Genomic DNA, 57,671 nt, shown 5'->3' with positions numbered 1-57,671 from the left:
AAAGCATTTTCAGGCATCGACAAGCCTTCTGACCAGAATAATAAGAAACAAAAATCGGAGCGGGATGCCATTGCGGAGCGCAACCAGCCCGCGCCGCCGGAGCCGAAACCGGAGACGCGGGAAGTGGCCGAAGATGTGCAGAAAGAGGAGCTGCTGCGAAGTTTGCGGGAAATGAATATGTCTGAGGAGCAGGCCCGTGCGATATTGGATGCCATGAAATCAAACGAATCGCAATATATTTACCAGCTCAGAAGGAAGCAATACAAGTCTAAAACAGCAAAACAAGACGAAATAGAGTGGTAATTTTTACTATAAAAAGATGAATAGCATTCCAGAAACCAACTTTCAATTTCCTGGCCAGACAGCGTTTTACAAAGGAAAAGTGCGCGACGTTTATTCCTTCGAGAAAAAACTTGTGATGGTTGCCAGCGACCGCATTTCGGCTTTCGACGTGATCCTGCCTCGGGCAATTCCATATAAAGGACAGGTTTTGAACCAAATAGCGGCACATTTCCTCAATGCTACGTCGGGCATTGTCCCTAACTGGCTCCAAGAAGTGCCAGATCCGAATGTGAGCATTGGCTTGAAATGCCAGGCTTATCCTGTGGAAATGGTGGTGCGCGGCTATCTGGCGGGACATGCGTGGCGGGAATATTCGCTTGGAAAGCGCTCGGTATGCGGCGTTTCTTTGCCGGATGGATTGAAAGAAAATGATAAACTTCCCCAGCCCATTATTACGCCAACCACGAAAGCGCACGAAGGACACGACGAGGACATTTCGCGCGAAGAAATCCTTGCGCAGGGCCTGGTAAGCGAAGATGATTACGAGCATTTGGAAAAATATACGCTTGCGCTTTTTGCCAAAGGAACCGAAATGGCTGCCGATCAGGGGCTGATCCTGGTGGATACAAAATATGAGTTTGGCCAACTGGATGGCATAATTTACCTCATTGACGAAATCCACACGCCGGATTCATCGCGCTATTTCTATGCAGACGTATATGCGGAAAACCAGCGGGCGGGACTTCCCCAGAAACAGCTTAGCAAGGAATTTGTAAGAGAGTGGCTCATTCAGAATGGCTTTCAAGGAAAAGAGGGTCAGACTGTTCCGGTGATGGACGATGAGCGCATTCAGCTAATCTCGGACCGTTACATTGAGTTATTTGAAAAAGTAACAGGCAATAAATTCCAGAAAAACAATCTGGACGATCCATTGAAAAGAATAGAAAACGCCATTTTGAGAGCGTTGTAATCACATTCTGTTGATATTTTATTAAAAATCTTGTTTGAACAAAACAAAAAATTGAAATGAACTATAAACTGGAAAAGAAAGAACAATTCGTATATATAGAGCTGGAAGAGCCCGCATTTGCTGGTGACGTCCCGGCGGCATTTGAGGAAACGGCGCGCGAAATTTTCCGTGAAGGTTACCACAATCTGATCGTCAATATGCAGCCTGTGAAATCGGTGGATGCGGCAGGAACTGCAATTTTGAAAAAGATAAACTGGCTCTGTGCCAATGACCTTGGCCTGCTCGTGATCGTGACGCGGGATGATGATTTTATGGACTTGCTGGAAGATCTGAAAATTCCGGATATGGAAGTTTTACCATCCAAAGAGGAAGCCATTGACGCCGTTTTCATGCATAGTCTGGAGAACGAATTCGGTACGGGTGACGATGGGTATGATGATGAGGATTACGACAATGTAAGCGAATCCAAAGAGCCATAACCAGCACAAAAAATTCATAAACACAATTGCCCAGCCTTGAAAGGCTGGGCTTTTTTTTGGTCATAATAGAAAGATTTATTATTTTAACAAGACGGTATTTGGATTTAGGTAAGACAGCTTAATAGTGGTTTTTGATTATGAATTTGACAACTAATCACTAAAAGCACTGATCGTTTTATCAATATTTCTATATTAATTGTGATAAAAAAATCAAAATCTCATACAGATAGAAAATTTTGCCATTTCCGTATTCGGCCAAATATCTTTTATGGTTATCTTGCGTGGCTTTACCCAATTCATAACGGGATGGCGGTTTCTTAAAAATTTTTAATTGCTTATTTAAACAAATTCTATTTACGAATTTGTCAACTCTAGAATCTTCGATTAATGTCGCAAATGTCTGAACCAATGGTAGAAAATCAGGGACTGTACCGTCCGGAATTTGAGCATGATGCATGTGGTATAGGTTTCCGGGCTAACATTAAGGGCCGCAAGTCACACCAGATCGTGGCTGACGCCATTCACATGCTCGAACGCATGGAGCATAGGGGTGCTACCGGTTTCGATCCGAACACGGGTGATGGCGCAGGCATTTTGATTCAGATTCCACACGAGTTCTTTGTTGAAGAATGTTCAAAGCTTGGTTTTCAATTGCCGCCAGCGGGTGAGTATGGCGTGGGGATGATCTTTTTTCCGGGCAACGAAATCATGCGCGAGGAATGCCGCGACATTCTGAGCCGTAAAGCCAAAAAGCTTGGATTGCATATATTAGGTTACAGAAAAGTGCCAACATTAAACAACACATTGGGCGAGGGTTCATTGTCTGTTGAACCGCATGTTGAGCAATTGTTTATCAAACGTCCGGACGAAGTAACGGACGATCTTGGGTTTGAAAGAAAGCTTTACATCCTGCGCCAGGTTTCTGCGCGGATTATCAGAGATACGGTTAAGGGCGTGGAAAGAAGCTTTTACTATTCTTCCCTATCCTGCCGCACGATCTCATACAAAGGTCAGCTTACGACTGCCCAGCTAAAATATTACTTCCCGGATCTGGAAAACGAATCGGTGGTTTCGGCCCTTGCGGTTGTTCACTCGCGTTTTTCTACCAATACATTCCCTTCGTGGGAGCTTGCTCAGCCGTTCCGCTACATTGCGCATAATGGTGAGATCAACACCGTAAAAGGAAATGTGAACTGGATCCGTGCCGGGGAAAAATCATTCGCTTCTGAGTTTTTTACAAAAGAAGAAATGGACATGATCGTCCCGATTTGCGACAGAAACCAATCTGACTCTGCAAACCTGGACAATGCCATTGAATTGCTGCACCTTTCGGGCCGCTCATTACCGCACGTAATGATGATGCTGATTCCTGAGGCTTGGGACGGAAATGAGCAGATGGATCCGGAACGCAAAGCATTTTACGAATACAATGCTGCGATGATGGAGCCTTGGGATGGTCCGGCTTCGATCTCGTTCACAGATGGTAAAATGGTGGGCGCAACGCTTGACCGTAACGGTCTTCGCCCTTCACGTTACTGGGTTTTGGACGATGATACGATCATTATGGCGTCTGAGGCTGGCGTTTTGGATGTGGATCAGTCAAGGGTTGTTACCAAAGGTCGTTTGCAGCCAGGACGCATGTTCGTCGTGGATATGGAGCAAGGCCGCATTATTCCGGATGAAGAAATTAAAGCAGCAGTTTGTTCAGGTCAGCCTTATCAGAAATGGCTGGATGATAACAAGTTGCACGTAGATCAGCTGGATCACCCGATCCGGACTTACCGCGCTTATGACGACAATGCATTGCTGAAACGTCAGGTTGCATTTGGTTACACTTCAGAAGATTTACGCATGATCCTGGCTCCTATGGGACAAACAGGTCAGGAAGCGATCGGTTCGATGGGAACGGATGTGCCTTTGGCCGTGCTTTCGGAGCAAAGCCAGCATTTGTCTAATTATTTCAAACAGCTTTTTGCACAAGTTACCAACCCACCGATTGACTCGATCCGCGAACGTTCGATTATGTCGCTGATTTCGTTTGTGGGTGGAACAGAAAATATATTAACCGAGACGCCGAAACATTGTCGCCAGATCGCGCTGCCGCATCCGATTTTGTCGGTGCAGGAGTTTGATAAACTGCGTTTTGTAGATAAAGACGGCTTCCAGGCGAAAACTATTAACACCTATTTCCGCGCTGACGAAGGCGGAAAAGCGCTGGAAAGGGCATTGGAGCGCATATGCCGCTATGCAACGGACGCAATCGATGACGGATTTGAAATCCTGATCCTTTCCGACCGTGCGATTGACTCGGATCACGCGCCAATTCCTTCGCTACTAGCCACTGCAACCATTCACCACCATCTGATCCGTGAAGGATTGAGAGGAAAAGTAGGGTTATTGGTTGAAGCGGGAGACGTTTGGGAAACACATCACGTTGCCGCCTTGATCGGTTATGGTGCAGCGGGAATTTGCCCTTATATGGCATTTGAAACACTTTCTTTCATGAATCGCAAGAAGATGATTGAAGGTGAGTTTACGGATGAAAAACTGCATTACAACTACATTAAGGCCGTTAATAAGGAGCTTTTGAAGATTTTCTCCAAAATGGGAATTTCAACATTGCAGTCTTACCAAGGCGCTCAGATCTTCGAATGCGTTGGTTTGAATAAAGATGTGGTTGATAAATATTTCACAGGAACCATTTCCCGCATCAGTGGAATGGGCATTTCTGAGATTGCGCGTGAAATCCTGGTGCGTCACAAAGTGGCTTACCACGAAACACCGGATTCGAAACCGAAGCTGGAAGTCGGTGGATTTTACCAATGGAAACAACGCGGAGAAGCGCACATTTTCAACCCGGCTTCCGTCCATTTGTTGCAGCATTCTACGAAAACAAACAGTTACGAAACATTTAAGAAATACTCAAAACTGATTGATGATCAGAGCCATAAGGCGTTAACGCTTCGCGGTTTGCTTCGTTTCAAAAAAGGAACGAGCATTCCAATTGAAGAAGTGGAACCGGTGGAAAGCATTTTCAAACGGTTTGCTACGGGAGCCATGTCATTTGGTTCTATTTCGTGGGAAGCGCATACGACATTGGCCATTGCCATGAACAGGATCGGTGGAAAATCGAACTCTGGCGAAGGCGGCGAGGACGAATTGCGTTACACGCCTTTGGCAAATGGCGACAGCATGAATTCGCAGATTAAGCAGGTTGCTTCGGGACGTTTCGGGGTTACCAGCCACTATCTGAGCAATGCTGGCGAGTTACAGATCAAAACAGCACAGGGTGCAAAACCAGGTGAAGGTGGACAGCTTCCAGGCTTTAAAGTGGATGACTGGATCGGCCGCACGCGTCACTCGACGCCGGGCGTAGGCTTGATCTCTCCCCCGCCCCACCACGATATTTACTCGATTGAGGATTTGGCTCAGTTGATCTTTGACCTTAAAAATGCAAACCGTCAGGCGCGTATCAGTGTAAAACTGGTTTCGGAAGCCGGTGTCGGAACGGTTGCTTCGGGTGTTGCGAAAGCGCATGCGGACCACATTCTGATCTCAGGTTACGACGGCGGAACGGGTGCTTCCCCATTGAGCTCGATCCGTCACGCAGGTTTGCCTTGGGAGCTTGGTCTTGCGGAAACGCACCAGACTTTGGTTAAAAACAAATTGCGCGGACGGGTTACCGTTCAGGCTGATGGTCAGCTTCGTACAGGTCGCGACCTTGCGATTGCGGCGATGTTGGGCGCGGAAGAATGGGGCGTGGCGACGGCTGCATTGGTTGCGGCAGGTTGCATTATGATGCGCAAATGCCATTTGAACACTTGCCCTGTCGGCGTAGCAACACAAAATAAAGAATTGCGCGCATTGTTCTCGGGTAAGCCTGAGCACGTGGTGAACATGTTCCATTTCATGGCCGAAGAGTTGCGCGAAATCATGGCACAACTTGGTTTCCGGACTGTAAATGAGATGGTTGGCCAGGCTCAATATCTCGAACTGCGTAACGATATCAAACATTGGAAATACAAAAACCTAAATTTCGACGCCATATTATATAAAGAAGGCGATCTTTCAGTGGCTCAGTTCAAACAGGAAGAACAGGATCACGGCATCGACAGCATTATCGACTGGGATCTGATCAAGGCGGCGCAACCTGCGCTGGACAGCCAGGAGGAAATTTATGCCGAGTTTGCATTGAACAACCTGAACCGTTCGGTTGGAACAATGTTATCGAACGAGATTTCAAAAAAATACGGCGGTGCTGGTCTTGCAAAAGGCAACATTCATTTCAAATTCCGTGGAACGGCCGGACAAAGTTTTGGTGCATTTAACACAGCCGGGCTTCGTCTGGAACTGGAAGGCGACGCCAATGACTATTTCGGAAAAGGACTTTGCGGCGCTGAACTGATTGTTTATCCAGACCGCGACTCGAAATTCAAGCCGGAAGAGAACATTATCATTGGTAACGTTGCTTTCTACGGCGCAACGTCGGGCGATGCTTATATCAGAGGAACAGCCGGAGAACGTTTCTGTGTGCGTAACTCAGGTGCGAAAGTGGTTGTTGAAGGCGTTGGTGACCACGGTCTGGAATACATGACGGGCGGTTTGGCTGTGATTCTTGGTGAAACAGGAAGAAACTTCGCGGCCGGGATGTCGGGCGGTGTGGCTTATGTTTTGGATAAAAACGGCACATTCAAAGAGAAAGTGAACATGGAAATGGTTTCACTGGATCCACTTAACGAAGAAGATCAGGGCATTTTGCGCGAATATCTGGACAAACATTTCCAGTATACAACCAGCAACATTGCATTCCAGCTGATCCAGAACTGGGAACAATCTGTGAAGCAATTTGTGAAAGTGTTGCCTGCCGATTTCAAGAAAGCTTTGGAAGGACGCAACATTACATTGGCGCAGCAGATTGCCGATAAGAATGTGGTTTACAAAGATATCGTTGTGGATGTAGTTCATCAATAAGCGGTTACCACGTTTTGTTGAAGTTGTTTTAATTAGAATAACGATTTAATAAGAAATATAAGAATGGGAAAACCAACCGGATTTTTAGAGTTTGAAAGGGAGTTGCCAAAGAAAAGAAGTGTTGACGAACGTCTTTCGGATTACCGCGAGATTGAAACTGCCCCAACTGACTCTCATTCCAAACAGCAGGCAGCCCGTTGCATGGACTGCGGAATCCCTTTTTGCCACAATGGCTGCCCGCTAGGCAACATTATCCCCGAGTTCAACGACGCGGTGTATGATGAAAACTGGGCGCTGGCTTACGAAATTTTGTCATCGACCAACAACTTCCCTGAATTTACGGGAAGGATATGCCCTGCCCCATGCGAATCTTCTTGCGTTCTTGGCATTAACAAGCCACCAGTGGCGATTGAATACATTGAAAAAGCGATCATTGAGAAAGCTTTTGAACTAGGCCTTGTAAAACCAAGAATCCCAAAATTCCGCACCGGCAGAAAAGTGGCTGTTATCGGTTCCGGACCTGCAGGAATGGCGGCTGCTTACCAGCTTAACCAAGCCGGACATTCGGTTGTTTTGATGGAACGCGCTGATAAAATCGGTGGACTGGTTCGTTACGGAATTCCTGATTTCAAGCTGGATAAAGGCGTTATTGACCGTCGTTTGGCAGTTATGGAAGCCGAAGGCGTTGAATTCCGCACGAATGTGAATGTGGGTGTTACTGTGAAAGCAAATGAATTGCTGGATGAGTTCGATGCAGTTTTATTGACAATGGGATCGACGGTTCCAAGAGATGTAAAAATCGAAGGACGTCATTTGAAAGGCGTACACTTTGCGATGGAATTCCTGAGCCAGCAAAACAAACGCGTTGCCGGAATCGATCCAGCAGTGGATCACCGCGGAGCGCCTTACACAAACGGACAGATCATTGCGAAAGACAAACACGTGGTGGTAATCGGTGGCGGTGACACGGGTTCTGACTGCGTAGGAACGTCCGGCCGTCATGGTGCAGCTTCCATTACACAAATTGAATTGATGCCGATTCCTCCAAAAGATCGTGATGCGAGCACGCCTTGGCCAAACTGGCCGATGATGTTGCGGACTTCAACTTCGCACGAGGAAGGCTGCGACAGACATTGGTCTATCAATACAAAAGAATTTGTTGGCGACGAAAACGGCAATTTAAAAGAATTGAAAATCGTTGACCTCGATTGGCAAAAAGATCCAGAAACGGGCCGGATGCAAATGAAAGAAGTAGCAGGAAGCGAAAGAAACATTCCTTGCGACCTGGCATTTTTGGCAGCCGGATTCTTGCACCCGCAACAAGAAGGCCTTCTGAATGACCTGGAAGTGGAATTTGACGAGCGCGGCAATATTAAAACAAACGGTTATCAATCAACTTCCAACGAAAAAGTGTTCGCAGCCGGTGACTGCCGCCGTGGACAATCTTTGGTTGTGTGGGCGATCAGCGAAGGACGCGAAGCTGCAAGATCGGTTGATGAATATCTGATGGGACAATCGTTCCTGGAAGCAAAAGCGGTTTCCATGTTCAACCCTGCATTTGCGCATGCCTGATCGGTGATTTTATAAAAGCTACATATTATATTAAGCGAGAAGCTGCTCCAGATGGGCAGCTTCTTATTTTATATCCCTTTATATTTGACCACAAATATTGGCCGACACCATTTAAAATAATGTTTTTACACCATTCGCCTTTCTGGCTGAAAGCGTTTTTCCCAGGCTTTATCTGGCGCGTTCCGACGCAGGAAAAAAAGATTTACCTAACCTTTGACGACGGCCCTATTCCCGACATTACCGAGTCTGTTCTGGAAACATTGGCACGTTATAAGGCGAAAGCGACCTTTTTTTGCATTGGAAATAATGTGGAGAAACATCCGGAGATCTACAAACAACTACTTGATAATCAACATGCGATAGGCAATCACACATTCAATCACATGAATGGCTGGAAGACTGAGGATGCAGTGTATCTCGACAACATTAAGCAATGTGAGAAGCAGCTGAATGTGCCGACGAATCTATTCAGGCCACCTTATGGACGGATCAAAAAAAGCCAGTCGCGTGTTGTTAAAAGTGAGCGCGCCATTATCATGTGGGATGTTTTAAGCGGGGATTTTTCCAAAGAAATTACACAGGAAATTTGTCTGCGAAAATCGATTCAATATACCCGGCCTGGCTCAATTGTTTTGTTCCACGACAGCGTCAAAGCCGCACCTAACATGCAATACGCGCTTCCGAGGTTTTTGGAGCATTTCAGTAATGAGGGATTTACATTCGAAGCAATGGCGATGAAGTGACGCTATGACATTATTAATGAACACTTTATGATCGCAAAATTTATACTATTACATGCTTCAAACCGGCAATCGCATTAAAGTGAGCGTGCTCGTCGCGGCACGTAACGAAGAAAATAATATTGAAAGATGTCTCAAATCGCTGCATGAACTCGATTTTCCGAAAGAAAATATTGAAATCATTATCGGCGACGACGATTCCGAAGACCTTACCGAAGAGCTTATAGCCGGATTTATTTGGGACAAACACCAGTTTAAATGCCTTAAAATCACGAAGCAAGTTGCGGGATTAAAGGGAAAAGCCAATGTGCTGGCGCAGCTTGCGCACGAAGCCAAAGGTGATTATCTGTTCTATTGTGACGCCGACATTACCGTTGCGCCAACTTGGGTAAAGGGCATGCTAAGGCATTTTAAAGAGAAAACCGGCGTCGTAGTCGGCCTTACGCGCATGAAAAAAAGCCATTTACGAGCAGATCTTTTGTCAACCGAATGGCTGTTTGCGCTGAGTGTCGCTCGCTTTTTTTCTTTGTTCAAAATTCCAATGACCGGCATGGGTAACAACATGGCCGTGGCTCGGGAAGCGTATTTCGCCGTTGGCGGTTATGAAAAGCTTGGGTTTTCCATTGTGGAGGATTACACGCTATTTATGGGCATCGCAAAAGGCGGCTATGATTTCAAAATGGCGTATCACAGGGACATTCTGAATGTTTCCGAACCCGTTACCAGCTTTGCAGAGTTGCTGAAACAGCGGAAACGTTGGATGCAGGGCGTTATGCAGTCGTTTTGGGTGACCAAATGGAGCCTGATCCTGTCATCCTTGATCGTTCCCATATTTCTGATTCTCTCCGTATGGTTTCCTATCGAGCCGTGGATCGGGATAGGGCGCTATTACGTGCTGATCACGACTATTTCGCTGATTTCCATTGTGTTGTTGCGGCAATTTGACCTTTGGAAAGCCGCGCTGCTGTTCTGGTTTCACATGACGCTGATCGGGTGGATTATGCTGGCCAATTACTTTTTACCTGGAAAAACCGTCTGGAAAGGACGTGAATATTAATACAAATGATTGAGACCCACGCACATATATACAGTGACGATTATGCTCAGGACCGCGATGCCATGCTTGATCGCGCCTGGAATGCAGGCATAGAGCAGATTTGGATGCCCAATTGCGACCACGCCACCATTCCCGGCATGATGGAACTGGCCGAACGCTTCCCCGGCAAATGCCTGCCGATGATCGGCTTGCATCCGACGTATGTAAAAGATGATTTTGAGACAGAACTTACCATCATCGAAGAATGGCTCGAAAAAGCCAGCTTTATAGCCATCGGTGAAATCGGGATGGATTTATTTTGGGATAAAACATTCCGGGAACAGCAGGAAAAGGCATTTTTATATCAATGCAAACTGGCAAGAAAACACAAACTCTGGATCGACATTCATAGCAGAAGCGCATTTTGGGAAACTGTAAAACTCATTGAAGAATTTGGAGATCCCAACCTGAAAGGCATTTTCCACTGCTTTACCGGAACATTGGATGAAGCCAACAAAGCCATTGAACTCGGTTTCAAACTCGGCATCGGCGGCGTCGCGACATTCAAAAACGGCGGCTTGGATAAAGTCATTCCTTTTGTTGACATTGAACATTTAGTTTTGGAAACGGATGCGCCCTACCTGGCGCCCGTTCCTTACCGCGGCAAAAGAAATGAGGTTGCTTACATCGATCTCGTTGCCCAGCGCGTGGCCGATTTGAAACAGATTACCAAGCAGGAAGCCATTATTGCCACCAGTGAAAACGCCAGAAAAATGCTTGTAAAAGCATCCTAGCCTTCTCACTCGTACAAGCATCCCAGCATTTCGAAAAGCAAATTTGCATGTCATATAGCAAAATCCACATTAATCCCATTTCTCCCGAGCCAACCGTAGGCTCCGTGCTAGTCATTTACACCGGCGGAACATTGGGAATGGTCTACGAAACCAAAGGAAAGCAACTCGTCCCATTCAATTTCGACCAGATCATCGACCGCGTTCCTGAGATCAGCAGGCTCAATTTTGACATAACATTCCTCTCCCTGTCCGAGCCCATCGACTCATCAAACATGAACCCCGAAATCTGGATCGAGCTGGCGACGATCATTGAACAGGAATATGCGCAATACGACAGCTTCGTTATCCTGCACGGCACGGACACAATGGCCTATACAGCCTCCGCACTTAGTTTTTTACTCGACAATCTCAACAAACCCGTCATTCTCACCGGCGCACAACTGCCCATCGGCGTCGCTCGTTCGGACGCCCGGGAGAATGTAATCACCGCATTGGAACTCGCCGCAGCCAAAAATGAAAACGGCCAGCCGATGATTTCGGAAGTTTGTATTTATTTCAATTCAATGTTGCTCCGCGGCAATCGCAGCAAAAAGCGCGAAAGCTCCGATTTCAATGCGTTCCACTCCGAAAACTATCCCGCACTCGCTAACGCCGGCGTGAGGATTGAATATAATTTACCCTACATTAAGTCTTACGAACCCAACCAGCAACTGACGGTCCACAAACACATGGACAATCATGTCGCATTCCTGAAAATGTTCCCGGGAATCAGTCAGTTAGTGGTCGATTCCATCCTCAATATCAAAGGCTTAAAAGGCATCGTTCTGGAAACATACGGAGCTGGCAACGCCAACACCGCGCCATGGTTCCTCGATGCCATCAGCAGCGCCATTGCCAGAAACATCCTCATTTTCAACGTCTCCCAATGCGACGGCGGCCGCGTAGCCCAAGGCCACTACGAAACCAGCCGCTTCCTCAAACAAGCCGGCGTAGTAAGCGGCTCCGACATCACCCCCGAAGCCGCCATCACCAAAATGATGTATGTGTTTGGAAAAGAACAAGACGTAGAAAAATGCAAGGAAATGCTGGCAATGCCGTTAAGAGGCGAAATGAGTATCTAACATATTTCGCAACTGATCTTCATTAAAAGCACCATTGCATTTGCATTTAAAGTCATAAAAGCTATCTTTGCACCCCTTACCACAACACAGAGAGGTGTCCGAGTGGTTGAAGGAGCTACCCTGGAAAGGTAGTATATGGGTAACTGTATCGAGAGTTCGAATCTCTTCCTCTCTGCAACTGCCAGTTTTCATCGCGAAAACTGGCTTTTTTTGTACCCTCTCTGGTTGAAGAGCGACCCTGGAAAGGTAGTATATGGGTAACTGTATCGAGAGCGGACGCCGCGCGGTTCGAATCTCTTCCTCTCTGCAACTGCCAGTTTTCATCACGAAAACTGGCTTTTTTGTGTCCTCTCTGGTCGCAGGAGCTGCCCTAAAAAGGTAGTATATGGGTAACTGTATCGAGAGCGGACGCCGCGCGGTTCGAATCTCTTCCTCTCTGCAAGTAAGAGTTCACCGCAGAAATAAAATGATTTCTGTTAATGGCACCATTAGAAAAGCCCTTAACAAAGTTGTCGAAGAATTATCGAAATGGGATCTACATCCTTTTATACTCAGCAGATCGCAACTTCTCCTCATCCACTTGACTTGAAAACTGCTTCAATAGAATCTTCAATTTCGGGTCAATGAACGTTTTGCAAAACGGCATCTCGGGGTTTTTATAGTAGTAATCCAGATATTGCTGATCGTTCAACTTGAAGGTCTTGAACGGAATCACTTTTGTAATGATTGGATCTTCAAACTCCTTTTGCAATATCTCAATAGCCTGCTTTGCTGGGATTACCTGATAGTCATTGAAAGTATAAACCGCGGATCTGTATTTAGATCGCATCGCATGTTCGGAAGTGCTGCTGTGCGTGTAAAGGTGGATTGCAATTAGGTTTTCAAGGGAAATCGCATCGGGGTCAAATTCGACAATCACTGCTTCCGAGAATCCAGAAAAATTGCCGTCCGGCTTGATCCAGCCCTGACTTACGTTGACCACGCCCTTTAAGGATTGGAATATTGCTTCGGTACACCAATGGCAGCTCCCTCCTAAACCAATTTTGTCTGTCTTTAACATATACACTTCACAATGCCTGATTATTTACCCGACTATTGAACACAACAAACCGACTTTTGATTACAAGTGGTTGAGCGGCAGCAAGCGTCCTTTGTATTATCATTTAATGGATAGCAAAAAATGGAATATACATTAATAACAGGAGCTTCGGGTGGAATCGGTGAAGCTCTGGCAATAAAGCTGGCTGAAAAAAAGCATAATCTGATTCTTGTGGCACGCAACGCAGAGAAACTCTCCAGGCTTAGTAAACATTTACAGGAAACATATGGAGTGCAGGCAACTTACATTGCGGCGGACCTGACTAAACAGGATGCTCCATTTCAAATTTTTCAAGAAACCCAAAAACAAAACTGGGAAGTCGATATGCTTGTCAACAATGCGGGAATCGGCTCTGGCGGTGAGTTTGCAGCGTTGAATTTGCAATCTGAACTGGATTTGATACAACTTAATAATGCATCCCTGGTAGCGATGACGCATCTTTTCATGCAACCTATGCGTGAGCGAAAAAGCGGCACGATCATCAATGTCGCCTCGATGGCAGCCTTCGCTCCTGTACCTTACATGGCGACTTATGCGGCAAGCAAAGTTTTTGTCCGCTCCTTTACCGAGGCGATAACCGAGGAATGTAAACCATACAATATTCTGGTTATGCTGTTTGCGCCGGGACTGACAAAAACCAATTTCAATGAAGCTGCGGGCATTAACAATGAAAAAGGTGTCGGATTAAGCTCAGATTATCAAACAGCTGTCACGCAAACGCCGGAAGAAGTGGCAGATGAATTATTGAAAGCTTTGGAGACAAAAAAACATTTCCAGGTATCCGGAAGCAGAAACCGGATCGGCGCACGGCTGACTAGCTTATTGCCAAATGCGATGATCGCCCGATTTATGGCCAATTCCTACCGGAAAAAATCAGGTTTGATTTAGCTAACTTGTACGATGGAAACGACAACAACGCTTCACATTCAGTCGATCAGCCAGCTGCACCAACTCTTGCAGCTGCCGAAGCCCAGGCATCCGCTGGTGAGCCTGACGAGGTTTGAGGATTTCCCTGAGATAAAAATTGAACAGCGGACAAGGCTTATTACGGACTTTTACCAGGTTACTCTGAAAACGGAATGTCCTTGCAAAATACAATACGGCCAAAGTATTTTCGATTTTGACGAGGGAGTAATGTCGTGCTTTGCGCCCAGGCAGGTGAGTTTTATTGATAAGGATTTCGTCCCTGCAAAAGCTGGCTGGCAGCTGTCCATCCATCCGGATTTTCTTCGTAACGCTGCTCTGGCCGGTAAGATTAAGTCTTACGGATATTTCGATTATGCAGTCAATGAAGCGCTCATTCTTTCAGACGACGAGCAAAAGACGGTGGAAAACATCTTCCTCCAACTGCAAAAAGAGTTGTCGCTGCCAATTGACAATTTCAGTCAGGAAGTATGGATTGCCAACATTGAGCTCATGCTGACTTACTGCGACCGATATTACAACAGACAATTTATCACCCGTAAGACGGTCAGCAACGAGCTTTTAAATAAAGTTGAGAGAATCTTGAACAGTTACTTTGATTCCGACCAGCTTCACAATGGTTTACCCACAGCACAATTTTTGGCCGAGGAATTACATTTGTCTTCCAAGTATCTGAGCGATTGCCTGAAACAGCTCACCGGGAACACTACCCAACATTTGATCCACGAAAAGCTGATCGAACGTGCTAAAGAGCGACTATCGACAACGCATCTATCTGTTAGTGAAATTGCCTATGAATTAGGTTTCGACTATCCGCAATCGTTTAGCAAGCTTTTCAAAACGAAGACACGGCAAACACCGCTGCAATTCCGGGCGGGCTATAATTAGGAAGTTTACCGGATATTTCGTCTGATCATGCTCAGGGAGGATTGTGTGAATAGGGCCACTTATTTAGCGAATCCTTTCCTCTCTACCAGTCTGCAAACTTTTACAATTTCTCAGATAAGTTTAGGACCACCTAGAAGTCCACAGATAATCCGATGCTGTATCCCTTGCTAACGGGATAATTCCCGACATCGATGCCAAAAACGGCGTCCGAATTCCCTCCTACTGCCGGATCCAGGCCGCTGTATGAGGTGATCGTAAAAAGGTTGGAAGTGAGAAAAACGAGCCTTACTTTATCCAAATGCGCCTTTTTTGTCAGCTGTCCGGGAATGGTGTAGCCCAGGCTCACATACTGCATCCGTGCATAGGAACCGTTTTCGATGTAATAAGAATTGGCTTGGGTGTTGGTGCTGAAATTGGCAGCGCTTTCAAAGATCGGCACATTGGTTGCCGTTCGCGCAGGCAACCAGGATTCGCGGACACGTGTGCTGATCGCCGCGCCGGTGAATGAGGGATAAAAGTCACTGAACCAGCGCTGGTTGTTGAAAATCTGACTTCCGAGCGAAGCATACAAATTGGCATTCAGATCAAACCCTTTGAAACGAAGCGTGAGGGCAATGCTTCCGGTAAATTTTGGAATGGGATTGCCCAGATAGGTGCGGTCGTTATCATTGATCCTGCCGTCGCCATTCACGTCCGCAAACCGGAACCGCCCGGGCGCTGCTCCCGGCTGGGGGGCTGCATTGGCTACTTCTTCTGCATTCTGGAACAAACCCGACACGCGGTAACCATAAAATGACGACAAGGCATGTCCCGGCTCATTGCGGACCACGGGCGTCCCTAATCGGGTGCCGCCGCCTGTGAAATACGGCACCAGCGGCGCTATCCGTGTTATTTTATTAGCAAGAAAACTGCCCGACGCGGAGATTTCATACCGAAGTTCCCGGGCCAGACGTCCGCGATTGGTCACCAGCAGATCGATGCCCTGATTGCGCATACCCGCGACATTTACGAAAGGTGCGCTTGCCCGGGTGCCCACCACGCCCGGTATAGGGAGCTGATAGAGCAAGTCTGTGGTTTCCTTTCGCCAGACATCTATCGCAGTTTCCAGCTTATTATTGAAAAAAGAGCCGTCCAGACCTGCATTGTAGGTAATGCTGGTTTCCCACTTGGCTTTCGGATTACCGATCTGGCTGTTATAATATCCGGCAGAGATTGAATTGTTACTTGCGCCCAGATCATACCCATTGGCCGCATTGGATACAAAAAGACTATATTGATTGGTCGAACTCAGAAAATTGGAATTACCCATCCGGCCGTAACCAACCCGGAATTTCAGGTCAGAAACCCAGCGCGCCGATTGCATAAAGCGCTCGGACGACATCAGCCATGCAGCCGAAAATGCAGGGAATACACCAAAACGGTTTTCCGGACCGAATTGCGAAGAGCCGTCCCTCCGCACAACCGCCGCAAGAATATACCGGTCGTTGAAAATATATCTGGCCTGGCCAAAGAGCGAATAAAAGTTATTTCCCATCGACCTCCCACTCCCGATCTGCCTTGTGGAGCCTGGAATGGTTGTGCTTAACGTAACATATTCAGGGTCAATTGAAAATGGGTTGATGCCTGAGCCGTTGATGTTCCTGCCAGCACCAGTATTGAGGGCTTCCATACCGGCCAGCGCGCTTATTTCGTGCCGTTTCCATGTCTTTTTAAACTGCAATGTATTTGTAAAAGTCCATGCTAACCCAAATCCGGACCCCTCAGTATAGCTGGTGTTGGCGATATTTTCAGAATTCTCGTAAGTCGCCCGCGTTAATGTGCCGTTATAGTTGTTGAAATACGTCCCGCCTATGCTGCTTTTGAATGTCAGGAAGGAAGTAATGTCGTATTCCAAATAAGCGTTGCCGAATGCAAAGATCGTGTGATTGAAGTTGTTGGCGGCTGCTTGTCTGCTCGCTACCGGGTTGCGCGGATTGCTGAATCCCGGGGCGGCCGTGCCGGCGTAGCCTCCGAATGCGTCATAAACCGGAATAATCGGTGCCATACGGTAGGCTGCGAGTATGTCATTTTCATCGGCAGACACGCTGGGGTTATTGTTCATATTGTTACCCAAAAATCCGCCCATACTCCCCTGCTGGCCTGTTGCAGACAGATATGCGAGCTGCAAATTTTCACCAAATCTTAGCCGCTTCTTAAGATCATATTCCGTATTGACACGAAACGTATAGCGATCAAAGTTGTTGTTGATGATCGTCCCGTCTTGCTTCTGATAGCTCATGCCCATGTAATAACGGCTGAATGCATTTCCGCCCGAAAGCCCAAGCGTGTGGCGCATCAGTGCCGCATTCCTGCTGATGGCTTTGAACCAGTCCGTGCCGTTGTGATTGGCCGGAACGACAAGATAATACTCGCCCAGTGCGGGATTGGTGTTGTATTTACTCCTTTCCAGGTTCAAATCCACAGCCGACCCGGAAAGGCCGGTGCGGTTACCAACCAACAAGAAATCCGGTAAAACTGGCTTTTCACCTGCACCGTACTGGCCGTTGGCAATGCCTGCAAAGCCGTTCGGGCCAATGGTCCCGCCGGTTTGGAAAATATCATTTTTCCGGGCCTGCCAGGTCCAGTCGGCCTGCTCCTGCGGACTCAGCACCGAAAGTCCCTTCCCCGGCATTGTCACACCAAATAATCCGTTGTAACTGAGCTGCATCCGCTGCGCTTTGCGTTGCCCCTTCTTCGTGGCAATCACAATCACGCCCGCGGCAGCCCTTGCGCCGTAAATGGACGCCGAGGCTGCGTCCTTTAGAATGGACGTGGATTCAATGTCACCCGGATTGATGAACGAAATGCTTTGCGTAGGAACGCCGTCCACAATGTAAAGCGGCTGATTCCCGCCGAAGGACCCAAAACCACGAATGCGGACCTGGCTGGATGTGCCTGGCTGCCCGTTCGTAATAACAGTTAATCCCGCAACACGCCCTTGCAATTGCTGCTCCACATTTGCCGAAGGCACAATCGTCAGGTCGTGCGCATTTACTGTGGAAACAGCGCCCGTAAAATCACGCCTGATCTCCGCTGAATATCCGGTCACGATCATTTCACTGAGCAGATTGGTGTCTTCTGCCAGCCTTATCACAATGTTTATTTCCTTTGAAAACCCAATTTGCTGCGTTTCAAAACCAACCGAAGAAACCGAAAGCCTGCCTTCAAGAGCTGGAACCACCAGTTCAAATGTGCCATTCAGTGCTGCGGCAGCACCATAAGAAGTATTTTCGAGCTTGATTGTAGCGCCTGGAACCGGCTCGCCGTTTTCGGATAAAACGGTTCCCCGTAATAGCCATTCCGCTTTATTCTCCGATCCTTTTGAAAGAAAGCGCTCCTCTTTCATTTCGCTGGTAACGGCCTGACTTTTCGCCTTTTCCGAATAAAGAATGTACGTTTTCCCACTCCGTCGAAAGTTGATCTGATAAGGTTTCAGCAGTTTTGTTACCACCTTATCAAGATTCCTGATCGAATCAGGATCAAATGCTTCGACTGATTTGCCAGCCAAAAGATCTGTGTCGTAGTTAAAGGTAACCTGATATGTTGCAGCAATGCGGCGCAGCGCTTCGGTAAGACTGATTTGTTGGGCAAAAGCAGCATTGGTTTGAAGCGTCAGCAGCAAAATCGCCACTAACCAAGCCGGAGCCCATTGCATTACCATTCGCCACGTTGCCTTCATGCGCTTGCAATTATCCTTATATTATTTGACCAGATAACCGCCTGCCTCCGGCTCAACCTGCAAATGGTAGATCGTTTCAAGCTGATTGTAAAAATTTTGGATTGAATCTGTTGAAACGGAACCCGTAAAACGCTTTTTCAATATTTCAGGACGGGTTACCCTGGTTTTTATTCCAAAACCATCTTCCAGATTTTGAAACACGGTTCGCAAATCTTCACCATTGTAAATGAGCTCATTATGCAACCAGGCGATATGTTTTTCAGGATCCGCACTGGATTTTACGAGTGCATGCGCAGTGTTCGAAATCGTCGCTTTCTGGCCGGGATCGAGCATAACCTCCCCGGATCCCTGTCCTTCCAGATCCAGCCGCACCTTGCCTTCCACAAGCATTACTTCCACATTTTCGCGGCGGTTGCTCACATTGAAAGTTGTCCCGAGCACATTTACCAGTACCCTGTCGGCCTGCACTTTAAATGCCACTTGCTGACTCAGTGTCCGGACTTTTTTTACTTTAAACAATGCTTCGCCCGTCAGGCTGACTTTTCTGTTAAAGAAGCCATTCACAAATGAAATCCTGGAATTCCCGTTCAATGTCACTTCGGAACCATCCGCCAGGGTCACCGTTTTCACCTCGCCGTAACCCGTCGCATATTGAACAGATTTGCTGTTTTGCCACACGCCGATCCCCGCCAGAATTAAGATCGTTACACTTGCCGCAATCGCAAGCCAGCGGCGTGGAAATGCAACTACTTTGCCTGTTTCCTGAGCGGCAATCGTTTTGTATCTGATCCGTTCCCAGTTCGCCTGCAACGCTTCTTCATCGAAAACATTGGTCTGGACGCTGAGCTCCCGCACGATCCGGGCGGCCGCTTCCACATCTTTCCGCTTGTGCGGATGCTGCAAAAGCCACTGCTGCCAGAAGGCATCAGTGGTTTCGGATGGATTGGTAACCCAATTTATAAAGGCATCGTCGGCCACAAAATCCTGGCTGGCAAAATGCTCGTAAGATGGCATATCAGTGTTGTTCCAATTGAATTTATAAATATAGAAAGATATTTTTTTTTGATTTCTTTATGGCTATTTTTGAACCTGCTTTAAATCATAATTAATTGGACAAAACGCAGGTTTTGGCTGCGGGGGTGAATCATATGGAATCAGATCAGAACTTGCAAAATCCGCCTTACGAGCACAATGCGGGTTCTGATGAAAATGCGGCCCTGACCCAGTGGGCGCTTCTCCAAAAACAGGATGCTACCGCATTCGAATGCATTTACAAAACTTACGCTCGACTGCTTCACAACTATGGTTACCGCCTCGTTGCCGACAAAGAACTCGTCAAAGATACCGTGCAGGATCTGTTTGTCCAGCTTTGGAATAATGCGCCTACACTGCCTGCGGTTGCTTCCGTAAAAGCATATCTGATCGTTGCCTTGCGCCGGGAACTGCTGCGGCGGATCACCCGTCAGCGCAAGTTTGTGAACCAGGAAGCCGAACTTGCCGAAGCGTCGGCGGAAGATCAGCTGATCGAGGCACAAGCAGGCGAAATGATTTCCGATGGATTATCTAAGTTTATCGAAAAACTGCCCACACGCCAGCGGGAAATCATTTTCCTGAAATATTACAGCGGCCTTTCCACCGAGGAGATCGCCGCGGCCATGGACCTTACTTCCGGCTCGGTTTATAAGCTGGTTTACAAAGCATTAGACAGTCTCAAAGCACTTACTTCCGACTGGAAAACGCTCTGGATTTTCCTGCTTATTGCCCTTCAATTTTTATTGCTCGAATCGGATATTGGTCAGTTTTAAGATTTCATCATTCGGCTTATCAGGCTTGATGGCGAAAAAATAAATGTCGTGCCTTCCGCTAATGGCCTTCTCTAATGTTCCCGTCACTTTTTGCATGGTATCCCACGAGCCCGTCGGCCCGAATGTAACCGAGCTGATCACCGGCCCCGCCTGCGAATCCATCCGAACCTGAATGCTTCCTTGCTGCCCCGACGACGCATATTCATAAACAAACTGCTTAATGCCCGTCATATCAATGTTTTTTAACAAAATAAATGACTTGTGTCCGCCTTGTGAAAGATTGTCTCGGAAGCGGGAAAAACCCGTGAAAGCATCTGCAAAAGCAGGTTTTACATTGGCATTCCTGAGTTTTACAACGTCGATTCCGGTTAGTGGCCCCACCGTTTTTCCACCTTTGTCCTGATAAGAAGCAACAATGGTGTATTGCCCTTTCTGATCATTCTTCGTGTGCTCAGTCAGACTGGCTTGTCCTTGCAGCGGCAATGCGACGCGGCTCTTTTTCTCATCGGTCACAGAAAAAATGTAACGCACCATTTCCTGCGCATCCTGCGTAGAAAGCTGCGGATGTGCGCTCATAATGTGCTCCTTACCCCAGTTTCCGCCGCCGCCATTGATAATCTTGGCCGCAAGTGCTTCGGTCGAACCGGCTTTTGTCTTATATCTTTTGGCAATGTCCGTAAATGTCGGGCCGACCGACGGCTGATCGATCGTATGACAAGCGCGGCAATCGCTGCCGGCCATTAATGTTTTTCCCAATGGCGTGGGTTCCTGTAACAATGCATCCGCGCTTTCCGGGATCAGATTTTGTTGTGATTCAGGTTGCGGATTGTAGCTCATCAGCACTTTGACCAGTTTTGGATCAATTTTCACATCTTCCTTATCCTTCACATTAACCGCATAGGGAAAAGGTTTATCATCCCAAAAGAATGACTTGTTGGCAGCGCCCGCAATCTTCACCGCAGGTTTGCTATTCCCAACCCGCACCACGAGCGTATCTGCACTCACAAGCCCGGATTTATCTGTTACCCGTAAAATAGCATTGAAAACACCCAGTTTTTTGTAAGTATAACTTGCATTAGCCTTGGTGCTTCCCACGGTTTTGCCATCAAAAAGCCATTGGTAAGTAATGTCATCGTCGTCATCCAGGTCCTTGCTTCCACGGCTGCTGAACGAAACGCGCAACGGCGGCTGGCCACTGGTTTGTCTGGCCATTGGGAAATTTCTTCGCTCGGAAGTCAGGAAGACGGTTTTGTCGACATAAGCCTCCCGCGCCGAATCCACGATGTAGGCTTGTGCGAGCGGTGGGCGGTTTCCTGTGTTGTACTCGATTTTGACCAGTCTTGCATCATCATTATCAGCGCCATAAACAGAACCATATTCCAGCATATACATTCCGCCATCCGCACCGAATGATAGATCAATAGGACGACGAAAATCACCGTTTGCAGCCATAAAAGGCTCACTTCTCACGTAATTTTCATTTTCATCAAACCGTAATGCCATCACCCAGTTACGCATCCAGTCGAAGACGAAAAGTGCGCCGTCGTAGTAATCGGGAAATTTGCCGGGGTTGGTTGTCTTTGAATTAAATGTATAAAAATCACCCGCCATTGCGCTTCGTCCGCCCACGCCGAGTTCGGGAAATTCTTCCGAGGCTGCGTAAGGATACCAGATCATCGCAGAAACTGCTGGCGGTAATTGGTTCAGACCGGTGTTATTGGGCGAATTGTTAACGGGCGCAGCTGGATCGAATTTGGGCCCGGCCGTTTTGGTTGCGAAATCCCATTTTACATAAGCTGCATTGTTGCCTGAAAAATAAGGCCAGCCGTAATTCCCGGCTTTTTTGGCCTGGTTAAATTCATCATAACCCCGCGGGCCCTGCACGCCATCCTTTCCCGCATCCGGCCCGATCTCTCCCCAATACAAAACCGAAGTCTTCGGGTTAATGGCAATGCGGTAAGGGTTTCGGCAGCCCATCACGAAAATTTCAGGCAGCGTCTTTGCCGTTCCTTTGGCGAACAAATTGCCTCTAGGAATGCTGTAAGAGCCATCCGGCTCGGGATGAATGCGCAGGATTTTCCCTTTGAAATCATTGGTATTACCCGCCGAACGCTGCGAATCCTGACTATAAAATTCCTTTTCCGGCCGCTCATCCATAGGCGAATAACCGCCCGACGGAAATGGCGTGGAGCTATCGCCCGTGGAAATGTACAGATTTCCTTCCTTGTCCCAAGCCAGCGAACCGCCATGATGCGAACCGCTGTTTTTCTGGACGGGGACTTTTAAAAGTATTTTTTCAGAAGCCAGATCAAGCTGATTATACTGACTTAATGTAAACCTTGAAAGCTGGAACGCCAGGTTTTCTTCGGTCAAACCTTCCGGGGCATAGTACAGAAAAAGCTGGCGATTTTTGTCAAAAGCAGGGTCCAGTGCAATGCCGATCAGTCCCGTGCCACCCATATTGGTGATCGGGAATTTGTGGATTAGCGTGGATTTTCCAGTTTTGGGATCAAAAACGGAAAGATTTCCGAAAAGCTCGGTAAAATAGACCTTGCCATCCGGCGCCACAGCGAGCTCCATCGGGGAATTCAGGTCATTAGTTAGGATTGTTTTTACGAATCGGTTTTGCTCGGGCGTCACTTTGGCATAAGCCTTTTTGTAATCCAAAGGCGCATTTTTACCGATCGCATATTGAATCCCTCCGAGCAAATGGCCCAGAAATGCAGGATCGCCGTAACTCTCATCCGTATGCCCGTTGCCGGTGTAAAAAGCGCGGCCACCATCGAAAGTGTGATACCAGGAAATCGGATGCTTTGCGCCATTGGTGCCGCCGTCGTAGGAGTTTTCGTCCAGCTCAGCCAGCACTTTGATCCCCGAATAAAACGACCGGTAATTGTACCATTCATCTTCCCGCTCCCAGCGTTCGGGCAGTTTGGAAGTGGCAGGATGTGTTTTATCCAAAACCTGAACCGTTGCTTTTCTTACATTGGGATTGTGCGGATGGCTTGTGAAATGTGCGCCCATAAGTTTGCCATACCACGGCCAGTCGTATTCCGTATCCGCCGCCGCATGCACACCCACGTAACCCCCACCCGCCTGAATGTAACGCTCAAATGCAGCCTGTTGCTCACCATTCAGCACATTGCCCGTGATGTTCAGCCAGATCACGGCGGCATAATTTTTCAAGTTTTCATCCGTGAATGCATTGGAATTGGTGGTTGTATCTGCCACAAACTGATTTTCCGCACTTAGTTTTTGAATGGCTTTAATCCCAAACGGAATCGAGGAGTGATGCCATCCTTTGGTTTTTGAAAAAACAAGTACTTTTGCCGGAGCCGGCTGCGTTCTGACTGTCATGCCTGAGTAAAACAGCCAGATCAGCGCCAGTGAGCAGGCAGCAGCCAATTTTATTTTAAGAGACTTCATAAATACAAAAGGTTACTTCTGACCAATGGCATATTGAATGCCACCCAGAATGTGTTTCTGAAAAAGCGGATCATCGTAGGCAGTTGCCAAATGTCCGAGCGCGGTGTAAAATGCCCTTCCACCATCAAATGCATGTTTCCAGGCCAGCGGATGATATTCGCCTTCCGTGCCGCCTTCAAAGGATTTTTCATCCGCCAAAAACAGCACTTCTACATTAGAGACGCGTTTGTTGAAATTATACCATTCATCCTTCCACGCCCACCGCTCGGGCAAATGGGCGGTGGAAGGATCTTTCCGGTTGGTAACCTGCACTACACCCGGAACGGGATCGGGCGGGTGGTTTACGAAAACAGCGCCGGTTAACTGGCCAAACCACGGCCATTCTTTCTCCGAAGCCGATGCGGAATGAATGCCTACATAACCGCCTCCTGCACGAATGTAGCGTTCAAAAGCCTCTTGCTGCGTTGCATTAAGGACATCGCCTGTCGTGGAAAGCCAGATTACAGCAGCGTATTTCTTCAATGTTTTATCGGTAAAAAAACCGGCATCTTTCGTCGTGTCCACATCAAAACCATTTGCTTTCCCCAGTTTCATAATAGCCTGAATGCCATTAGGGATCGACTCGTGGTAATAGCGAAGGGTTTTACTAAAAATAAGGACTTTTGGCCTGCTTTTAGCAACGCAGGCCATTGAAAATCCAAGGGTTAGGAATAGTAAAAGGGTGAATATTTTGCTCATGTTCTAAAAATCTCTTTTGTAAAAAATCCGCTCTAACATTTGTCTGGCAGCCCCGTCCGGGTTCACGCGGACTTCACTTTTATCATCAAAAACCATCATAGCACCCGGCTTTTTGACGAAGTCCGGCCAGGCTGGTAAGCCGCTGTGTGACGGATTTTCGGTTTTCATGAAATTTATCCAGGCTTTGGTCATTCGGTCGGCTAGTGCACGCGCTTCTTCTCCCCCTCCCGTCATGGTTTCGCAGCGATCGGTGTTGGCAAAAACGAATGGGATTTCGCTGCAATGAAATGCGCGCGGCCGCTTGTCGAACACGGGCGTTTGCCACGCAAAAAGATAGAGGAAAACCGGTGCTGCTTTTTGCAATGCTTTTCGCTCGGCTTGCACATAAGCCATTGGATTATAAGGTGATATATAGGATAAAATCTCAACAGGCTTTGCCTTTGGATGCACCTTGCGCATGGTGTCGTAAACCGTTTGTGATTTATCCCCAAACCGCTCGGCCAGCTTCTTTTTCAAACCATCCTCGTCCAGCAATTCCATGGCCGCATTGCCAATGCTCGCAGAAGCTTCGTTGCGATTGGTGCCAATGATCATCGGAATTTGCGCGGAATAATCTGGAACCGTTGGATCAAACGGATGTGCAGGAATGACTTTGCCATCCACCACAGGCTGCCAGCCAGCGCGTCCGACGTCCAGCGGAAACTTGCTTCCTAACTTTTGCTCGGCCGCAATGCTTGCCTGAATAATATGCGAAAAAGGAATCTGCTGAATGTCTGCAATGTTGGATTTGTCAATTTTGAGTTCTGCCAAAACCAGCTTGGCCAGTTCCGAGGAATAAGCATGCGTGGCAACCTGCACCGTGGAACTGCTTTGAGAAATGGCTTTATGAAAGAGCCGTTTCGCAGATGGCATCGCCATTAATGTAGTCACTTTTGCTGCTCCCCCGGATTGGCCGGAGATCGTAGCATTGTTCGCATCACCGCCAAATCCAGCAATATTTTCTTTCACCCATTCCAGCGCGGCCACCAGGTCCAGCATGCCCACATTCCCCGATGTTGCAAATTGGTCACTATAATCGGCCAGGTTCAGAAAGCCGAATGCATTCAAACGATGGTTCACAGAAACGACAACGACATCGCCCGTTCGCGCCAGATTTTCACCGTCATAAGAAGGATGTTCCTGCGCCGAGCCGGAAAAAAAAGCTCCGCCATGCATCCAGAACAGCACCGGCCGCTTTTTACTATCATTGATCGCAGGCGTCCATACATTCAGCCGCAGGCAATCTTCTCCCTGAAAACCATCATTCCATTGGTATAAAAAAGCATATTCTTCCATGCCCCACCCTTTATTTGGCTTTTGCGGACATACGGGTCCGTAAGTCAATGTATCGCGAATGCCAGTCCAGGGTTCTGGTTTGGCTGGCGGCATAAATCGGCCTTTTCCGGCTGTGGAAGCGCCGTAGGGAATGCCTTTAAAATTGACAATATCCTTATGCATATAGCCGCGCACTTTGCCGGAAGCCGTATCCACAATGCAGCTGTTTGCCGAAGCTTTCACAGTATCCTCCGCAGGCGCGGGCACATGGCCGGCCGACGTGGCCGACGACGTGCCCAGCCCCAATGCAGAGACGCTGAGTGTAAATTTTTGCAGAAAATCCCTTCTGTTATTTTGCATTCCTGATTGGATCAATAATTAGGATTTTGTTTCAATATGTCGCTTCCCTGGTAGTCGATCTGGGTTTGTGGGATGGGCTGGTATTCGTCCCGGCCAGCTGTGAAATTGCCTCCGCTGTATGCCACGGGCAATTTGGTTTTTTCGTAGGTCAAAAAATTATTAAGCACTGTTTGCGCCGTTCCCCAGCGAACGAGGTCGAAGAAGCGGTGACCTTCACCTGATAGTTCCAGCTTGCGCTCAAATTGGACTGCAAGTCTGGCAGCAGTTTTGTCTGACCAGGCTGCATTGTAAATGGACACATTATAATTCGCAGCATTTTGACCATTCGCAGTTTTCACCCAAGCTTCTTTATTGGCAGCTCTTTGGCGGACCATGTTCACATAGCTTTGTGCTTTTGAAAGGCTTCCCACTTCGATTTCAGCTTCCGCAGCCATTAAGAGCACATCGGCGTAGCGGATAATGTTGTAATTAATCGCCGAGTAAGTATCTGTGCTGGCTGTGGCGTCCGAAAGGTTTTTAACCTGGGATTTGTAATGAATAAATTTTTTAGGGGAATAAGGCCCGCCGAAGCTCTGGTCGCGGATCCAGGAATAACCCGGATGCACGCCCCAATCCAGAAAAGGAATGCCCCGGCGTCCCACCGACCAGTCGAGACGTGGATCGACCGGCCCGGCGTCGGGCGTAAAAGGCTGATCCGAAATAATGCCCTGATCGGTTTTCAACTGATTTGCAGCCATATTATAAGATCCGTCCACAAGCGGCAATCCCTGCGCATTCACGCGGAAGGAATTGGCAAGCTCGAAACTAGGCTGAAAATAACCGCAGCAGCCGCCCGGTGCGCTGGAACCGTAAGGATAATTTAAGCCGAGATCGGTGTTGGCATTATCGGTGCTTCCGGTATTTGCAGCGGCCTGAATGGCGAAAATGGATTCGGAATTTGTCTCTTTAGCTGCATTAAATATGTCGGTATAATTTGCTACCAATGCATATTTAAGCCCTCCGCTCGTTACGCCATTGGCAATCACCTCGTCGAAAAGGGTTTTGGCATCCTGGTATTTCTTCTGATAGAGATACGTTTTTGCCAGATAAGATGCCGCTGCCCATTTGTTGGCACGACCTACCAGCGGTTGTGTTGCGGGTAAGTTTTGATAAGCATAGGCGAGATCTTCTTCGATTTTGGGCCAGATATCGGTGTTATTCGGCACTTTTTCAATGCCATTTCCATAGGTCATTGTTTCGTCAATGAAAGGGACCATATTAAAGATCCTTTTCAAATCGAAGTAATAATGGGCGCGCAGAAAACGGGCTTCTGCGGAAATGCGTTGTTTGTCAGCGTCCGTTACATCCGCACTGGCAGAGGGCAAAATGCGCAAAACAGCATTGGTACGGCTGATGCCCTCATACATGGCATTCCATTTCTGACCAATATCAAAAAGGCTTGGATAAAGCTGGTAAGTCATGAACGGGATCAGATCGCCGTAATCACCCGAATTGGAACCCTTGTTGGCATCACCACCGGAAATGCTTCCACGCAGCCAGTTGGAAGTGCCCGTTACCCGGCGGAAGCCGCGGCCGTTCGTTTCTGCATAAGCAGCAACCAGCAATCCTTCAATGCCTGCTTTTGAATTTAACTGGGTTACAGAAAGCTGCCCGGTGGCCGGGATTTCGAGGAATTTGTCGGAACATGCGCTATTGACGAATGTCAGCAGCAACATGATGATCCAGGTTTTATTGATATATTTTGTCATTGTATTTGATGTTTTGATCTGAACATTAAGAAGCATTACAAGCCGAAATTCAGGCCCAGGTTGTAGCCGCGCGTCACCGGGTAATTGCCCACGTCAATCCCGAAGGCCGAGTCAGACGAGCCACCCACGGCCGGGTCAAGTCCTGAGTATTTAGTCACCGTAAAGAGATTTGTTGCGGACAGCGAAACGCGCAAGCGGCTCATGCCGATCTTTTTCAAGGCAGTGGCCGGCAATGTGTAACCCAGGTTCAGATACTGCATTCTGGCGTAAGATCCGTCTTCCACATAGTAGGAGTTGGCTTGCGTGTTGGTGCTGAAATTCCCGGCACTTTCGAAGATCGGCACAGTGGCATCGGTGCGGTCGGGCAGCCAGGAATCTTTCACGCGTGTGCTGAGCGCGCCGCCTGTAAATGAGGGATAAAAGTCTGTAAACCAGCGCTGGTTGTTAAATATTTTGTTACCCAAAGAAGCGTAGATATTGGTGTTGATATCAAAGCCTTTATAAGACAATCCGAGTGAAATACTACCGGTAAATTTCGGGACCGGACTGCCCAGGTAAGCGCGGTCAGCGTCGTTGATCTTACCATCATTATTAAGGTCCGCAAAGCGGAAACGTCCAGGCGCAGCACCGGCCTGCGTAGGTGCGGTTGCAACTTCTTCTTTGCTGCTGAAAAGCCCTGCCACCTGATATCCGAAGAACTCGGAAAGCGTATGACCCACCTCATTACGCACAACGGGCGTACCCAAGCGGGTTCCGCCGCCTGTGAAATAGGGAACCAGTGGCGCAATGGCCGTGATTTTATTCTGCAAAAAGCTCCCGATCGCCGTCACTTCATAGTTCAGATCGCCGATCAATGCGCCGCGGTTCGAAAGCAGAAGATCAATTCCCTGGTTACGCATGCTGGCTACATTCACAAATGGCGCGCTGGCCCTTACACCCACAACGCCCGGCAATGCCAGCTGATAAAGCAAATCACGCGTGTCCTTGCGCCAGAAATCCACCACGATTTCGAGTTTGTTATTGAAAAGCGCACCGTCGATCCCAATGTTGGAAGTGACGCTGGTTTCCCATTTGGCATCCTGGTTGCCGATTTGGCTGGTGTAGTAACCCGGCGAAATGGTGTTGTTTGTCGCTCCAAGATCATATCCGTTTGCCGCGTTGGAAGCGAAAAGATTGAACTGGTTGGTTGAGCTCAGGTAATTGGAATTCCCCATTAAGCCATAACCGCCCCTTATTTTCAGGTCTGAGATCCAGTTGATGTTCTTCATGAAATCTTCGGAAGAAACACGCCATGCAGCCGAGAATGCGGGAAAAACGCCGAAACGGTTATTGGGTGAGAATTGCGATGAACCATCTCTGCGAACGACTGCGGTTACAATGTAGCGGTCATTGTAAATGTATTTGGCCTGACCAAAAAGTGAATAAAAGTTATTTCCCTTGGAGTTTCCGCTATTAACCTGACGCGTCGTGCCGGGCGTGGTTGTACTAAGCGTCACGTAGTCCGGATCGGTCGAGAACGGGTTAAGGCCGGATCCGCTGATGTTCCTTCCGGCGCCTGTGTTCAATGATTCGACGCCGGCGAGCGCATTGATCTCGTGCTTGCCGAATGTCTTTTTGAATGTGGCCGTGTTGGTAAATGTCCATGCTAATGCAAAACCAGATCCTTCGTTATAGCTGAAATTGGCAATGTTCTCCGCATTTTCATAGGTGGAACGTGAAGAGCTCGTGCTGTAATTGTTGAAATAAGTGCCGCCAATGCTGCTGCGTAATGTCAATGATGGAATGACATCATATTCCAGATAGGCGTTACCAAAACCGTAAATGGTCCGGTTCAGGTTATTAGCAGCGGCTTCTCTGCTGGCCAGTGGGTTCCTTGGATTACCTAAACCCGGAGCTGCCGTTCCGCCATATCCGCCGAATGCGTCGTAAACCGGCACGATCGGCGCCATTCTGAATGCCGAGAGGATGTCGTTCTCGTCGGATGCAATACTCGAATTATTATTGGTGCTGTTCCCCAGCGAGCTGCCGGAATTGCCCTGTAAACCTTTTGCCCCAACATAGGCCAACTGAATGTTCTCGCCAAACCGCAGCTTCTTGCTCAAATCAAACTCAGTATTCGTCCGCAATGTGTAACGGGAAAATTTATTATTGATCACAATCCCGTTCTGCTCCTGCATGCCCAGACTCACATAATAACGACTAAAATCCGAGCCGCCTGAAAATCCGAGCGTGTGGCGCGTCATAGGTGCTGTTCTGGTGATGGCTTTGTACCAATCCGTACCTTGCTTGTTGGCTTCCATAACCAGATAATACGGGCCGTTTGCCGGATTAGTATTGTATTTTGCGCGTTCTGTTTCCAGGTTAACGGCTGATGCCGGCTGCCCAACTTTCCCTCCAACCAGCAGATAGTCAGGCAAAACAGGTGTACTCCCGGAGCCATACTGACCATTGGCAATGCCTGCAAAGCTGTTAGGCCCGATCGCTCCCCCACTTTGAAAAATGTCATTTTTCCTGGCCTGCCAAGTCCAGTCTGCCTGTTCCTGCGGATTGAGTATGTCCTGGCCTTTGCCAGGATTGGTAACGCCATACAATCCGTCATAGCTAACTGACAGCTTCTGCGCCTTCTTCTGCCCTTTTTTAGTTGTAAGCACAATGACACCAGCCGCAGCACGTGCTCCATAAATAGAAGCAGATGCTGCATCCTTTAATACAGTCGTTGATTCAATGTCATTAGGATTGATAAACTGAATGCTCTGCGTAGGAACGCCATCCACAACATACAGCGGCTGATTCCCGCCAAAAGATCCGAATCCCCGGATCCGCACCTGGCTGGACGTTCCCGGCTGACCATTTGAAATAACGGTAAGACCTGAAACGCGCCCCTGCAACTGCTGCTCCACATTGGAAGAAGGCACAACCTGCAATTGCTGCGGCTTTACGGTCGAAACAGCACCCGTAACCTGGCTGCGGTTTTCCGTCGAGTAACCTGTAACGACGACTTCGGTTAATGTTGCAATGTCATCTTCCAGTAAAATGGTAATGTCAGAGCTGTTACCGACATTCACTTCCTGCGATTTGTAGCCGATAGAAGAGGCTACGATCACGGGATCAGGCCCTTCAATGTTGATGCTGAAATTACCATTAGCATCCGTGGTAGTGCCGGTTTGTGAACCTTTAAGCAAGATATTAACACCCGGAACAGCCCCCGCGGCGCTGTTAACCTTGCCAGTCAGAACACGGGCGTTCTGTGCAAAGACATTGAGTGCCAAAAGCATCAATGCACCCAGAAGCACATTCGCTTTCAGTGCTTTGTAAAAAATTTCTTTCATGAAGAAAAGGCTTTGGATCGCGAAACGTGATTGCGCAGTTTCGCATCGTGCGCAAAACCTCGTGTCAGAAGGCACCTTGTCTAGAATAGCTGCCATGCTAAAACTGGTTTCAAAGCCTAAGTGCAGCAAGCCGGGCCGATTATCCCTTTAGGAAGAAAATATTTTATTTAAACTATACAATCCCGCGCCATAAAATAAGATTAGCATGTTCCTTCCAGCCAATTGATTTGATGGTAATTATAGCGGCCGCATAAATTGTAGTTTTAGCATGCCTCCCATTAATTTCCGAAGCGCCAATCGGTCAAATCGTTCCACTTTTTAACTATACCGCTATGTCAAATCTAGTTCAGCTTGTACAAAATTTTAAAAATCCGGTAGCACTCCGGGTAACTTCCGGCAGCGACAAAGTGATCATTGCCCAAAGAAACGGGAGGTTTTTTTCCCTGGATATTGCGGCGAGTACTTCGTCCCCCATTTTTAGCGTCAGGGCCAAAATAAATTCCTTTGACCTTGCGGACGACGATGATACATTATATATGGTGGGGCCCGCTTGCGGGCTATTAAAAGGAAAGATCAGCGGAGGTAATGTGAGAAGGCTTCTGCGAAATCCCGTTAACCCGACGAATGTGCTCACACTGAGCGACCATTCCCTCTTGGTAACGGAGGATAGCGCAAGTGGCCGCCTGTTTGCATTGACGGAACTGCCCAGCGTGCTGAACGTGCTCTCCGCAGATCTGAATAAAGCTGTGGTTGTATTGAAACAGGAAACTTCGGGAAGAATTTTCGTGGCAGAAAATTCGAACGGAGGCCGCATTCTGGAAATAATCATCGGCGATGTGCCGGTTGTGATTTTCGATAACCTCGGAGAAATTGCCGACGCCTGCTGGACAAACAATCAGCAGAACCAAGTATTTATCGCTGAAAAATCCGGAGACCGCATCTTATATGCTGATTTGTCGCAACCTGGCATTGCCCCCATGGAAATCTTCACAGGCATAGCACATCTCTGGGCAGTTCAGGCTATAGATGACGAACGCATTGTGATCGGGATGAAGGAGGAAGTCCTGATTGGCAAACTGAATTCTGATCCGGTTACCCTCAGAGTCCCCGACGGCGAGCTTTTCATTTCGGGATGGGTACGCGTTCCGGTGAAAATCAACAATCCTGCCATCAGCTTCGATGATCTGGAATTTATTGTTCACCCCAAAGAATCCGGCGCCATGGTCTCTATTTCAAGAGATAACAGCTTCAACCCTGCTGAGCCCGATATCATGCTGGCTGCGGGCTGGATGACGGGAAAGCATAAACTTGAAGTAATCCATCAGGGCAATTCCATCGCAACCGCAATATTTAATGTGCTCGAAAACTGGACGAACGAGGAATACGGGCCATCGGTTACAACATTTGGCAGCATTGAATCGGGGCCATCGGGCGGGACCTGGGGCGGGCCCGACAGCGGCGACTTTCAGGTCCCGCAGAATGTAAATGTTATACCGGCCCTTGGTACACGTAATATCGGCCTCGTTCTGGTAGATACTTCCAGCAACCGTTATCCCGGCGGCGCGGCTTTGAATACGATCATAAATGGTTTTCAGGATGAGATGGTCAATGGCGTAGGCGTGCTGAACCAGTCTGTTGTGCGGTATTATAATGAGGCTTCCGGAGGACTTTTCAATGTGAACCTTGTTGGGATAACGCAGCCTGTTATGCTGCCCAATGCCTGGGAATCTTACTTTACTTTTGACGATACGTGGATAGCCAATCAAGATCTTGACTCGACCATCATATCTCTTATTGTACAGCAAAACATCATTGCCCAGCAAGCAGGTAATGCTCCTTTTTTGGACCTTTCGCAGATTGATTCACTGATTTATGCCGTGAGAAGTGTGCCCCGCACCGCACCGGACGACGATCTATTTGTTTGGCCAAGAGCTTCTCTCACAAACATTCAGCAGCTCGTAGGGGTTGACCTTACGGCTCCTATTCCTATTCCGCAATATCGTGGCGTGGGAAAAGTTTTCATGCCGGACGATTGGGCAACGCGGGATGGTGCCCGCCAGTTTCATGAAACCGTAATTCATGAGCTTGGGCATAATCTCGGCCTCAATGATCAGTACGATCAAAATTCTTTCAGCGCGGATGCGAGCAGTCGCATTACAGGATTTAACCCCAATGAAAGCTGGGAACTGATGACCTGGGAGCGTGACCTGCCGCTGCCTTCTGCCGCACACCGGCTGATGCTCGGCTGGCTTAACCCGAACCAGATCCGGATGTATAACTTTGGCGTTTTTGGTGCGATAGACGAAAGTATCACCTTGCATGCAACCATGGCAGGGCCGGTCCCGGCGGGTCGTTTTGCCGCCGCCGAAGTACGCCTCGAAGATGGTAAAAATTATTATTTTGAATACCGTCCCGCTGTCTCCGGGGTTACGGCCGACCATAATCCGCCAAAATCCAGGGCCGTGCTGGGAACTGAGGCGCTGTTCCGTTCAACGAATCCGAGCGACCGGCCTAATATTCTTCGTGTGGAGGAAGACGCCGACGCGGTGACCGATGAGGGCTCGTTTTCACTCTCACAGGATTTCAAGGACAGGGATACCACAACACCAGGATTTGAACAGGATTTTATTGTGGATGTTTCCAATACCACCGCCGACTCTGCAACCATACGCGTCCGTTACGCGGCCGACCTGAAACCCGACCCTGCATTAACCCCGTGGTCGCCGGGATCAAACTGGCAAAGTCCTGACATTGAGGTCCTCAATGGGCGTAATGCATCGGACCCTGCATTCAGGAACATTCCCTGGGAAGGGCACAATAACACAGTTATCGCCCGGGTTACCAACCGCGGTTCCAGTGATGCCCACAGTGTTACGGTGAAATTTTTTGCCAAAGATTTTACATTTGGCGGAGGTACGGAGTCGCCGCTGGGTGAGCAGACACTGGATGTGCCGGCAGGTTCGACGGTGACCTTTACGGCATCGGATATATGGAGTCCTGCCACAGTCTCGTTCCCCTTTGGCTCCGTTCAGTATAACCAGCACGCATGTTTGGTTGCGCGAATGGACCCGTTTCTCGATTCGGTCAGTAATATATGGGAGGTTACTCCCGAGAACAACGAGGCTCAATCCAATTACACATGGATGGCCTCTACCACGAGCTCGCCGGCATCAAGGGAAGCGACGGTACTTGTAGCAGAAAACACATTAAAACACCCCGCCTTCGTTTATTTCACAATCCACCAGCCGCACCCGTTATTCCGCGTATACCTCGATCACCGCTGGGTTTTCCTGCAACCAGGTGAGAAAAAGCAGATCCTCGTAATGACGGAATCCCTGCTTGGCGACGCCCGTTTCAGCTATATGACCAAAAACCTCATCCGGAGGGAACGCAGGATTACCACTAATCTGCGCCTTTCTGCACTCGGCGATACGGGAAATACGTGCGCTGCCGAAATCATCGGCGGCGCAACCTTACTCGTGCTCACCGGCTTAGGCACTCATTTCAAACGGTTTGAAGCAGAGCATGGCCTGGCATTTGGAGAGATTGTACGAAATGACAACGGGGAAGGCGTGAATGGGAAAGTGATCGTTTCCATCAAGGGAAAGGACCGAAGCGGACGAAAAGGCGAAACGTTCAAAGAAACAACGGTCACAAACGGAATATTCCGTGTAGAGATCGGCGACCAGCGCGATGTCACGGTCCAGGGACATTACCTCGGGCAAACGATACTGACACCCTGCGATAGTAAAGAAATAGATTTGTGAAAACGCCCGGTAAAGCCCTTCCCCCAATGGAGAAGGGCTTTGTATATGATCTCGTTGGCGAAAAATTTCATCAGCGTTTTCATTTTGCGGGACAAATGTTGCTAGCCCCGCGATTCAAAAAGTAACGCTGGATTGACCTAACCGCCCGGTAACTTACATTTTGGTTCGCGTAAATTATCCGGAAACTTCCCAGGAGATTTACATAAATTGCCTTTTTAACCAAACACCCGTTCCAGATGACACATACTACCTCCAATCCCAAGATCCACGAAGGCCGCAACCTTAAAAGATTTCGGGAAATGCTCGCGATCAAACAAGACGCCCTCGCATTCGAACTAGGCGAAGATTGGAACCAGCAAAAAGTCTCCCTACTCGAACAAAGGGAGAAGATCGATTCCGATATTTTGGAGCAGGTGGCGGCGATTTTGAAAATCCCGGCTGAGGCGATTCGGAATTTTGATGAGAATCAAGCGATCACCGTTATTTCAAGTACATTCAATAACAATTCGGCTGTCGTAAATAATAATCCCGTTTTCCATCCAATTGACAAGATCATTCAACTTCATGAGGAGAAGATTGCTTTGTATGAGCGGATGTTGAGGGAGAAGGATGAGATGATGGAAAGGTTGGAGAAACTATTAACACGATGATCGACTCCAAGTCTCCGGAAATGTCCTTAATACAGGATGTTGTTCGCATTTTACAATCTGCAAGACAAAATGCTTACAGGGCCGTCAATACAGCAATGCTTGAAGCTTATTGGCAGATAGGAAAAAGAATCGTGGAAGAAGAACAGTTTGGAGAGATCCGAGCTGCCTATGGAGAAGGCATTATCAAACAACTTTCCAAGGACCTAAGTCGCGAAATCGGTAAAGGGTTTTCAGTAGCGAACCTTGAAAATTTCCGAAAATTCTACCTAACTTTTTCTGATAACCAAAAATCTTACGCAGTGCGTAGGGAATTGAGCTGGACACATTACCGGCTCATAATGAGGGTCGAAGATCCTGCGGCACGAACATATTATGAGAATGAATGCGCCGATCAAATGTGGAGTACTCGGACGTTGGAGCGTAATATCAATTCCCATTATTATCAGCGTTTGCTCTCTTCTCAAACCAGGCCAGAAACATCGATTCTCAATCAAAATTCTGACAAAATTCTCTCTAACGATTTTATCAAAGACCCCTACGTTTTTGAATTCTTAAATATCTCTGAACCAATAAATGCATTAGAGCAAGACATTGAAAAAGCCTTAATCGGAAACTTGCAGCATTTTTTACTCGAATTAGGAAAAGGTTTTTCCTTTGTCGGACGACAGTTCAGAATAAGCACAGAAACAAGTCATTTTTATATTGACCTCGTTTTCTACAACTATCTTCTTAAATGCTTTGTACTTTTTGATTTAAAAACAGGCAAGCTAACACACCAGGATACCGGGCAAATGGATATGTATATTCGAATGTTTGACGACCTGAAAAAACAAGATGATGACAATCCCACGATCGGAATTATTCTTTGTACTGAAAAAGATGAAACTGTTGTAAAGTATAGTATTTTGAATGATAGCAAGCAGTTGTTCGCTACGAAGTACATGCTTTATTTGCCAACAGAGGAAGAATTGATTGCAGAAATTGAGCGGGAGAAGCGGGCTATTGAAAATACACTGGAAAAGGAACGCAAAATACTTTAAATCAAACGATAAGCAAAATAATTAGTCACATAAACTCCTGACCGCGAATTTGTGCAAGTGGCACTTGCACAAATTATCTGGTACCATCATCAATCCGCACAATCTTTGCGGCTGCGCCCTCTTTCCAACTTATTTAAAGGTAGCGCTCCACACCTCCCCCATCCTTACATTAGTTGCGCTTCTCCTCTAAAATATCAGCTTAAATAAAAAACGCAAACGCTGCGCATCCATTTAGCGGAATGCGCACATTTGCCCCTTTTTTGAATGCCTTTTAACCCGAACAAATTAACTTTCAACATTCATCATCCTATGAAAAGAAACGCATTCATTGGCAGTATGGCTGTCATTAGTTCACTTCCTACCCTTGTATTTGCTAAGGCAGCGGCATTAAGGGGAGTGATTGCAAAAGTATTTAAAACGAAGGCGGGTGAAGGGCGTAAGCATGGGCACATTCAGTTGAAGGGCGTCAATGCGAATGTGTTGGATGTTAAGGTTTCGGGTAGTGATACGGATGGTGGTTTTGCGATTTTTGAGCAAACTTCGCTCAGTCAAGGCCGTGGAACGCCTCTACATGTGCATCCGGGCCAGGACGAAGTTTTTTATGTGCTTGAAGGCGCGTATGAATTTCTTGTTGATAAGGAAAGATTTAGCCTGACGGCTGGTGAGAGTATCTTTCTTCCGCGGGCAGTTCCCCACGCCTGGACCCAGGCATCGGCCAAAGGCAAAATGCTGGTGACATTGCAACCGGCTGGAAAATTGGAAGATTTTTTTGTGCAAATGGCGGCGCTAACCAGCGATCCTTCGCCTCAGGAAATTGCCAAAATATTTGAACAAAACGAAATGAAGGTGGTAGGGCCACCGTTGAAACTGGACTAATAGTGGCCTCTTTCTCGGGCAATTGGGTTTAACTATTGATCATCAATCGCATTAGATCCGGTTAAATACACTTACTTTTTCTGAACCATCCCAATGTCCTTTAACCACCCTAAAAAGCTCTCAGGCCAGTATTTCAGGGTTTCTCCTTTTGTAAAATCCATGGCAAATCCATGTGAGCCTTTGTTGTAAATATGCATTTCGGCTGGAATTTCTGCTTTCAATAACGATGAATAAAAATCAACACATTTGGCGGCTGTGGTTAACCTATCGTCGTGGGCATTGATGAGAAAAACCGGGGGACAACTTTCCTTTCGAACCGTATAAGTTTTTAGAAATGCAGCATAGAAAAGACCTGCGAAATTGGGTTTCCAGCTAACCGTGCCGGGTCCTGCATTGATTTCGTCGGTTGCTGCTAGTTCCACCGCCAAGGTTCCACCCGCCGAAAAACCTGCTATGCCAATTTTATTGGGATCAATTTTAAGTTTAGCTGCATCTTTTCGCAAAGTGATAATGGCCTGCTTTGCGTCATCGAATGCAGCTGCGAAATAGGTTTCTCTGGGGATTACAAAGTTTTTGCTGCTATCTCTGGTATTCAGGCGATACTTTAACACCAACGATGCCACGCCCCGTTCTTTTAGCCAAAGTGCAAGGTCAGTTCCTTCCCGATCGAACCAGTTATCTACAAAACCGCCTCCGGGACATATCACTACGGCGACCCCCGTTTCCTTTCCCGGCGGTGGCAAATGCAGAACGTAAGTAGGAACGGACACTTTGCGAAAGACCCGGTTCTTTTTTGAAAGCGACTGAGGATTTACATCGAAATTAACCACCTCTTCGCCAGTAGCATATTTCACGGGATTATCTGTGATACCCGATGGCCACAGTGGTTTTTCTTCGGATGTCTGGGCATCAGCGGTAAATCGCAGGATTAGTGAAAGACCGAGTGTTAAAAGCGTTGTTGATATGTATTTCAGGTTCATAGCGCAAGATTTATGATAATAAACTCTTCAAAAAACGACCCCCTAAATCGCCTCAATCTCCAACACTACACTCGTTCTTCTCGCATTAACAACCGGATTGAAACCGGCCGTCATCAGATATTCTCCTGAATAAACCTGATCTTCTTTGATGGCAGATTTGGTCCCAGGATAGAGATTCAATTCTCGTACTTTATAATTCTTCGTTGCGTCCAAACCTTCCAGCCGGATCGGCGTATCAGAACCGTCACCATTTCTGTTTCCGACCAAATAGGAGAATAGAATGGCTTTGGATTTGTTTTTCGCCGCATACATCAATGCAGCGTAATCGTTTTTCTTAGGGTCGATCAACCGGAAAAGATCACCCTGGAAAATGACGTCTTTGACTGCATTGTAATTGGCGACTGCCTGCTGGCTGAATTGCAGATCTTTCTCATTTAAATGACTGACTACAATGTCATAACCCAGCCGGCCCATCATTGCCACATCGGTACGGAATTTTAAAGGCTGTTTTCCCCAATCGGTTACGTGTGCGCTTTGCGCAATCGAGGGAAAGAAGTAGGAATATTCCCATTGCATAAACACACGTTCCAATGGGTCGGTGTTGTCGCTGGGCCAGAATTCTGTGAAATATTTCAGCGCTTCATAATCCACCCGGCCACCGCCGCCCGAGCAAAGCATCATGGGCACTTTCGGATATTTCGCCCGCAGCTTTTCCAGAACTTTATACAGTCCTTTTACATAGTCAACATAAAGCTTGCCCTGACTTTGCTTGTTTTTTTCGAGGTAAGCTGAGTAAGGGTTGAATGTGGTTGCATTGCAGTCCCATTTGATGTAGGCGATGTCCGGATTTTCCGTAAACAGTTTATCCAGAATGCCATACACAAAATCCTGAACTTCCGGGTTTGACAAATCCAGCGGCAGCTGGTTGCGCATGTAATGTTCGGGCCGCTGCGGTTGTTTGATCACCCAATCCGGATGTTTTTCGTACAACTCACTTTTTGGATTCACCATTTCCGGCTCAACCCAGATCCCGAATTTGATTCCTGTTTTCTGCGCTTCCTTCACCAGATAGCCAATCCCGTTTGGCAATTTCTTTACATTTTCCTGCCAATCTCCCAAGCCGGCTCCGTCGGTGTTTCTTGGATATTTGTTGGCAAACCAGCCATCGTCCAACAAAAACAGATCAACGCCCAGCTTCTTGCCATCTTTGAAAAGCTCAGAAAGTTTGTTTTCATTAAAATCAAAATAAGTGGCCTCCCAGTTATTCAAAAGCGTCATTCTGGTGCCCTCCCCGTCTAGGATGCGGTATTTTCTGGCCCAGTTATGCAGGTTGCGGCTGGCTTCTCCTTTTCCGTTTTCTGAGAATGTGTAGATAAATGAAGGTGTTTTAAATTCCTGTTTCGGTGCGAGCGGATATTCTGAGGAGTATGGATTTATACCCGCGATCAAGCGCAGATTATGATACGAATCAACCTCAAATTCCATTTTGAAATTGCCTGACCAGGCCAGTGTTCCCAAGAGAACTTTCCCTTCCGTTTCTGTTGCCGGTTTATCAAAAGACAGGGAAAACGTAGGCGGCTGATAAAGATTGGCGCGTGTTCCCAGTTTGGAATCCAGCACCCGGATTCCGGCTGTCAATTGCTCTTCTTCCGGGTTCATTTCTTTGGCCCATGTGCCATTGTAATGCGTCAGATAATAATCTTTTGCGATGAAATAGAGATTGGCGGAAGCGTATTTTTGAAGCGTTACGGGTTTCTTCTCTTCGCTTTTGATCACACTCCACTGCTCCACCACATTTTCCTGGAAATATGTTTTGTAAAAAAGTGTCACCTCCACTGCATACACCGGATCTTTCAAAACAATGCTCGTTAGACTGACATTGTCGTTTTCCTTTACGGTTTTGTGGCTTACATAAACAAGATCCAGTGATTTATTTCCATCGCCATGCGTCAACTGCAGCGCGGGTTCGGAGACATTCCACGTTCCCGCCGGAGTATAAGCCGAGCTATAAATCCCCGCATTTCCATCCTGTTGGCGGCTCTGAGATGGAATGAGTTTGTACTCTGCGGGCTGACTTAGTTTTTTTCCGAAATAAGTGATTTCAAGATGATTATCCTTGTCAGTTTGCAAGACCAGCACATTCTGTCTGGTTTCAATCGGAATAATGGTTGGCGCATTCTGGGCAAAAGAGCTGGATGCGGTTACCGCCAGAAATACGCTGTTAAAAATATGCTTATACACAACTATACTATTTGATATGGATTGATTTTACTCACCTGCACCGAAACGAACAGCTTTAATTCGGATAGGTGCTCCGGTAAAGACAAAATAAACATCTTTTACACCAGAAGCTGCACCGGCAGCAATGTCAAGTATCATTTTATCGCTGTATTCACCTGAAAATTTTCCCAAAAGAACTCCATCGGCGCTGCCAGCATGTGCCTCGATCGTTCCCGAAGGAGGTGTCGGTGCATTCCGCCCGGATGCACGGATAATTTCGATTTGCTTGATGCCCGTCAGGTCAGTGCCTTTGAGCCTGAAAGACGCGCCGGAATTTCTTACAAATGCCATCGTACTGTCATTATTGAAACTGATATCTTTAACCTGGTCGGCCAATGTGACTGGCACTACCGGATTGCGAAGGACAAGCGTTGCTTCCGAGGATTGCGAGGACGCTGTTTTTGTGCCCCTATCGGCATATGCGGCGCGGAATATGAAGCTGCCTTCCGTATCGCCCTTGGGAACGACGGTCGTATAAGTGCCTTTTACAGGCAATGTTTTGGCCGGTTTGGGTGCGTCCGACAAGCTCATAATGTAGCGGACAATTCCTTTCACGTCGCTTTCCGCCATGGTCGGGTGCGCGGGCATGAATGCATCTCCCCAGACGCCCGAACCACCATTCAATATCTTCTTGGACAGACCTGCAATTGCCGTTGGATCACCCTTGTATTTGGCAGATATAGCCGTAAAAGATGGCCCCAAAACCTTTTCTTTAATAGCATGACAAGCCTTGCAATCGCCATTATTGATCAGCGAAATCGCAGTTGCATATTGCGCCGAAGCATCCACGCTCATTTGCTTTTGCGCGATCCGGGTTAAGTTAAAACCCTCGGAAAGATAGTTCGTACTGACCGAAACCTGGGAAGGCGCAATATTCTTGTTTGCAAGACTGCCATCTTCCTTGTCGCTCACACGCACCTCATAATCAATGCTTTTTCCTGGAAAATAGAAGGTGGAATTCCCTTTAGTGATTTTAAATTCAACCACCGGAGGTTCGTTACCTGCCTTTATCTCAACCGATTTGGTATTCTTTTCTCCGGCTTTATCCGTGACAGTTAAAGTTGCCTGATAAGTGCCGGGCGTAGTAAATGTGATAGACGGATTCGCCTCTTTCAGCGTTTTGAAAACGGCTTTGTTTTTGCTGACGACCCATTCATATTGTAGCGCGTCGTCTTCGTCAAAGTCTTTGGTGCCTTCCGAGGATAGCGTGACTTGCATGGGAAGCGCACCCGCCGTTTTGCTGGCTGATGCTTCTACCAATGGTTTTCTGTTTCCGCTGTTGTACTCGATCCGGATCAGTTCGGCTTCCGGGTTATCTTTGAAATATCCATTCCCATATTCCAGCACATACAGGTCACCGTCCGGCCCGAATTTCATGTCAATCGGCCCCTTTAATTTTAGGTCAGGAAGAAAGCGCTCCATGGATTTGTATTCGCCGTTTTCATCCATTTCCACAACATTCACCCAGCCTCTTACCCAGTCGGTGATGAACCATTTTCCTTCGTAATATGCTGGAAATAATCGTGATGCATTTTTGAAATCATCTTTTCTGAATACCGGCCCGCCCACTGCGCTGTTACCGCCGCTTTCCATGAGCGGAAACTCCTGGCTTTGTGCTTTTGAATACCATATAAATGCAGGCTGCGCAGCTGGAAGCTCCTTTAAACCAGTGCTGTTGGGAGAATTGTTGACCGGATGAGCAGGGTCAAAAGGCGCACCGGAAACTTTGGTAGCGAAGTCATATTTCACGTAAGCCTTGTTATTGGCTACAAAATACGGCCACCCGTAAAATCCTGGTCCTTTGGCGCGGTTGAATTCATCGTAGGATTGCGGTCCGCGTTTTTCCAGGTCATCGCGCGAACCATCCGGGCCTACTTCTCCCCAATACAGCCAGCCGGTTTTCGAATCGATCGTTGGCCGCCAGGGGTTCCTGTTGCCCATCGTATAAATCTCAGGTTTGGTCTGCGGCGTTCCGGGAGGAAAAAGGTTGCCTTTTGGAATTGTATACGAGCCGTCTGGTTCAGGATGAATGCGCAAGATTTTCCCTCTTAAATCATTCGTGTTCGGAGATGACTTTTGGGAATCGCGGGGTGATTCTCCCGGTCTTTCATCAAGGGGAGCAAAACCATCAGAAGCACGGGAAAACGTATTATCGCCCGTCGTCAGATACAGGTTTTTATCTTTGTCGAAAAGCATTCCTCCGCCCACGTGGCAGCATTCCTCCCGCTGCACCGGCACTTCCAAAACCACTTTTCGCGAGCCTTCCAGCAATTCCTTACCGTGCCACTCGTAACGCACAAGCACGTTTTTCGCCTCGTCGCCAGCCAGCGAGTAGTAAATGTAAATCCAGTGATTTTTGTCATAATCCGGATCCAGGATCACGCCCTGCATCCCATCTTCCCCTTCGGTAACTTCGCCCGCTTTATTCACATATTTTGTACTAACGGCAAACTCAGCCACCGTTTCCATAGCCTGCGACTTTGGATCATACACCTTCAACTTGCCTTTCCGCTCCGCATAAAGTACCCGGCCGTCTTTCAGGATTTGAAACTGCATGGGCTCTTCAAGTCGTTGCGCAAGAACTACTTTGGTGAACCGGTTTGCTTCCGGTTTTTTAGGTGTTTGTGCGAGTAAACTTTCAGTAGTTAAAAGCAAGCTTAGCAATGCAAAAAAGTGCAGTGAAGGTTTCAGCACTGCATATTGATTGCAGAAATTGTCTGATTTTGACATTAGGAAAATGCTTAAATAATTTTGATTCTATACGTCTGAATAGCTGACGATATTACTTGAAGAGCTGATAAGCTTTGCTCAAAAATGGTTTATACATAGGCTCGTGCTTCGGCATGTTCAGGTAAAAGAGCACGATCATATTGTTTTCCGGATCGATAATGTAATCCGTCCCGTACAATCCACCCCAGGCAAATGCGGTGTTGGAAACTTCCGGAACCGGTTTTTTTTCTGCATTATAGAGCTCGAATCCAAGCCCGAACTGAAAGCCTTTTCCGCCAGAATTCACCTCAGGCAAGCGGTTTACTTTAGTCATCAGCTCAATAGTCTCGGGTTTGAGAATGCGCTTGCCATTGTACTCGCCTTTGTTGAGCAGCATTTGGCAGAATTTGGCATAGTCGCCGATAGGTCCGTTCAAACCAATAGCGCCCTCGGCATAAGTTTGTACCGGGCTGATCGTGGTCTCACTATACTTGTTGGATTCCGGCACCAATTTGCCATCAATATCACTGTAAGCCTTCACGAACCGGCTCATTTTCGAGGGCTCATAATACCAGTCTGTTTCGGTCATCCCCAATGGATCCAAAACCGTTGATTTAACATATTCACGCAGGCTTTTGCCCGAAATGAGCTCCACCATATAAGCCAGCATATTGGTGCTGATATGGTAACTCCACTCACTGCCCGGATCAAAACCCAATGGATATTTTGCAAGCGCGATCATTTCATCTTTGAGATATTTCGAATTGCCAGCGCCGCCTGTCCGCTGTCCAGGTCCTGCCGGTGGTGTGGCTCCTGAGGTTGCAGCGGCATTTTTCTTCTCCATTTCGGCGCGACGAGCCTTTCCTACCAGCCCGGCGCTGATTCCCGAAGAGTGCGACATCAGGTGCGCAAATGTCATCGGCGTTTTCACCGGCCTTGTCTCAAATGTCCCATCTTCTTTAATGGCTGTCGCCACTTTATCGGATATCTCTGGGAAATATTTTGAAACCGGATCATCAACCGAAACCAATCCCTTTTCCACCAGCGTCATAAAAGCGACGGTCGTCACTGCTTTGGTTTGAGAAAACAGGATATAGTAATCGTCCACAGCGGCCGGAACCTTGTTTTCAACATCTTTATAGCCAAATGCTTTGTTGTAAACCACATTCCCACCTTTGGCGACAAAACCTACAATGCTACTCGCCTTTTTCTGATCAATAAAACTTTGCAGCAGCGAGTCAATGCGTTTTGTTTTGTCTTCGCTCGTACCGGTGGCTTGGAGTTCCGCTTTGTAGTTTAATGTTTGCGGCGCGGGCGATTTTTGCTGCGCTATTGTGCTGTTGAATGCAGCAAAAAGCGCAATGCTTAGATAGATTTTTTTCATAATAATTTAAAGGGTTAGGAATAGCAAAGCTTACTTCTCGCCAACGAATTTTAGTGAATCTTTCGATTCCACCGGCAGGCCCGAATAAGCGATTAAACTAATTTTCCCCTTCGTTGCTGCCTTGGGAATTTTCACAACCAACTGACCAGGTGCTTTGCTGACGAACGCGGTCACAGGCTCTGTCAAACCGGTAAATAGCACGCCCATTGTCAAATCCAGATTGGTGCCCGTAATGGTCAGGTTTTTTTCACGTTCAGCAACCGCAGGCGCGAAGCTTTTTATTGCTGGCAATGTGATTACCAGTTCTGTTTCCGATTCAATGGAAAGCGGTTCGGTGCCTCCGGCGGAGAAAATGATCGGGCCGGTTTGCGCGCCAAAAGGAACCGTCACGACCAACTCCGTCATGGTTTGGCTTACAAATGCTGTCACCGTCGTATCCTGCGCAAATGTCACTCCCTTCACCCAATTCAGGTATTTTCCTGAAATCGTGATCTTATCTCCGGGTTTGGCCTGCGTCGGGATTTTGGTAATTTCTACGGGCACTTCCAGGCTCAGTATGGTTTTGGAAACAATGTCCCCGGCTGTCGTTTTCAGGGTTACAAGCCCTTCCGAGGTTTCGTTTGGAACGGTCAGGACAATGCGATCAGGTGTTTGTTTTACAAATGCAGATGCCGGAACGCTGGCTCCTGTCAGTTCAATGGAAGTCACCTTATCCAGATTTTTACCAATAAAACTGATCGTATCCCCCAGGCTCACGCCCGATGGCCCGAAACTTAGCAATTGCACTTCGCTGCTTGTGGCCACTTCATCTTCTTTGCAGGCTATCAGCAACCCCGCCAGCATTAGAAAAACCGCTGCGGTCAACAACCGCAGATTATATATTTTTTTCATCCTGAATGTCTTTGAATGTTACTTTTTGAGAATTTTTGGCACTACCCTGAAATTGTCCATGGATATATCGGCATCCAGGTCTCCGCCGCCATGGAAAAGCAGCCGGGTGTAATAACCGTTTGGATTCACAGCCATTTTTACGCCCAAATTTTCATAGCTGGCTGCTATTTCGTTAAAAGGAATTGTAACCGTTCTCCATTCGCCCTTCGTATCGTAAGGCGGTGCCCACTGGTAAGCGTCTGTGATAAAGTCTTTTGCCAGCCCCACATTGATTTTGAGCAAATTATTATTGTAAGGTTTTAAAGTATTGACCTCAAATTTCAGGTTGTAATCCGCTGGTCGCAGGATCGCTTCATCGGGAATGTTTTTGCTGATCGGCCCCATCGCGTCGGGCGGTCCTCCGGCAACTTCCTTCCACTGCCAGCCACTGACCACTTCTTTTACCCGAATGTAATTCCCGTTAATCGCCACCGGATCGCCTGCGCCTGGCTTTGTGACCACATATGCCTGGTTCCACCAACCCGTAAAAGGATCATTACTCAAAAAGATGTTGCGGTTATCCCTGAACCAGAAATCCGATTTTGTTTCTCCAAAAGCAGTTTTTACCGTCACCTGCCCTGGCAGCGCGCCCTGAGGCACGCGCACCTGAATGATCTGGTCGGTTACCGAAACCAGCTCACCCGTTGCACCTCCTGCAAATGTGACCGTAAGCGGCGGGTAAAAATAGTTTCCGTTAATGGTCGCTATGCCACCCGTTGCCACGTATTCACAGTTCATTCCCGTCAGTTCGGGTTCGCTGATCTGCACTTCGAAATCGTGGTTGAGCGTCCGGCCGTTTGAGAAAATCATCCGCATCTTGTTGCTGATTTCCTTCGGCACCATGGCCGGAACACTCACCAGAATGCTCTTGCTCGTAATGTAGGTGGGTGTCAAAACCGCCTTCTGATCATTAAACCATATTTCGGTAACGTCCTGCAAGTTCTCCCCTACTATTGCGATCAGATTGCTCTGAAGAGCGCCTACCAGCAACGAATCCGAAGAGGCCGGGTTGGTTACGCGAACGTAAGTAATGGAAGGTTCACCGTTGTTGTCGAGGTCATCTTCCTTACAAGAAATCTGAAATGCAGCCATGAATGCCAGCAAGGCAAACAACACGGCCGATCTATATTTGTTTTTCATTTGAATGTCGATTTTTATAAATCCGAAAAATTATTTGCTGTAATAATCAACAGCGGGTTTTTGCAGATTGGGCGCCTGGCTCAACTCTGCGGACGGGATTGGCAGCAGGAAATTTCCGCTGTTCGCATTGATCGTGCGCTCGGTCGTCGACCAGGCCGTTTTGGTAAATGTCCACGATGTAGGGTTTGGAAAAACGTCTGGTGCCGTCGCGAACAATCCCCTGTCCTGACTGTTCAGGATGGCATAGGCTTTCGTGGGATTGTAGTAATGCAGGCTTACCAGGTCATACCAGGCCATTCCTTCCATGGCAAATTCCACCAGTCGTTCCTTGAAAATGATGTCGAATGTTAAAGGCCCCGCGAAAACCGGCAACCCAGCACGCGTATGTATCGCATTGTAATATTTCAGTGCGGTGGGATCGTTCGTCGATGCATTGTTTCCCAAGACCGCTTCTGCATGAACCAGATACATTTCAGCCAAACGCATCATATATGTATCATGTCCATAGTTCTGCGAAGCCGATAAGCCGCCGACGTCCTTGGCCTTTCCGGTCACGTATTTTTTGATGGAAACAAAATTGTTGTCGCCTCCCGGATTGGGAACGATCAGTTTCTGCTCACCACCCGGGATCGTCTGCGTGATCTCTGGATAAGATGCGCCCGGAAGCATGAATGTCGCTTTCAGCCGCTGGTCCACGGTGCGTCCCTGCATACCCGTGGCGGTCTGCTTTATACCTTCATATTGGCCCAGCATCCACCAGGTGGCACTTTTGTCTCCGCCCCAGCCATCACCGTTTGCAATATCCGGACTAAATGCCAGGTAAGCCGGTGTCGAATTTTGCGTACCATAAGCGCCAGGTGAATAAACCCATTGCAGTGAAAAAAGCGATTCGGAATTGTTGTCATATGGGAACAGGAAAAGGTCGCCATAGTTTTTGAGCAGCGACAAGCCGCTTTGCGTAATCACCCTTTCAGAATAATATTTGGCACTATCCAAAAAAGCCTGGTTTCTGGTTCCCGATCCTGCCGACTCCACACCTGCACGCGTCAGGTAAAAACGCGCCAGCATTCCTTCTGCCGACCACCGGGTAATGCGGCCCGGGCGAATGGGTGTAGCAGGAAGATCCTCGGCCACCTGACGCATTTCGCTTGTGAGAAACTTCCAGACGCTTTCAGGCGTGTTTCTTGAAACGGTCGTATCCGAGAGCAGTTCCAGGTTATTTTCAATGATCGGCACAGCGCCCCAATTCATCACAAGGGACCGGTAAGCCACGGCGCGCATAAACCGCGCCTCAGCAATTGCCATTTTCTTGATCGCCGGCGAAACCGCTTCTCCCGCGTATTGATTAATGTTACTGATCGCCAGATTGGACTGACCCACCACGATAAAGAACGAGCGCCAGGCAGAACCATTCTCAGGCGTGTTTCCAGTGGTGTTAAAAAGCACATTACCGCGATCATTATAGGCAGAAAACGCTGTTCCAGCCCTGAAATCGCCCAGATTATAGGACGCTTTGTCATTATAATCAAACCACACCTTGCTATAAAGCAATGCCGTCGAGGCCAGGACCTGATCGTCTGTTTGGTAAAAACCTGCATCCACAATGGCGTCAACAGGAGGTCTTTCCAGAAAATCTTCTGAGCAGGAAGTCACCGCAAGCAGCGAACCGAAGAAGCTGCCGAGATAAAGAATATTGTTTAAAATTTTCATTTGATTCGTTTTTAGAAGTCCAGGCCAAGGCTAAAAGTGTAAACCGGAGTCAAAGGATAACGGCCATAATCCAAGCCGATCGCCTGGTTTCCAGGACTTGCATCCCGTGATACGTAGGCTCCTACCTCAGGATCAAACCCGGTGTATTTGGTGAATGTGAGCACATTCTGCGCGCCAACGGAAAGTCTTGCGCCCCGGATCACTTTCTGTTTTGACATAAAAGCGGCAGGCACATTGTAGCTCAACGATACGTTTTTGAGGCGGATAAAAGAGCCGTCTTCCACCCATTTGTCGGTATGCCGGTTGAAGTTCCCGTTGGGACCGTTGGAAATACGTGCTACATCTGTTCCGGGATTGGCCAGCACCACGTCGCCCGCTTCATTGGTGATCGGTTTGGCATAATCCATGGCATGTACGAGCAGGTTGCGGCTCAGGTTAATGTTGCTCGCGTTGGTATTAAGCTTGCCCAGGTAATTGTAAATGTCGTTTCCGTAAGTGCTGGTGAACAACAAACTCAGGTCAAAACCTTTGTATGAGAATGTGTTGGTAAAACCGGCAAACATTTTCGGCCATGGGTTACCAATGTTGGTGAGGTCCAATTCATTGATTTTTCCGTCACCATTGATGTCTTTAAACTTCACATCGCCTACCCAAATGTTATCGATATTGGTAGGCAATCTATCTCCGTTGTTGTCAACAGGAACTGCGCTGCCGTCGATCTCAGCGACATTTTGGAATAAGCCTTCTTCCATATAACCGCGGAACAGCCACGGCGCTTCTCCCACTTCGGAACGTTGTGTCCAATCCTGCATCCACCAGGACGTGCGGTCCACGAATGCACTTTCGGAGTAAAACGATTTGATCTTGGTTTTGAAACTGGAAATATTCAGGCTGCTTTCCCATTTGAAGCCGCCTTTATTGATGTTGATCGTGTTGATGGTGAAGCCATAACCCTTATTTTGCAGCGCACCGATATTCACCGTCGGAGGGCTTACGGCTCCCTCTCCATTGGTTCCCATATACCAGGGAAGCGGCTTCTCCATCAGCAGGTTATCGGTGTCTTTGATATAATAATCCACCTCAAACTGAATCCGGTTGTCAAACAATGCCACGTTGATACCGAAGTTGTTGGTTTTGGTTTCTTCCCATTTCAAACCCTGGTTGCTGTATTTGGTGGGCAGGAAACCCGTGGAAGTTGGCGTTGCGCCCGTGCCCATCGGCGAGTAAATGCCTCCCCCGCCCTGGTTTCCCGTCACGCCCGTTTCGAAACGCAGTTTCAGGTCGCTGATAGCGGGTATATTAAAGAAAGACTCCTGCGAAACGCGCCAGGCTGCGGACACCGACGGGAAAAAGCCCCATTTATTTTCTTTACCAAAATTGGCCGAACCGTCTCGCCTTACTGTTGCCATCACAATGTAGCGATCGGCGTAATTGTAGTTCAACCTTCCCAGGTACGATTCCATGGCCCATTCGCCCGAGCCGCCTGAGTTGCTGGATGTCAATGCATCACCGGCTGCCAAATCGAGAATGTCATTGGTCAAAAATCCCGTCCGGGTTCCGCCCACATTTTTATAGGCCGAAGCCTGTGCCTCGTGCGTTACCATCACATTGATACTGTGCTTGCCGAGCTGCTTGTTATATTCCAGAAGCTGGTTCCAGTTGTAATACGTGTTAACGCCCGTTCCGTTTGTCAGTGAAGCAGTTACGTTTCTTGCCCAGCCAATGGCATAGGTTGGAATGTAATAGGTTGAGTTAGAAAAGCCCAGGTTTGTGTTAAAAGATGAGCGGAAGTTCAGGCCTTTCATGATTTCGATGCCCAGGTTCAATCCGCCCAGGAATTGCCTTCTTACGAGCTTATTGGTGGTCAGGCTGGCAATCGCGATCGGGTTAACGGGCGCAAACTGGTTGGCGCCATTGTTCTCATCGCCTCCGCCCCATGAACCGTCTAGGTTTCTAACCGGAACTTGCGGAGTTAGCTGTAATGCACTGGCAATGACATTTTCCTGGCTGGTGGTGAGGTTATCATTTGTCTGGTTAAAGCTCAGATTGGCTCCAATCGTCGCCCATTTTCTGGGTTTGTTATCAAGGTTCAGCCTGAATCCATATCGGTTAAAACCCGAGCCTAATGCAACACCATCCTGTTTCAGATATTCGCCTGACAGATAATAGGTTGTCTTGTCATTTCCACCGCTCAGGCTTAGCTGGTGCTTGTTCATGGGTGCGCTTTTGAAAAGCTCTTTTTGCCAGTCCGTACCAGGGCCAAGCAGAGAAGGGTCTAGAAATTCGCCCGGCGTATCACCGCCCGCAATGGCATGGTATTCACCCACCATCTGCGCGTATTGCTGCATGTTCATTACTTTCAACGGCGACGGGGGCGTCTGCAAACTATATTGATATCCGTAAGAGATTTTGGTATCTCCGGACTTTCCTCTTTTAGTAGTGACGATCAAAACACCATTGGTCGCTCTTGAACCATAAATCGCAGTCGCCGAAGGACCTTGCAAAACTTCAATAGACTCAATGTCAGCAGGGTTCAAACCAGCAAGTGGATTGGAAGAACTCTGCGATCCGTAGGAAGCCGACTGGCCCGGAATCTGCACACCATCGACTACATATAAAGGCTCATTACTCCCGCTGATCGAGTTAACGCCCCGGATATTCACCGAAATACCACCGCCCGGTTGCCCTGAGTTTTGCGTCACATACACACCCGCAGACCGACCCTGGATAGCCTGTTCAATGGTTGTGTTAACCGTTTTTTCAATATCCTTGGAAGAAATTGAGGTCTGCGCTGTGGTCAGATCGGCACGTTTCATTTCACCGTAACCGACTACAACCACTTCTTCCAATGCCTTTGTATCCACGGGAAGCGTTACATTAATGGTGCTTTGCGTGCCTACAACTATTTCTTTGGACAAATACCCTACAAATGAGAAGATCAGCACCGAGTTGTTTCCCGGAACCGCCAGCGCGTACTTGCCGTCTGCGCCTGTGGTTGTTCCCTGCGTCGTCCCTTTGATCACAATGCTGACGCCCGGCAGCGGCTCGCCTCTGTCATCTACCACCTTGCCACTCACTTCAATCACCGGCAGCTGATTTTCCGTGCTATTTTCAATATGGAACTTTCGAACGCTGGTTGCATATACGTCATAATTTGCTTTCATTAAGGACATTACAACAACACAGGCTGCCAATTTCTTCATTCTTCTGATCTTCACCTGATTAAGCACTGGCACCAGGCGGGTAACAGCCGCGGCACAGGCGCGTCGACTTAGTAAAGCATGTTTCATACTTTTACATGGTTTGGTTTTAAAGGTATAATTCGTTTAACGCCACCGCATCCGGCGGCAAATTGAATGCGCTATCGGCTGTAAATCTGCTTCAAATCGCCTTCAAACAGCGTGTATTCATCGTCGTAAAACTTCTTGAAATCCAGTGCGGCCGGATGCCCGGGAAATGGCGCGTAATAATGGGTGGAGCTTTTGGTATCATTGCGCCAAACAAGCACGTAAGCAAGGTTCAACTTGTTCTTTTGAAGCACTTTAAGCAGCACATCGGTATACCAAACCGGATTCACGATGGATTCAAGACCGGTCTCGGTGAATGCTGCAAGTTTTTTGTTTTGCAGTGCAAAGTCGTTGACGATTTTGATTTTTTTAATCGCCTGATCCAGATTGTACTTGCCATCCCGGCCCATATCGCCGTAGTTGTCCATGCCAACCATATCCACCCATTCATTGCCAGGATAACGCTCGGTGAACTCTGCGACAGTGTTGAATTTATTGTCAGGAGAAAAGGCGTAAATCAGGTTATGAACATCCAGACTATCCCGCAGATAGCCCGCCGTGAATTGCCACAACGACTTGAACTCGTCCGGCGTGCAATGTGACTTGCCCCACCAGAACCAATCGCCGTCAAACTCATGATAAGGCCTGAAAATAAGCGGAATATCTTCTCCGTTCGCACCTTTCAAACTTTTGAACCAGCCAGCCAAACCCTGCAAAATGAGTTTATAATCCTCATGGTTTTTGCCTCCCGGAACAATATATTTCACCGCCGGCAACGAAACAGAATCTTTCCAGTAAAAGCCACCGCCCGAAACCGGATTGGAAAAATGCCAGGAGATGGTTGTAATCCCACCACGGGCGTAAGTGTCCGTGACGAGTTTTCTTAAACGCTCTTCACTCTTTTTTATAGATTCCGCTGGTCTGCCTGTCAGCGGCGCAATGTCCACACCAATGACTGCCGGATGCGCGCCAACCACCGATTTCACGTCCGATCTTCCCGCTTCGTCACGCCAGCCGTGTCCATAATCGGTTGCATCCTGATGTCCAAAAAGTATGTGCTTTTTGGCTAGCTTGTGCATGTTCTGGTATAATGCAGCCGTCTCTTTTGTTGCTTTCGGGTCTATCAGTTTTTGGGCCCGGGTTACAGCATTTGAGGCAAAAAAGAGGACAGTTAAAGCGATTGATATTCGGATCATTTTAAAAATTAATGTACATGAAGATCCCGCAGGATAAATAGAATTTTATCCAGCAAAAATAGGACGAATCAACATGGACATAGAATAAGGGAAACCCTACTTTTTTAAAACTTAGGGTTTTCCCTTGGAGTCAGTTCAACTGTGCTGAGAGCAGCACCAATGCATAGCAGCATGCAATCCTGAAAAACATACCCAACAATCTGCAACCGGTAACTTACATTCCCTGGCCTGTAAAATATACCTGAACTTCCCGAAGGATTTATATAAATTGCCTTTTTAACAAAAACCGTCTCTGTATGACACATACTACCTCCAATCCAAAGATTCACGAAGGCCGTAACCTAAAAAGATTTCGAGAAATGCTCGGGATAAAACAAGATTTCCTTGCGTTTGAGCTCGGCGAAGAATGGAACCAGCAGAAAATCTCATTGCTAGAACAGAAGGAAAAGATTGATGCTGATATTTTGGAGCAGGTTTCAGCAATTCTGAAAATCCCTGCTGAGGCGATTCGGAATTTTGATGAGGAGAAGGCAGTGAATATTATATCAAATACTTTTAATGACAGCCCATTTGGTAATTCTACGAATTACGGACCTGTTCACTCAAATCCTATTGATAAAATCATGCAGCTTCATGATGAGAAGATTGCTTTGTATGAGCGGATGTTGAGGGAGAAGGATGAGATGATGGAGAGGTTGGAGCGGTTGATTGGGGGGAGGTGAAAACGGCAAACCTTAGCTCCGGAGGAGCAACCTGTTTATAGAAAAATCAATGGATCACAAATACTAGGCCCCAGCGGGGCCTCCTGTGCATTCGCGATCATTAGGAGGCCCTGCTAGGGCCTTTGCAATAAAACCAAAATCGTTGTTCTACAAACAGGAAGCCGCTCTACGGCTAGCAATTAAATACATGCAATAGGGAAAGAATGAAGCAGACGTTGGATATATAGATTGCCGTTAAACAGGAAACACTATGATTTTGTTTGATCCAGCCCATGCAGGCGAACTTATTCGAGAAACCCTTGACGGGATTTATCAGGAAACAGGGCAAAAACTTACAGTTGAGCAGGTTACCGCAGTATTGGGGACAACTCGTAAAACGCTGTCTGCAATTATCAATGGGAAATCTGCCGTGTCGCCAGAAATGGCAATCCGTTTAGGCGCGGCATTTCCTAACACGGATGCCGAGTTTTGGTTATCCGTACAGAAAAATTATGATCTTGCACAGGCTAGGAAGCGCGTAGATGCATCTAAAATTAGGGTGATATGGCAGCCGAAGGTAATGCAGCCGGCTTAAACATTGAAAATTATGATACCTCAGAATTCAAGGATTGTTTGATTTTATCAATTATTTGAATGAGCGGATGTTAAATGAGAGGGATGAGATGTGGGGTCGGTTGGAGAGGTTGATTGGGAGAACTAGATAGGCTGAATCTTAAAACTAATAAAAAGCGACACTAATGGGACCTACAAAGAACTGTTCGATTCTTGAATATCCAGCGCCCGGACTAGTTTATCCACAATCGCGGAATTGTTCTCGGGAAACAAGTCGCTGATGACATTCCTGAAACATCGATAGAGTTTTAAGTCTTCATGCATATTGCGCGATTGCTTTCTCCTAAACTTCATTCGACGTTTTAAGTACGTATCTAAAACCATACGAAAATGGCTACTATCGGATGTTGAAGAAAGTTGTAATTCGATTAGATCGTTGAGATGCATTAATACGATTGGTTTGACATTATGACGAGATACATTCATTTTTGTCATTTGCGCACGAAATTCATCATCAATAATTTTTTCGACTCCATCAATGTTAAAGAAATCATCTGTATGTACAATTATCGGGTAAATTTGTAAGCGCCCAATCTTTTTTGCGATATAGTCATCGAAGAAAAAAGGCCCACCAAGTAACTTCTTAATTACATTTATTAATTGTGTTACACCTTTTGGCTTCCCATCTGAACTTACTACTAGCTTTTCCTCAATTTCCGATTTGACGGCTTCATAATCATATGAATGTTTAATCTCCGCCTTAATGATCGAATTTTTAAACTCAAATAGGAAGACTGCATTGCCAATTCGAAGATAGAAATCGGAATACTCTATATTACTGTGCTTATTTCCCTCAACGGATATTACATACTTCCCTGATCGAAAGCAGCCATGAACAAATCCGTAAAAAAGCTGTTCTTCGGCGAAATTACCTAACCATTGTAAAAAAGAGTCAAACTTTTTAAAGACATTTTTCAATGATGTTTCCCGATAAATTTCAAATACTACGCTTTGATACAACTTATCAATAAAGAAGTTATGATGTAAAATGTAATATTGATCATCAGAAGACCTAACTATTGGGTACTTTCTGAATAACTTAAAATCTTCATCATTCTGACGAAACTTTGAAATAGAGGATGGGAGTTCAGAGATGGGTAAAGACATCTCATTGAATAGTGATCTTAAATAACTATTCTGATCTCCTAACTGAAAGAAAAACGTCTTTCCTGCCTCTTGCAAATAGATTTCAGCTACCCCGCGCAAATACGCCTGGTAAGAGTCCAAATTCTTTTGCTGCAAGAAATCCGTTAGATGCGGTTTAGTTACAACATCGCTATTTAGATGCTCAAACAAAGCATTTGAAATTAAAATCAAAGAGAATATATCTTTCCTCTCGACAAATTCATACTGCTTCGCCTGACCAAGAAGCGCCATTTTGAATAAATCATTCTTGTTTTTCAAAGAGCCCTCTCTAATATACCTACCAGTTTGTGAACTGTTAACCAATAATGCCTGTAAAAATGCCATTTCCGCTTCCTTTGATGCTTCGACTGGCATTGGTAGTTCATTATAGGTATGAAGTATACGCTGCATAAGCGGCAAAAGAGTTATTGACGTAAATATTGAGACGCGAAAGCCATTTTCTTCAATGCGACTCTTGAAAATGATATAGTTTAGCCATATTTTTTTTGTAGTTGCAATATCAAATACTTTGATCCATCGCTTGAAAATCTTTTCCTGGCTTTCAGTGTCAAATTGAGAAATATGCACTTGTGAATTCAAATAGGCCGCAACCCTTAATAGAGCGATCGAGGGCGTCGATCTAAGAATGTCATCCAATGACGGCGCTTCTAAATCAGGAAAAATTTCTTTAAATGTAGGGAAGACTGCATAGCTCATAACTAGCTATTGGAAAATAATGGCTTGAATTTACTGCTTAAAAAAACCGACAGTCGATCGATGTTCATTAAGTTTATACCTACTTAACTTACACTAACCCCAATCAACTCCACCCCCAAAACCTCCTCAATCCTTACAATCGTCTCAATCGTAAAATTGCTATTCCCTTTCACCCAGGAATTCACAGTTTGAGGCGTCACTTGCAATTTCTCCGCCAAATCCTTTTGACTCATTCCAAGTTTCCGCAATTGGGCAAGGATATTAATCGCGATAATCCTTGATTTTTCAAGTGCCTTCGGATTTTCGGCTTTGCGGGCTGCTCGCTCTTTCCATTTGCTGGATTCAGCATTTGTGACCGATTCTATTTTTCGTAAAATATCTTCTCTTGTTTGCATAGTCATTCAAAATCAGTTTTCGCAGTTTCAATATTCACTTATTTCGATCATTAAACAAATCTGCTTTCTTTTTACAAATCCTCCTTATCTTCGTGTACACAAATTCGTACACCCATGAGAATCATAACAGCCAGGGAGTTTCGGGGGAAGCAAAAAGATTATCTGGATCTTGCCGAGAAAGAACGGGTGATCATTCACCGGGGAAAGAATAAGAAGTCAGTTTTACTCACGCCAATTGATGAAAGTACTGAAACTGATGTCTTTTTTTCTGACCCGCAAGTGTTAAATGCCATTAAAGAAGGTATTGAGGACGTGAAGGCTGGAAGAGTGACTTCCATTCGCGACCTTAAAAACATATGGGCAGATATTCTGTAACCTTCTCCGACAGAGCAAAAAAAGACCTTTCATTTTTACATAAATCCGGCGGCAAGTCACTCGTAAAACGCATCGAGCGCATTTTCGAAGAGCTTGGTGAAGATCCTTACAGCGGAATCGGCAAACCTGAGCAACTCAAAAATAATCTTTCCGGACTATGGTCGCGGCGCATTGATAAGAAGCATCGCCTTAGTGAGAAAACGGCCGGATTGCGATTGGCAACGAAATCATCACGGATGTTCCTTTGCCGGCTTCGCTTTGCCACATGACGTGCCCGCCGAGGTAAGCAATGCGGGACTTAATGTTGGCCATGCCACTTCCGGTTGATAGCAGATTGTCAAAATCAGCCCCCAGGCCATCGTCATCGACACTTATCAGCGTTGTTTCTTCATTGACCATCAGCTGGACCGTAACCACCTGGGCGTGTGCATGTTTCAGCGCGTTATTGAGCAACTCTTGCAC

The 57,671-nt window shown here is 47.2% G+C and carries 40 protein-coding genes and 1 tRNA gene (2 of these 41 running past the window's edge); 21 read left to right on the top strand and 20 right to left on the bottom strand.

Translation table 11 applies throughout. The annotated features are described in order from the left end of the window. The 10 genes from NFI80_RS02605 to NFI80_RS02560 all read left to right on the top strand — a co-directional run. On the top strand, window positions 1-303 hold the 3' portion of the coding sequence (locus NFI80_RS02605) for a hypothetical protein (RefSeq protein ID WP_235165002.1). Its footprint begins 417 nt before the window's first position; 303 of the gene's 720 nt are visible here — the last part of the coding sequence; the start codon falls outside the window, past its left edge; the stop codon is at window positions 301-303. A gap of 16 nt (window positions 304-319) precedes the next feature. Then, window positions 320-1,252 (top strand): phosphoribosylaminoimidazolesuccinocarboxamide synthase, encoded by a 933-nt coding sequence (locus NFI80_RS02600; protein WP_235165003.1) that lies wholly within the window; start codon window positions 320-322, stop codon window positions 1,250-1,252. Window positions 1,253-1,308: 56 nt separating this feature from the next. Next, entirely contained in the window at window positions 1,309-1,731 is a 423-nt protein-coding gene (locus NFI80_RS02595; protein ID WP_235165004.1) for an STAS domain-containing protein, read from the top strand. A 387-nt stretch (window positions 1,732-2,118) separates the two neighbouring features. Beyond that, window positions 2,119-6,702 carry a glutamate synthase large subunit gene (gene gltB / locus NFI80_RS02590; RefSeq protein WP_374759673.1) on the top strand — a complete coding sequence of 1,528 codons (4,584 nt, stop codon included), beginning with the start codon at window positions 2,119-2,121 and terminating at the stop codon, window positions 6,700-6,702. A 63-nt stretch (window positions 6,703-6,765) separates the two neighbouring features. Next, window positions 6,766-8,274: a glutamate synthase subunit beta gene (locus tag NFI80_RS02585; RefSeq protein ID WP_235165006.1), complete on the top strand. Its 1,509-nt coding sequence runs from the start codon at window positions 6,766-6,768 to the stop codon at window positions 8,272-8,274. Between the two features lie 119 nt (window positions 8,275-8,393). Then, a complete protein-coding gene (locus NFI80_RS02580; protein WP_235165007.1) occupies window positions 8,394-9,017 on the top strand; it encodes a polysaccharide deacetylase family protein in 624 nt (207 codons plus the stop codon). A 52-nt stretch (window positions 9,018-9,069) separates the two neighbouring features. Then, window positions 9,070-10,071 (top strand): glycosyltransferase, encoded by a 1,002-nt coding sequence (locus NFI80_RS02575; RefSeq protein WP_235165008.1) that lies wholly within the window; start codon window positions 9,070-9,072, stop codon window positions 10,069-10,071. 5 nt (window positions 10,072-10,076) lie between these two features. Next, window positions 10,077-10,844: a TatD family hydrolase gene (locus tag NFI80_RS02570; protein ID WP_235165009.1), complete on the top strand. Its 768-nt coding sequence runs from the start codon at window positions 10,077-10,079 to the stop codon at window positions 10,842-10,844. 47 nt (window positions 10,845-10,891) lie between these two features. Further along, window positions 10,892-11,965 (top strand): asparaginase, encoded by a 1,074-nt coding sequence (locus NFI80_RS02565; protein WP_235165010.1) that lies wholly within the window; start codon window positions 10,892-10,894, stop codon window positions 11,963-11,965. A gap of 88 nt (window positions 11,966-12,053) precedes the next feature. Next, window positions 12,054-12,140, top strand: a tRNA-Ser gene (locus NFI80_RS02560). 360 nt (window positions 12,141-12,500) lie between these two features. On the opposite strand, the gene NFI80_RS02555 is transcribed toward NFI80_RS02560, so the two are convergent. After that, window positions 12,501-13,025 carry a peptide-methionine (S)-S-oxide reductase gene (locus NFI80_RS02555; protein WP_255703567.1) on the bottom strand — a complete coding sequence of 175 codons (525 nt, stop codon included), beginning with the start codon at window positions 13,023-13,025 and terminating at the stop codon, window positions 12,501-12,503. Window positions 13,026-13,145: 120 nt separating this feature from the next. Here NFI80_RS02555 and NFI80_RS02550 point away from each other — a divergent pair, with 120 nt between their 5' ends. Both NFI80_RS02550 and NFI80_RS02545 read left to right on the top strand, forming a co-directional pair. Beyond that, window positions 13,146-13,952, top strand: a complete 807-nt coding sequence (locus NFI80_RS02550) for an SDR family NAD(P)-dependent oxidoreductase (RefSeq protein ID WP_235165012.1) — start codon at window positions 13,146-13,148, stop codon at window positions 13,950-13,952. Window positions 13,953-13,964: 12 nt separating this feature from the next. Beyond that, window positions 13,965-14,876, top strand: coding sequence for a helix-turn-helix domain-containing protein (locus tag NFI80_RS02545; protein WP_235165013.1), 912 nt, complete (start codon window positions 13,965-13,967; stop codon window positions 14,874-14,876). A 130-nt stretch (window positions 14,877-15,006) separates the two neighbouring features. On the opposite strand, the gene NFI80_RS02540 is transcribed toward NFI80_RS02545, so the two are convergent. Together NFI80_RS02540 and NFI80_RS02535 are read right to left on the bottom strand one after the other, a co-directional pair. Further along, on the bottom strand, window positions 15,007-18,594 hold the full coding sequence (locus NFI80_RS02540) for a SusC/RagA family TonB-linked outer membrane protein (protein ID WP_235165014.1): 3,588 nt from the start codon (window positions 18,592-18,594) through the stop codon (window positions 15,007-15,009). Window positions 18,595-18,615: 21 nt separating this feature from the next. Beyond that, on the bottom strand, window positions 18,616-19,608 hold the full coding sequence (locus NFI80_RS02535; protein ID WP_235165015.1) for a FecR family protein: 993 nt from the start codon (window positions 19,606-19,608) through the stop codon (window positions 18,616-18,618). Window positions 19,609-19,703: 95 nt separating this feature from the next. Here NFI80_RS02535 and NFI80_RS02530 point away from each other — a divergent pair, with 95 nt between their 5' ends. After that, complete coding sequence (locus NFI80_RS02530) at window positions 19,704-20,399, top strand: RNA polymerase sigma factor (RefSeq protein ID WP_235165016.1); 696 nt, start codon at window positions 19,704-19,706, stop codon at window positions 20,397-20,399. Here NFI80_RS02530 and NFI80_RS02525 read toward each other — a convergent pair. The 5 genes from NFI80_RS02525 to NFI80_RS02505 are packed head-to-tail and all read right to left on the bottom strand — an operon-like array spanning window position 20,367 to window position 31,314. Next, window positions 20,367-23,825, bottom strand: coding sequence for a ThuA domain-containing protein (locus tag NFI80_RS02525; protein ID WP_235165017.1), 3,459 nt, complete (start codon window positions 23,823-23,825; stop codon window positions 20,367-20,369). The genes NFI80_RS02530 and NFI80_RS02525 overlap by 33 nt on opposite strands. A 12-nt stretch (window positions 23,826-23,837) precedes the next feature. Continuing rightward, on the bottom strand, window positions 23,838-24,563 hold the full coding sequence (locus NFI80_RS02520; protein WP_235165018.1) for a ThuA domain-containing protein: 726 nt from the start codon (window positions 24,561-24,563) through the stop codon (window positions 23,838-23,840). A 3-nt stretch (window positions 24,564-24,566) separates the two neighbouring features. Continuing rightward, window positions 24,567-26,237 (bottom strand): carboxylesterase/lipase family protein, encoded by a 1,671-nt coding sequence (locus NFI80_RS02515; protein WP_235165019.1) that lies wholly within the window; start codon window positions 26,235-26,237, stop codon window positions 24,567-24,569. A gap of 11 nt (window positions 26,238-26,248) precedes the next feature. After that, a complete protein-coding gene (locus tag NFI80_RS02510) occupies window positions 26,249-27,985 on the bottom strand; it encodes a RagB/SusD family nutrient uptake outer membrane protein (protein WP_235165020.1) in 1,737 nt (578 codons plus the stop codon). A 35-nt stretch (window positions 27,986-28,020) separates the two neighbouring features. Beyond that, window positions 28,021-31,314: a SusC/RagA family TonB-linked outer membrane protein gene (locus NFI80_RS02505; protein ID WP_235165103.1), complete on the bottom strand. Its 3,294-nt coding sequence runs from the start codon at window positions 31,312-31,314 to the stop codon at window positions 28,021-28,023. Between the two features lie 332 nt (window positions 31,315-31,646). Between NFI80_RS02505 and NFI80_RS02500 the strand changes: the two genes are divergently transcribed. The 4 genes from NFI80_RS02500 (at window position 31,647) to NFI80_RS02485 (ending at window position 37,647) form a co-directional block, all read left to right on the top strand. Further along, on the top strand, window positions 31,647-35,081 hold the full coding sequence (locus tag NFI80_RS02500) for a hypothetical protein (RefSeq protein WP_235165021.1): 3,435 nt from the start codon (window positions 31,647-31,649) through the stop codon (window positions 35,079-35,081). 236 nt (window positions 35,082-35,317) lie between these two features. Further along, window positions 35,318-35,731: an XRE family transcriptional regulator gene (locus tag NFI80_RS02495; protein WP_235165022.1), complete on the top strand. Its 414-nt coding sequence runs from the start codon at window positions 35,318-35,320 to the stop codon at window positions 35,729-35,731. Continuing rightward, window positions 35,728-36,771 carry a PDDEXK nuclease domain-containing protein gene (locus NFI80_RS02490; RefSeq protein WP_235165023.1) on the top strand — a complete coding sequence of 348 codons (1,044 nt, stop codon included), beginning with the start codon at window positions 35,728-35,730 and terminating at the stop codon, window positions 36,769-36,771. The genes NFI80_RS02495 and NFI80_RS02490 overlap by 4 nt, the downstream gene beginning before the upstream one ends. Window positions 36,772-37,080: 309 nt before the next feature. Beyond that, window positions 37,081-37,647: a cupin domain-containing protein gene (locus tag NFI80_RS02485; RefSeq protein WP_235165024.1), complete on the top strand. Its 567-nt coding sequence runs from the start codon at window positions 37,081-37,083 to the stop codon at window positions 37,645-37,647. A 71-nt stretch (window positions 37,648-37,718) separates the two neighbouring features. Here the strand turns inward: NFI80_RS02485 and NFI80_RS02480 are convergent, their stop codons facing one another. From NFI80_RS02480 to NFI80_RS02440, 9 genes are all read right to left on the bottom strand, one after another. Next, on the bottom strand, window positions 37,719-38,627 hold the full coding sequence (locus tag NFI80_RS02480) for an alpha/beta hydrolase (RefSeq protein ID WP_235165025.1): 909 nt from the start codon (window positions 38,625-38,627) through the stop codon (window positions 37,719-37,721). Window positions 38,628-38,669: 42 nt separating this feature from the next. Next, on the bottom strand, window positions 38,670-40,868 hold the full coding sequence (locus NFI80_RS02475; RefSeq protein ID WP_235165026.1) for an alpha-galactosidase: 2,199 nt from the start codon (window positions 40,866-40,868) through the stop codon (window positions 38,670-38,672). Between the two features lie 27 nt (window positions 40,869-40,895). Next, a complete protein-coding gene (locus NFI80_RS02470; RefSeq protein ID WP_235165027.1) occupies window positions 40,896-43,637 on the bottom strand; it encodes a PQQ-dependent sugar dehydrogenase in 2,742 nt (913 codons plus the stop codon). A gap of 52 nt (window positions 43,638-43,689) precedes the next feature. Continuing rightward, window positions 43,690-45,000 (bottom strand): serine hydrolase domain-containing protein, encoded by a 1,311-nt coding sequence (locus NFI80_RS02465; RefSeq protein ID WP_235165028.1) that lies wholly within the window; start codon window positions 44,998-45,000, stop codon window positions 43,690-43,692. Window positions 45,001-45,030: 30 nt separating this feature from the next. Next, window positions 45,031-45,891: a hypothetical protein gene (locus NFI80_RS02460; protein WP_235165029.1), complete on the bottom strand. Its 861-nt coding sequence runs from the start codon at window positions 45,889-45,891 to the stop codon at window positions 45,031-45,033. A gap of 18 nt (window positions 45,892-45,909) precedes the next feature. After that, window positions 45,910-47,070 (bottom strand): glycan-binding surface protein, encoded by a 1,161-nt coding sequence (locus NFI80_RS02455; protein WP_235165030.1) that lies wholly within the window; start codon window positions 47,068-47,070, stop codon window positions 45,910-45,912. 30 nt (window positions 47,071-47,100) lie between these two features. Beyond that, window positions 47,101-48,780: a RagB/SusD family nutrient uptake outer membrane protein gene (locus tag NFI80_RS02450; protein ID WP_235165031.1), complete on the bottom strand. Its 1,680-nt coding sequence runs from the start codon at window positions 48,778-48,780 to the stop codon at window positions 47,101-47,103. 11 nt (window positions 48,781-48,791) lie between these two features. Then, window positions 48,792-52,070, bottom strand: coding sequence for a SusC/RagA family TonB-linked outer membrane protein (locus NFI80_RS02445; RefSeq protein ID WP_235165032.1), 3,279 nt, complete (start codon window positions 52,068-52,070; stop codon window positions 48,792-48,794). Between the two features lie 71 nt (window positions 52,071-52,141). After that, complete coding sequence (locus NFI80_RS02440) at window positions 52,142-53,263, bottom strand: glycoside hydrolase family 26 protein (protein ID WP_235165033.1); 1,122 nt, start codon at window positions 53,261-53,263, stop codon at window positions 52,142-52,144. 296 nt (window positions 53,264-53,559) lie between these two features. On the opposite strand from NFI80_RS02440, the gene NFI80_RS02435 reads away from it, so the two are divergent. Both NFI80_RS02435 and NFI80_RS02430 read left to right on the top strand, forming a co-directional pair. Next, window positions 53,560-53,985 carry a helix-turn-helix domain-containing protein gene (locus NFI80_RS02435; RefSeq protein WP_235165034.1) on the top strand — a complete coding sequence of 142 codons (426 nt, stop codon included), beginning with the start codon at window positions 53,560-53,562 and terminating at the stop codon, window positions 53,983-53,985. A 250-nt stretch (window positions 53,986-54,235) separates the two neighbouring features. Further along, entirely contained in the window at window positions 54,236-54,559 is a 324-nt protein-coding gene (locus NFI80_RS02430) for a HigA family addiction module antitoxin (protein WP_235165035.1), read from the top strand. Between the two features lie 170 nt (window positions 54,560-54,729). On the opposite strand, the gene NFI80_RS02425 is transcribed toward NFI80_RS02430, so the two are convergent. Together NFI80_RS02425 and NFI80_RS02420 are read right to left on the bottom strand one after the other, a co-directional pair. Continuing rightward, a complete protein-coding gene (locus tag NFI80_RS02425) occupies window positions 54,730-56,439 on the bottom strand; it encodes a hypothetical protein (RefSeq protein ID WP_235165036.1) in 1,710 nt (569 codons plus the stop codon). A gap of 83 nt (window positions 56,440-56,522) precedes the next feature. Continuing rightward, complete coding sequence (locus NFI80_RS02420) at window positions 56,523-56,834, bottom strand: helix-turn-helix transcriptional regulator (protein ID WP_235165037.1); 312 nt, start codon at window positions 56,832-56,834, stop codon at window positions 56,523-56,525. Window positions 56,835-56,948: 114 nt separating this feature from the next. Here NFI80_RS02420 and NFI80_RS02415 point away from each other — a divergent pair, with 114 nt between their 5' ends. Then, window positions 56,949-57,209, top strand: a complete 261-nt coding sequence (locus NFI80_RS02415) for a type II toxin-antitoxin system Phd/YefM family antitoxin (protein ID WP_026632176.1) — start codon at window positions 56,949-56,951, stop codon at window positions 57,207-57,209. Continuing rightward, window positions 57,191-57,478, top strand: coding sequence for a Txe/YoeB family addiction module toxin (locus NFI80_RS02410; protein WP_235165038.1), 288 nt, complete (start codon window positions 57,191-57,193; stop codon window positions 57,476-57,478). The genes NFI80_RS02415 and NFI80_RS02410 overlap by 19 nt, the downstream gene beginning before the upstream one ends. Here NFI80_RS02410 and NFI80_RS02405 read toward each other — a convergent pair. Next, window positions 57,399-57,671 carry the 3' end of a sensor histidine kinase gene (locus tag NFI80_RS02405; protein WP_235165039.1) on the bottom strand. Its footprint extends 1,485 nt past the window's final position, so 273 of the gene's 1,758 nt are visible here — the last part of the coding sequence; the start codon falls outside the window, past its right edge; its stop codon occupies window positions 57,399-57,401. The two genes, NFI80_RS02410 and NFI80_RS02405, sit on opposite strands and share 80 nt — an antisense overlap.

Origin of the sequence: Dyadobacter chenhuakuii, assembly GCF_023821985.2 — a bacterium.
In the GTDB taxonomy this organism is placed as follows: Bacteria; Bacteroidota; Bacteroidia; order Cytophagales; family Spirosomataceae; genus Dyadobacter; species Dyadobacter chenhuakuii.
This window is presented reverse-complemented; position numbering and strand designations above follow the sequence as displayed.

Coding starts and splice junctions, on each gene's coding strand:
- NFI80_RS02600 (WP_235165003.1), top strand. CDS start 320: ATGAATAGCATTCCAGAAACCAACTTTCAATTTCCTGGCCAGACAGCG.
- NFI80_RS02595 (WP_235165004.1), top strand. CDS start 1,309: ATGAACTATAAACTGGAAAAGAAAGAACAATTCGTATATATAGAGCTG.
- gltB (WP_374759673.1), top strand. CDS start 2,119: ATGTCGCAAATGTCTGAACCAATGGTAGAAAATCAGGGACTGTACCGT.
- NFI80_RS02585 (WP_235165006.1), top strand. CDS start 6,766: ATGGGAAAACCAACCGGATTTTTAGAGTTTGAAAGGGAGTTGCCAAAG.
- NFI80_RS02580 (WP_235165007.1), top strand. CDS start 8,394: ATGTTTTTACACCATTCGCCTTTCTGGCTGAAAGCGTTTTTCCCAGGC.
- NFI80_RS02575 (WP_235165008.1), top strand. CDS start 9,070: ATGCTTCAAACCGGCAATCGCATTAAAGTGAGCGTGCTCGTCGCGGCA.
- NFI80_RS02570 (WP_235165009.1), top strand. CDS start 10,077: ATGATTGAGACCCACGCACATATATACAGTGACGATTATGCTCAGGAC.
- NFI80_RS02565 (WP_235165010.1), top strand. CDS start 10,892: ATGTCATATAGCAAAATCCACATTAATCCCATTTCTCCCGAGCCAACC.
- NFI80_RS02555 (WP_255703567.1), bottom strand. CDS start 13,025: ATGTTAAAGACAGACAAAATTGGTTTAGGAGGGAGCTGCCATTGGTGT.
- NFI80_RS02550 (WP_235165012.1), top strand. CDS start 13,146: ATGGAATATACATTAATAACAGGAGCTTCGGGTGGAATCGGTGAAGCT.
- NFI80_RS02545 (WP_235165013.1), top strand. CDS start 13,965: ATGGAAACGACAACAACGCTTCACATTCAGTCGATCAGCCAGCTGCAC.
- NFI80_RS02540 (WP_235165014.1), bottom strand. CDS start 18,594: ATGAAGGCAACGTGGCGAATGGTAATGCAATGGGCTCCGGCTTGGTTA.
- NFI80_RS02535 (WP_235165015.1), bottom strand. CDS start 19,608: ATGCCATCTTACGAGCATTTTGCCAGCCAGGATTTTGTGGCCGACGAT.
- NFI80_RS02525 (WP_235165017.1), bottom strand. CDS start 23,825: ATGAAGTCTCTTAAAATAAAATTGGCTGCTGCCTGCTCACTGGCGCTG.
- NFI80_RS02520 (WP_235165018.1), bottom strand. CDS start 24,563: ATGAGCAAAATATTCACCCTTTTACTATTCCTAACCCTTGGATTTTCA.
- NFI80_RS02515 (WP_235165019.1), bottom strand. CDS start 26,237: ATGCAAAATAACAGAAGGGATTTTCTGCAAAAATTTACACTCAGCGTC.
- NFI80_RS02510 (WP_235165020.1), bottom strand. CDS start 27,985: ATGACAAAATATATCAATAAAACCTGGATCATCATGTTGCTGCTGACA.
- NFI80_RS02505 (WP_235165103.1), bottom strand. CDS start 31,314: ATGAAAGAAATTTTTTACAAAGCACTGAAAGCGAATGTGCTTCTGGGT.
- NFI80_RS02500 (WP_235165021.1), top strand. CDS start 31,647: ATGTCAAATCTAGTTCAGCTTGTACAAAATTTTAAAAATCCGGTAGCA.
- NFI80_RS02495 (WP_235165022.1), top strand. CDS start 35,318: ATGACACATACTACCTCCAATCCCAAGATCCACGAAGGCCGCAACCTT.
- NFI80_RS02490 (WP_235165023.1), top strand. CDS start 35,728: ATGATCGACTCCAAGTCTCCGGAAATGTCCTTAATACAGGATGTTGTT.
- NFI80_RS02485 (WP_235165024.1), top strand. CDS start 37,081: ATGAAAAGAAACGCATTCATTGGCAGTATGGCTGTCATTAGTTCACTT.
- NFI80_RS02480 (WP_235165025.1), bottom strand. CDS start 38,627: ATGAACCTGAAATACATATCAACAACGCTTTTAACACTCGGTCTTTCA.
- NFI80_RS02470 (WP_235165027.1), bottom strand. CDS start 43,637: ATGTCAAAATCAGACAATTTCTGCAATCAATATGCAGTGCTGAAACCT.
- NFI80_RS02465 (WP_235165028.1), bottom strand. CDS start 45,000: ATGAAAAAAATCTATCTAAGCATTGCGCTTTTTGCTGCATTCAACAGC.
- NFI80_RS02460 (WP_235165029.1), bottom strand. CDS start 45,891: ATGAAAAAAATATATAATCTGCGGTTGTTGACCGCAGCGGTTTTTCTA.
- NFI80_RS02455 (WP_235165030.1), bottom strand. CDS start 47,070: ATGAAAAACAAATATAGATCGGCCGTGTTGTTTGCCTTGCTGGCATTC.
- NFI80_RS02450 (WP_235165031.1), bottom strand. CDS start 48,780: ATGAAAATTTTAAACAATATTCTTTATCTCGGCAGCTTCTTCGGTTCG.
- NFI80_RS02445 (WP_235165032.1), bottom strand. CDS start 52,070: ATGAAACATGCTTTACTAAGTCGACGCGCCTGTGCCGCGGCTGTTACC.
- NFI80_RS02440 (WP_235165033.1), bottom strand. CDS start 53,263: ATGATCCGAATATCAATCGCTTTAACTGTCCTCTTTTTTGCCTCAAAT.
- NFI80_RS02435 (WP_235165034.1), top strand. CDS start 53,560: ATGACACATACTACCTCCAATCCAAAGATTCACGAAGGCCGTAACCTA.
- NFI80_RS02430 (WP_235165035.1), top strand. CDS start 54,236: ATGATTTTGTTTGATCCAGCCCATGCAGGCGAACTTATTCGAGAAACC.
- NFI80_RS02425 (WP_235165036.1), bottom strand. CDS start 56,439: ATGAGCTATGCAGTCTTCCCTACATTTAAAGAAATTTTTCCTGATTTA.
- NFI80_RS02420 (WP_235165037.1), bottom strand. CDS start 56,834: ATGCAAACAAGAGAAGATATTTTACGAAAAATAGAATCGGTCACAAAT.
- NFI80_RS02415 (WP_026632176.1), top strand. CDS start 56,949: ATGAGAATCATAACAGCCAGGGAGTTTCGGGGGAAGCAAAAAGATTAT.
- NFI80_RS02410 (WP_235165038.1), top strand. CDS start 57,191: ATGGGCAGATATTCTGTAACCTTCTCCGACAGAGCAAAAAAAGACCTT.